This is a genomic window from Streptomyces pseudogriseolus, assembly GCA_002154585.1.
Lineage (GTDB): Bacteria > Actinomycetota > Actinomycetes > Streptomycetales > Streptomycetaceae > Streptomyces > Streptomyces pseudogriseolus.
The window spans coordinates 1-42,758 of sequence record MUNG01000129.1 but is presented as its reverse complement, the minus strand read 5'-3'; the positions used below and the strand labels follow the sequence as shown (position 1 = coordinate 42,758).

Sequence of the window (42,758 nt, the reverse complement as noted above, 5' to 3'; positions counted from 1 at the left end):
AGTCGGTGCCGTTCCGGCAGGACACCTCGTATCTGGCGATCGGTGAGCGCACGAACGCCAACGGGTCGAAGAAGTTCCGTGAGGCCATGCTGGAGGGCCGCTGGGACGACTGTGTGGAGATGGCGCGCGAGCAGATCCGTGAGGGCGCGCACATGCTGGACCTGTGCGTGGACTATGTGGGCCGTGACGGTGTGGCGGACATGCGGGAGCTGGCGGGGCGGTTCGCGACCGCCTCGACGCTGCCGGTGGTGCTGGACTCCACCGAGGTGGAGGTGATCCGGGCGGGTCTGGAGATGCTGGGCGGCCGCGCGGTGATCAACTCGGTGAACTACGAGGACGGTGACGGTCCGGAGTCGCGTTTCGCGCGGGTGACGGAGCTGGCGCGGGAGCACGGTGCGGCGTTGATCGCGCTGACGATCGACGAGGAGGGGCAGGCGCGGACGGCGGAGAAGAAGGTCGAGATCGCCGAGCGGCTGATCGAGGATCTGACGGGGAACTGGGGCATCCGTGAGGAGGACATCCTCGTGGACTGTCTGACGTTCACGATCTGCACCGGTCAGGAGGAGTCCCGCAGGGACGGCATCGCCACGATCGAGGGCATCCGTGAGCTCAAGCGCCGCCACCCGGAGGTGCAGACCACGCTGGGTCTGTCGAACATCTCCTTCGGTCTGAACCCGGCCGCGCGCATCCTGCTCAACAGCGTGTTCCTGGACGAGTGTGTGAAGGCGGGTCTGGACTCGGCGATCGTGCACGCCAGCAAGATCCTCCCGATCGCCCGGTTCAGCGAGGAGGAGGTCAGCACCGCTCTCGATCTGATCTACGACCGGCGCCGTGAGGGTTACGACCCGCTGCAGAAGCTTATGCAGCTGTTCGAGGGGGCGACGGCGAAGTCGCTGAAGGCGGGCAAGGCCGAGGAGCTGGCGGCGCTGCCGCTGGACGAGCGGCTGAAGCGGCGCATCATCGACGGCGAGAAGAACGGCCTGGAGGCCGACCTCGACGAGGCGCTCCAGTCCCGGAAGGCGTTGGACATCGTCAACGACACCTTGCTGGACGGCATGAAGGTGGTCGGTGAGCTGTTCGGGTCGGGGCAGATGCAGCTGCCGTTCGTGCTCCAGTCCGCCGAGGTGATGAAGACGGCGGTGGCTCATCTCGAGCCGCACATGGAGAAGACCGACGAGGCCGGCAAGGGCACGATCGTGCTGGCCACGGTGCGCGGGGACGTGCACGACATCGGCAAGAACCTGGTCGACATCATCCTGTCGAACAACGGCTACAACGTGGTCAACCTCGGGATCAAGCAGCCGGTGTCGGCGATCCTGGAGGCCGCGGACGAGCACAAGGCCGACGTGATCGGCATGTCGGGTCTGCTGGTGAAGTCCACGGTGATCATGAAGGAGAACCTGGAGGAGCTCAACCAGCGGGGCCTGGCCGCCGACTACCCCGTCATCCTCGGCGGCGCCGCCCTGACCCGCGCCTACGTCGAGCAGGACCTGCACGAGATCTACCAGGGCGAGGTCCGCTACGCGCGCGACGCGTTCGAGGGCCTGCGGCTGATGGACGCCCTCATCGGAATCAAGCGCGGCGTTCCCGGCGCGACGCTGCCGGAGCTGAAACAGCGGCGCGTCCGCCCGCGTCCGACGCCCCGTCCGGCCCCCGGCCCGCGAGCCGAGAACGGCCCTGTGCGTTCGGACGTCGCCACCGACAACCCCGTCCCCGCCCCGCCCTTCTGGGGCACCCGCGTCGTCAAGGGCATCCAGCTCAAGGAGTACGCCGGCTGGCTCGACGAGACCGCACTGTTCCGCGGCCAGTGGGGCCTGACCAAGGAACTCGTCGAGACGGAGGGGCGGCCCAGGCTGCGCGGTCTGCTGGACCAGCTGCACACCGAAGGCCTTCTGGAGGCGGCCGTGGTCCACGGCTACTTCCCCTGCGTCTCCAAGGACGACGACCTGATCATCCTCGACGAGCACGGCGCCGAGCGCACCCGCTTCACCTTCCCCCGCCAGAGTCACGGCCGCCGGCTGTGCCTGGCCGACTTCTTCCGCCCGGAGGAGTCCGGCGAGACCGATGTCGTCGGCCTCCAGGTCGTCACCGTCGGCTCCCGCATCGGCGACGCGGCCGCCGAGCTGTTCCACACCGACGCCTACCGTGACTACCTGGAACTGCACGGCCTGTCCGTCCAGCTCGCCGAGGCCCTCGCCGAGTACTGGCACGCGCGCGTGCGTTCCGAGCTCGGCATCTCGGGCGCCGACCCGGACTCGCTGGACGGCATGTTCCGTACGGCGTACCAGGGCTGCCGCTACTCGCTCGGCTACCCGGCCTGCCCGGAGCTGCGGGACCGCGGCAAGATCGCGGAGCTGCTGTGGCCCGAACGGATCGGGGTGGTGCTCTCGGAGGAGTTCCAGCTCCACCCCGAACAGTCCACGGACGCCATCGTCGTCCACCACCCCGAGGCGAGCTACTTCAACGCGGGAGGCGAGCGATGACGACGTTCTCCTTCGAGTTCTTCCCGCCGAAGACGGACCGGGGCGAACGCACCCTGTGGGACGCGATCCGCCGCGTGGAGGCGCTGCGCCCCGACTTCGTGTCCGTCACCTACGGGGCGGGCGGCTCCTCCCGGGACCGCACCGTCGCGGTCACCCGGCGCATCGCCGCCGAGACCACGCTGCGCCCCGTCGCCCACCTCACCGCCGTCGGCCACTCCACGGCCGAACTGCGCCGCATCGTCGGCCGGTACGCCGACGCCGGCATCCGTGACGTGCTCGCCCTGCGCGGCGACCCGCCCGGCGACCCCAACGGTCCCTGGGTCCCTCACCCCGACGGGTTCACCCATGCCCGGGAACTGGTCGAACTCGTGCGCTCGCTCGGCGACTTCACCATCGGGGTGGCGGCGTTCCCGGAGCGCCACCCGCGTTCGCCCGACTGGGACAGCGACATCCGGCACTTCGTCGCCAAGTGCAGGGCCGGCGCCGACTACGCCATCACGCAGATGTTCTTCCACGTCGAGGACTACCTGAGGCTGCGCGACCGGGTGGCGGCCGCGGGCTGCGACACCCCGATCATCCCGGAGATCATGCCCGCCACCGACGTCCGCCAGATCCGCCGCTTCGCCGAACTGTCCGGGGCCGCCTTCCCCGAGGACCTGGCGCACCGCCTCGAACGCGCCCGTGACAACCCGGCCGCGGGACACCGCATCGGTGTCGACCACGCCACCGCCATGGCCGAACGGCTCCTGGCCGAAGGGGCCCCCGGGCTGCACTACATCACCCTCAACCGGTCCACCGCGGCCCTCGACATCCACCGCAACGTCCAGACCCTGGGGAGCCTCAGTGCCCACTGACCGCAGCGACTTCACGGACTTCGAGGTCGCCGACCTCTCCCTGGCCGAGTTCGGCCGCAAGGAGATCACCCTCGCCGAGCACGAGATGCCCGGCCTGATGGCGATCCGCGAGGAGTACGCCGACGCCCAGCCCCTGGCCGGCGCCCGGATCACCGGCTCCCTGCACATGACCGTGCAGACCGCCGTCCTCGTCGAGACCCTGGTCGCGCTCGGCGCGCGGGTCCGCTGGGCGTCCTGCAACATCTACTCCACCCAGGACCACGCGGCCGCCGCGATCGCCGCCGCCGGCATCCCGGTGTTCGCCTGGAAGGGCGAGACGCCCGAGGAGTACTGGTGGTGCACCGAGCAGGCGCTGACCTGGCCGGACAGCCCCACCGGGGGCCCGAACACGATCCTCGACGACGGCGGCGACGCCACGCTCCTCGTCCACCACGGAGTCGCGTACCAGAAGGCCGGGGAGCTGCCCCCGGCCGACACCGAGGAACTGGCGTGCGTGCGCGCCCTGCTGACGGCGAGCACGCTCGACTGGACCGCCGTGGCCACCGGAATCCTCGGTGTCACCGAGGAGACCACGACGGGTGTGCACCGTCTGTACGAGATGCAGCGTGAGGGCACGCTGCTGTTCCCGGCGATCAACGTGAACGACGCCGTGACGAAGTCGAAGTTCGACAACAAGTACGGCTGCCGGCACTCGCTGGTGGACGGCATCAACCGCGCCACGGACACGCTGATCGGCGGCAAGACCGCCGTGGTCTGCGGCTACGGCGACGTGGGCAAGGGCTGCGCGGAGTCGCTGCGCGGCCAGGGCGCCCGCGTGATCGTCACGGAGATCGACCCCATCTGCGCGCTCCAGGCGGCGATGGACGGCCACCAGGTCACCACGCTCGACGAGGTCGTCGACAAGGCCGACATCTTCGTCACCACGACCGGCAACAAGGACATCATCATGGCCTCCGACATGGCCAGGATGAAGCACCAGGCCATCGTCGGCAACATCGGCCACTTCGACAACGAGATCGACATGGCCGGTCTGGCGAAGGTCCCCGGCATCGTCAAGGACGAGATCAAGCCGCAGGTCCACACCTGGACGTTCCCCGACGGCAAGAAGATCATCGTGCTGTCCGAGGGCCGCCTGCTGAACCTGGGCAACGCCACCGGCCACCCGTCGTTCGTGATGTCCAACTCCTTCGCGGACCAGACCCTGGCCCAGATCGAGCTGTTCACCAGGCCCGAAGCGTATCCGGCGGGCGTGCACGTGCTGCCCAAGCACCTCGACGAGAGGGTCGCGCGGCTGCATCTCGACGCCCTCGGGGTGAAGCTGACCGCCCTCCGCCCCGAACAGGCCGACTACATCGGCGTGCCCGTCGAGGGGCCGTACAAGCCGGACCACTACCGGTACTGAGCGTCGGCGGGTCCGGGTCCAGGCTTCCTCCATCGGGGCCCGACCCGCGCTGCGCACTCTGGGCGGACGGTCCGTTCGGAGGAGGATGCACGTGTCCGAGAAGCAGCAGCACATTCCCGTGCTGGTGGCCGGGGCGGGGCTGGCCGGTCTGGCCGGCGGCCTGTTCCTGGCCTGGCACGGGGTTCCCGCCCTGGTCGTGGAACGGCACCGCGGCATGTCGCCGCATCCGCGGGCACGGGGCATCAATCCGCGCGCCATGGAGCTGATGCGCTCGGTCGGCCTGGAGGAGGAGATCCGCGCCACCGGGTCCGCCCGGGCGCTCGCCGGGAACACCGGGGTGCTGGCCGCCCAGTCGCTGGCAGGGCGACAGCTCGGTGCCCTGCACGAGCAGTACTTCATGGACGTGCGCACCGATCTGGGCGCGTGGTCGCCCACCGGGTGGTGCCTGTGCCACCAGGACGAGTTCGAACCGGTGATCCGGCGTCGCGCGGAGGAACTCGGCACGCGGTTCGCGTACTTCACGGAACTGGAGTCGTTCGAGCAGACCGCGGACGGCGTCACCGCACGGCTGCGCGACCGGGAGACCGGCGCGGTGCGCACGGTGACCGCCGACTACCTCGTCGCGGCGGACGGGCCGGCGAGCCCCGTGCGGCAGGCGCTCGGCATCGGTGTCGAGGGGCCCGGCACGACGGGGCACTTCCTCAACATCCATTTCGAGGCCGATCTCGCCGAGGAGCTGGGCGAGCGGCGGTTCATCATGTGCTACACGTTCAACGACGCGGTGCGCGGTGCGCTGATGCCGCTGGACAACGCCCGGCGCTGGCTGCTGCACGTGACGTTCGACCCGTCCGCCGAGGACGCCGCGGCCTACGACGAGGAGCGGTGCCGGGAGCTGGTGCGGGCCGCCGCCGGAGTTCCGGACCTGGACGTGAAGGTGCTCGGCAGCATCCCGTGGGAGGCGGCGGGGCGTACGGCGACGGCGTTCTCGTCGGGCCGGGTGTTCCTGGTGGGGGACGCCGCCCATGTGATGCCGCCCAGTGGGGCGTTCGGGTCCAACACCGGCGTCCAGGACGTCCACAACCTCGCGTGGAAGCTGGCGGCGGTGCTCGGCGGTCAGGCGGGTCCGGGACTGCTCGACAGCTACGACGCGGAGCGGCGGCCGGTGTGCGCGGCCACCGTCGAACAGGCGGTGCTGAGGTCGAAGGACCGCCCCCGGCTGGCCCATCAGGAGCCCGCGCCGGCGAATCCGGCGATCCACCCCGACACCGAGGTGTGGTTCGGGTGGCAGTACCGCTCCTCCGCCGTGGTGCCGGGCCCGGGGGACACGCCGGCGGACGGTGTGTGGAACGCCGATCCGCGCGGGCTGCCCGGGACCCGCGCCCCCCACGTCGAGTTCGTCCGGGACGGCCGGCCGGTGTCGTCCCTCGACCTGTTCGGCCGTGCGCCCGTGCTGCTCGCCGGCGCCGGTGCCGAGCCGTGGGCCCGGGCCGCCGGGTCCACGGCCCGGCGCGCCGGTGTGGGGCTGGAAGTGGTGCGGGTCGGGAGCACGGTCGCGGACCCGGCCGGCGCCTGGGCGCCCGCGTACGGGGTGGGCGACGAGGGGGCGGTGCTGGTGCGCCCGGACGGCGTGGTGGCCTGGCGCTCCCCCGCCGGCCACCCGGATCCCGAAGCCGTTCTCGACGGTCTGCTCACGGCGCTGCTCGCGCGGTGACCACCATCCGGCCCGACCGGGCCGGCCGACAACTCACGGAGCGAACATGTCTGGAATCACCGGCTGGGTGGACTGGTCCCGGGATCTGACCCGGGAACGCGGCACCGTCCTTGCCATGGCCGCGACGATGGCCCTGCGCGGCCCGGACGGCGAGGGCGTCTGGACGGGCCCGCGCGCCGCCCTGGGCCACCGCAGGCTCGCGGTGTTCGACCTGGAGGGCGGCGGCCGGCAGCCGGTCGCCCTGGAACACGACGGCGAGACGGTCGCGGTCGCCGCGCACAGCGGCTCCCTGCTCAACCACGCGGAGCTGCGCGCCACGCTGTCCCGGCGCGGCCACCGCTTCCGCTCCGGCGGGGACACCGAGACCCTGCTGCACGCCTACCTGGAGTGGGGAGCCGCGTGTGTGCAGCGGCTGGAGGGCACCTTCGCGGGCGTGGTGTGGGACGCGCGCCGCGAGGAGCTGTTCCTGGTGCGCGACCGGCTCGGGGTGGAGCCGCTGCTGTACTACCCCACGCCCACCGGTCTGATCTTCGGCTCGGAGGCGAAGGCGGTCCTCGCGCATCCGTCGGTGCGGGCGGAGGTGGACGCGGAAGGGCTGCAGGAGATCTTCACCTACTCCGGCACCCCGCACGTGGCGCCGTTCCGGGGAATGCACCGGCTGCGGGCCGGACACCATCTGGTGGCGTCCGCGGGCGGGATCCGGCGGACCCGGTACTGGGGGGTGGACGCGGCCGAGCACACCGACGACCTGGACACCACGGTGGACACCGTGCGCGGGCTCCTGGAGGAGAGCGTCGAGCGGAACCTGCGGACCGAGGCGCCGGTCGGCTCCCTGCTCTCCGGGGGCCTCGACTCCAGCGGTGTGGTCGGGCTCGCCGACCGGGAGCTGCGCAGGTCGGGGCGGCGCATCCGCACCTTCACCGTGGACTTCGCGCGGCACGAGGAGAACTTCCGGGCCACCGAGACCCGCCAGTCCCCCGACGCCCCCTACGCGGCGGACGTGGTCCGGCACCTGGGCACCGACCACACGAGCGTCGTCGTGGATCCGGCGGAGCTGAGCGACGAGGTGGCCCGCTGGCAGGTGCTGCGTGCCAAGGACTACCCGACGCCGCTCGGGGACATGAACACCTCGCTGTACCTGCTGGCGCGAGCGGTGAGCGAGCGGGACACCAAGGTCGTCCTGACCGGTGAGGCCGCCGACTCGCTGTTCCACGGTGTGGCCTGGAACCGGGACCCGGTGGAGTCGGACATGGGCACCTTTCCGTGGGTGGCCCGCGGCGTGGTGCGCGACGACGCCAAGGGCCTGGGCTGCGGTCTGTTCGACGAGTCGCTGCTGAAGGATCTGGCGCCGCTGGACTACGCGGCGCAGCGCTACCGTGAGTCGGTCGCCGAGGCCCCGCACCTGCCGGGCATGTCCGCGCGGGAACGGCACATGCGGGAGCTGTGCTGGGTGCATCTGACGAACTTCATGGAGAACCAGAACGGGCACACCGAGCGGCTGTTCAAGGCGGTGGGCCTGGAGGTGCGCATGCCGTACTGCGACCACCGGCTGGTGCAGTACGCGTACAACCTGCCCTGGGACCTGCAGAACTTCGACGGCCGGGAGAAGAGCCTGCTGCGTGCCGCGGTGCGGCACGTCCTGCCGAAGAGCGTCGTCGAGCGGCGCAAGACGCCCTACCCGGTGACCCTCGACCCCGGGTACGAGCGGGCTCTGCGGACCGAGATGCGGGCGCTGCTGGACGACCCCGGCAACCCGGTGCTGCCGCTGCTGGACGTGGCCGCGGTGCGCGCGACGCTGGAGGATCCCGAGGGCCTGAACCGCTGGGCCCGGCGCGCCAACGTGGAGCTGCCGCTGCAGCTGAACACCTGGCTGATCCGGTACGGGGTCCGGCTGGTGCTGTGAGCCCACGGTGTACGGAAGGGCCCCGGGGCGTCCGCCCCGGGGCCCTCGTCGTGCGCGGGCCGCTCAGTGGTGATGCGTGCCGCCGCCGGCGGCCACCGTGCGCGGGGCCCGGTCCACGCGGCCGGGCTCGACGACGGTGAACTGGCCCATCATGCCCTCGTCCTCGTGCCGCAGCACATGGCAGTGGTACATGTACGGCCGTTCCTCGTCGACGTGGTCGTCGAAGCGGACGGCGAGCCGGGTGGTGCCGAACTCGTAGAGATAGACCGTGTCCTTGGGACCGCGGACGAACTCCGGTGGTTCCTGTCCGTTGACGTCCAGGACCTGGAAGGTGGCGCCGTGGACGTGGAAGACGTGCACCCACTCGTCGCCGCGCTCGATCTCCCAGATCTCGGTCGCGCCGGCGGGGACGACCTGGTCGATGCGGTTCATGTCCATGGTGCGGCCGTTGATCTGCAGTCCGGTGAAGTCGAAGGAGCGGACCGTGGCGCCCGCGGGCGCCTCCACCGGACCGGGGGCGCCGTCGACACGGGTGGGCAGGGGAGGCGAGTCCCTCAGGGTCCGGGCGGCGCGCAGGGCGAGGATGTCGAAGGTGTCGTCGCCGCCCATGAACCGCTCGGTGGGGAAGCCCAGGTCGAGGGCCGGCTCGAAACTGCGCAGGACCACGTCGTCGCCGGGCCGGAACTCGACGACGATCTCCGCACGCTCACCGGGCGCCAGCAGCAGGCGCTCCATGGCGCGCGGCCGGGCGAGCAGACCGGTGTCGGTGGCGACGAGGTGGAAGGTGCGGCCGTCGGTGAGGCCCAGCCAGTAGACGCGGGCGTTCGAGCCGTTCAGCAGCCTCAGCCGGACCCGCCGGGTCGTGACCTCGAAGTACGGGTCGTAGGTGCCGTTGACCAGGATGGTGTCGCCGAGCACGCCCAGGTTGTCGGCGCCGGCCACGGACTCGGCCAGTTTCACCTCGGTGAAGTCCAGGCTGCCGTCGTCGTGGAAGTTCTTGTCCTGGATGACCACCGGTACGTCGTCGACCCCGTACTCGGAGGGCAGGGAGGCCCGCGCGGAGTGCTCGTCGTCGAGGATGATCATTCCCGCCACGCCCCGGTAGACGTGCGCGGCCGTGGCCCCGTGCGGGTGCGGGTGGTACCAGAGGGTGGCGGCCGGCTGGCTCACCGTCCAGTACGGGTTCCAGGTGCCGCCCGCCTCGATCATCTGGTGCGGGCCACCGTCCATCACGGCGGGCAGCAGCATGCCGTGCCAGTGCAGGGTGGTGTCCTCGGGCAGCCGGTTGCGGACGTCGACGCTGACGCGGTCGCCCCGCCGTGCCCGCAGCGTCGGGGCGAGGTAGCTTCCGTTGGCGCCCCACGTCGGGGTTCTCCGGCCGGGCAGGAGGTCGCTGCTGCCGGGCGCGAGGGTGAGCCGGTAGTGGCGCCGGCCGTCGGCGGACGGCTCCGGGTCGAGCAGCGCGGGGATGCGGACGGCGTTACGGAAGGACAGCTTTCCCACATTGCTGCGCCTGCGGTCCTGATAGACCTTCAGGAAGGTGGCGCCCCACCCGGCGCCGGCCGCGACGGCGACGCCTCCCGCGCCGAGGAGCAGACGGCGGCGCGGGAGGCGGGGGGTCCTGGTCATGGGTGTGTCTCCAGCTGGGGTCCGGGGGTACCGGACCCACTGTCGATCACCGCGTTGGAGGCGTGGTCGAGTCCGGCTCGAGCCGGTGCACGACCTCGGTGACCGCCATGTCCCCGCCCCGGCGGTACGGCCGCAGCCGCCGGCGGTGCGCGGTGTGACGGTCGCTCACCTCGAAGGCGCGGAAGGAGCGTTCGTCGGCCCAGTCGGTGAGGACGAAGTACACGCCCTCCTCCTCGGTGGACCTGACCAGGGTCTGGCCCCGGTTGGCGGGCTCGCGCGCGATGCTCTCGCCGACGGAGCGCCACACCTGCTCGAACTCGGCGCCCATCCCGGGGTGGATCTCCATCCGGAGGATCACCCGCAGCGGCTCGCCGGCGGTACCGGTCATGTCGTTCCCCTCTCCGCGGGCGTCCGGTCCAGCCGGAGCACCCGCCGGGTCATGCCGCGCAGCACGGTCCGGGTGAAGATCGGCGCGTCGGTGCAGCGCCAGGCGACCACTCCGTCGGGCCGCACCAGCACGGCGCCCTGCGCGGTGACGCCGTACAGCTCGGGCCAGCGGTCGTCGAGGTCCTCCAGGTCGGACCCGATGCCGAACACCTGGACGGGGACGCCCAGTTCGGCGGCGACCGAGCGGGCCGCCTCCTGCCAGGGCCGGTTGTCGGGACCGGTCAGCAGCACCATCGACCGGCCGAAGAGGTCGTGCACGGAGATCTCCGTACCGCCGCGGCGGAGCCTGAGGTGGGGCGCCCTGCTGCCCGGGCGGCCGTCGTTCTCCGCCGCCCACAGGCCGTGCCCGGGAAGGGTGCCCTCGTCCCAGGGCATCACGGCGGCCGAACGGTAGCGGCTCGAGAGCCACACCAGCGGGTCCTCGACCAGCTCGGGGTCCTCCGGGTCGGGGTACGCGGCGTGCAGTCTGGCCCGGTCGCCGGCCCGCAGGACCGCTTGCTCGGCGGTGGCCGCGCAGACCGGGCGGCGCTCCTCGTCGTAGGAGTGCAGCAGATCGGGGTGGGCCCAGCCGTCCAGGACCGCCACGAGCTTCCACGCCAGGTTGTGGGCGTCGATGACGCCGGTGCCGGCGTCGAATCCGCCGCTGGGCGGCATGACGTGCGCCGCGTCCCCGGCCAGGAACACCTGCCCCTCGCGGAACCGCTCGGCGACGCCCGCCTCCCCCGCCCACGCCGTGACGCTCTCGATCCGCGGCCTCAGGTCCCGCACCCCGGTCGCCGCGCGGACGAGGTCCGCGCAGCGTTCCGGGGTGAACGACTCCGCGGGTTCGGTCACCGGGTCGTACCGCAGGTGCAGCACCCAGTCGGCGCGGTTGTCCAGCGGCATCAGGGACCCCTGGACGTCCGGGTTGGAGACGTACGCCATGACGAAGCGCCTGCCGCGCAGTTCGCCGGTGAGGTCCGCGGTGAAGCGGACCGTGACGAAGTGGCCGAGGGTCCGGCGTTCGAAGCCGATGCCGAGACGGCCGCGGACCTCACCGCCGGTGCCGCCCGCGTCGACCAGACAACAGGCACGGACCCGGTGCTCGTCCCCGGCGCCCGGGTCCCGCACCACGGCGGTGATCCCGTCGTCGCCCCGTCCGTCCTGGTCGAAGGAGACCAGCTCGGCCTCCGGGAGCATCCGCACCCCGAGACGCTCCGCGCGTGCGTACAGCACCTCCTCGAGTTCGTCCTCGTCGCACAGGCACCAGGTGGTGGGTGACAGGGCGCCCAGGTCGGCGCCCGGGCCGACGACGTACTTGGCGTCCAGCGCGCCCAGTTCGTGGCCGGCGAGGGACTCGACGGCGATGATGCCCGTGTTGCCCGCCAGGGCGCGGGCGGACGGCAGACGGCGCACCGCCTCCTCCACGCCCAGGGCGCGCAGCAGTTCCATCGCACGGGGGTGGATGCCGAGGATGCGCGGCGGCCGGGGCCGCTTCCCCCGCGATCCCAGCAGGAGACAGTCCACTCCTTGCTCGGCGAGGAACGCCGCCGTCGCCAGTCCGGTCGTCCCCGAGCCCGCCACGAGGACATCGGTGCCGCGGAGTGTGCTCTGACCTGTACGGCTCATGGCCTCACATCCCTTCGATCCCTCGAGCGTTCCGTTACGCCTGGTGCTCGACGAGCACGGAGGCGTCCTTGTCGCCGTCACCGGCGGCGACGACCGCCGCGAACCGTTCCCGCACCAGATCCAGCACCGGCATGGCGGTGCCGGCGCCGGCGGCGGCCTCCACCGCGAGCCGTATGTCCTTCTCCATCAGGGCCGACCGGAAGAACGCCGGCTCGTAGGACTGCTTCAGCATCAGATCAGCGCGAAACCGCATGACCATCGAGCTGAACCCGCTCGCGGAGACCACGTTGATCAGCTGCTCGCGGTCCAGGCCGGCGGCGGTGCCGAAGGCGACGGCCTCGGACAGCGACGCGACCTGCGCGCCGAGCAGCAGGTTGAGGATCAGTTTCAGGCTGGCGGCCGTCCCGGGCGCGCCCACGTGCACCACGTCGGAGCCGATGGCCTCCAGCACGGGGCGCGCCTCGTACAGGTCGGCGGGGTTGCCGGCGACGTAGACCCGCAGTTCGCCCTTGCGGGCCTGGAGCGGGTTGCCGACGACGCACGCCTCGACCCTGCGCAGCCCCTGTGCGGCGAGCCGCTCCGCGGCCTCCCGGGCGTAGCCGGGTGAGACGGTGGAGGTGTCCACGACGACCGTGCCGGGGCGCAGCACCGGCGCCACCCGGCCGAACAGCACCTCCTCGACGGCCTTCTCGTCCGCGAGGCTGAGCAGGACCAGCTGGTGTCCGGCCGCCGCCCGCTCGGGTGCGTCCGCGAGCCGGGCGCCCGCCGCGACGAGCGCGGCCGCCTTGCTCGCGGTGCGGTTGTGGACCGTGAGCCGGTGGCCGGTATCCAGCAGCCGCCGGGCCATGCCGCCGCCCATGTTGCCGAGGCCGATGAAGGCCAGCTCTGGTTTGTCCGTCATGGGTGTTCCTTCTCTCCGGTGCGCGGACCGGGTTCAGTACGCCGCGTCGACCTCGTACACGGCGAACGGGGAGGGGGTGCGGGTGTCCCGGTAGGGCCGCAGCGGCGCGGTGTCCTCCCGGTGGCCGGTGCTCGCCTCCCAGGCGCGGAAGGCCTGCAGGGACTCCCAGCGGCTCATCACGGCCAGCGCGCTGGGGTCGAACGGGCTGCGCAGCAGTTCGTTGCCGAGCATGCCCGGGACGCCGGCGAGCCGGCGGCTCACCTCGTGGTAGGCGGCCCGGACCTCCGCGAGCTGCCCTTCGTCCAGGGCCGCCTGGTAGACGACGACGCGGACCTCACCGGGCATCGGCGACCGCCCTGCCCTCGAGGGCGTGGCGGATCTCCATGACGTGGAAGGAGCCGCCCTTGCGGAACGGGTGCAGCGTGGCGCGGTGTTCGAGGTGGGCGGGGCTGTCCTCGAAGTCCCGGAAGCGCGCCTCGTCCACCCAGTCGCTGATGATCACGTAGGTGCCGTCGGGCTCGCGGGACAAGGACTGCCCGAGGTTGGCCGGGTGGCCGGTGACGGCCTCGGTGCCGGACAGCCAGGTCCGCTCGAACTCCGTCTCCCGTCCGGGTTGGATCTCCAGCCGCAGCATCACGCGGAACGTCATCAGGAGATCCCCCCGTCGACGCCGATGGTGTTGCCGGTGACGTAGCGGGACAGGTCGCTGGCCAGCCACAGGATCGCGCCGGCCACCTCGTCGGGGACGCCGAGCCGGCCGAGGGCGGTCTTGGCTCCGTACCGCTCGGTCATCAGCTTCTTCTGGTCCTCGGGCATGGCGTGGAAGTTCTCGGTCTCGATGACGCCGAGTGCGACCACGTTGAAGCGGATGCCTCGGCCGCCGAACTCCTTGGCCAGGGATCGGTTCAGACCGACCAGCGCGGCCTTGGTGGCGGTGTAGTGGGAGCGCAGGGGTATGCCGGCGTCCACGGCGCGGGAGCCGATGGAGACCACCGACGACCCCTCACCGAGCAGCGGGAGGGCGTGCTGGATGACGAGGTGCGCCGCGGTGAGGTTGGTGCCGACGACACGCTGCCACTCGTCCAGCGACAGGTCGGCGTAGGGGACGTGGCTGATGGCGCCCGCGTTGTTGACGAGCAGGTCGAGACGGTCGCCGTGCAGTTCGCGCACGCGTGTCAGCAGGCCGGTGATCTGTTCCGGGTCCGACAGGTCGGCGCGCAGCACGTGGTGGTTGCCGCCGGTCTCCTTGAGCTCCTCCTCCAGGGAGGTGACGTACTCGCTGGGGTGCACGTAGCAGGTGACGACGTCGACGCCGGCGCGCGCCAGGGCCAGCACGATGCCGCGGCCGACGCCGCGGGTGCCTCCGGTGACCAGGGCCTTCTTGCCCCGCAGTTCGAGATCCATGGAGAGTCCCTTGGGTGTTGAGACGGAAGAGGGGGAGGTGGCTCAGAGCAGGAAGCCCAGGGCCGTGCAGTTGACGGCGAGCGCGGCGATGGTGATCCAGCTGCGCCGGTTGTTCCAGGCGCCCCACTCGGGGCGCGGGTCCCGGAAGTCCTCGGGCAGGTCGTCCGGGTCGAGGGTGCGCATCCAGCGGTTGACCGGAGCGTTCTTGGTGAGGGCGATGACCGGGGTGGTCGCCGTGAGGAGCGCCGCCAGGGCGAACAGGGCCCGGGCGGTGCCGTCGGGCGCGGTCACCGCGAGGACCGCGTCGAGGACGACCGTGCCGATCAGGCAGAGGGGCATGGTGGGGTCGTAGCGCTGCCCGAGGAAGGCGTGGGCGTACACGTAGCGGTCCACGGGCAGCGAGGCCATGTACGGGAAGCCGCCCAGCTGGGTGCCGAGCATGACCCCGGCGGCGAGGCCGTTCAGCAGGACGACCAGCGGGGCGAGGACGGCGAGTGCGCTCATCGGGCCGTCATCCCGTCACGGCGTGCGCGGCGGCCTCGACCTTGTCCTTGATCAGGGCCATCTGCACGGCGGTGTTGCGGTTGAGGTGGGCGGTCATCTGCTCGTCGTCCACCGGGGCGGCGGGCTTCATGTGGAAGTCCTGCACCCAGCGCATGCGCACCCCGCCGCCGGGCTCCGCGGTGTACTCCCAGAAGATGTGCATGAACTCGAACGGGCCGGTCTCCACGCGCTCGGCGCGGACCGTCCGGCTGTCGCGGTCGGGGGTGCGCTTCGACACCCAGCTCCACACCTGGCCGTCCTCGTCGGGGTGCATGGTGAGCCGGAAGGTGACGGTGTCCCCGTCGCGCTCCAGCACCTCGGCGGAGGCGTACTCGCTGAAGAGGGCGGGCCAGTTGGGCACGTCGTTGGTCATCTCCCACACCAGGTCCAGCGGTGCGTCGATGACGATGTGGTTGTCGGTGTGTCCAGCCATGAGTGACTTCCTTGTCAAGCTTGTCGGGCTTGTCGGACGTGTAGCGCTTGTGGCGTCTGTGGCGCTTGTGGAGTTCGGCGCCGAGGGTCAGCGGCCCAGGACCAGGGCGGAGGTGAAACCACCGTGGCCGCGGGACAGCACCAGGGCGTGTCGCAGCTCCGCCTGCCGCGGCTCCCCCAGCACCAGGTCGATCCGCAGCCCGGGGGCGGGCTCCCGGGTGCCGGTGGTGGCCGGGATGACGCCGTCGCGCAGTCCGAGCAGCGCGGTGGCCACGTCCAGCGGCGCACCGCCGCCGTACAGCCGGCCGGTGAGGGTCTTGGGCGCGGTCACGGGCACCCCGTACGGCCCGAAGACCGCCGTGAGGGCATCGGCCTCGTCGCGGTCGTCGGCGGGCAGGCCGGCGGCGTCCGCGTACACCACGTCGATGTCGGCGGGCGCGAGTCCCGCGTCGCGCAGCGCGGCCTCGGCGGTGCGGCGCAGGGCGCGAGGGCGGCCCGAGCCGGGCGCCGGGTCGAAGCCGGCCGCGTAGCCGAGCACCCTGCCGTAGCCGGTGGCGCCCCGCTCGGCGGCCGCCTCGGCGCTCTCCAGGACGAGGATCGCCCCGCCCTCGCCGGGCAGGTGACCGGACGCCTCGGCGTCGAAGGGGACGTAGGCGCGGCCGGGGTCGTCGACCGTGGACAGCAGGCCCGTGGACAGCTGCGCGGTCAGGCCGTACGGGCACAGCGAGGCGTCGGTGCCGCCGGTCAGGACGAGCCGGGCGCCCTTGCGGGTCAGCCGGCGCGCCTGGCCGATGGCGTCCAGGCCGCCGGCCTGTTCGCAGGCGAGGACGCCGCACGGGCCGCGCATCTTGTGCCGGATGGACAGCTGGCCGGTGGTGGCCGCGTAGAACCAGGCGATCGACTGGTAGGCGCCGACCCAGCTCGGGTCGTTGCGGTACAGGGCGGTCATCTCGTTCTGCCCGAACTCGGTGCCGCCCGAGGACGAGGAGGTGACCACGGCCATCTCGTACTCGGGCACGGCGTCGAGGTCGACCCCGGAGTCGGCCAGGGCGGCCTCGCCCGCGGCGAGCGCGAGGTGGGTCCAGTGGTCCGTCTGCGAGATAAGCCGGCTCGGCACGCTGTCCTGGGCGTCGAAGCCGGGGACCTGTCCGGCGTGGCGCACCGGGTAGCCCTCCGGGTCGAAGCGGGTGATCCGGCCGATGCCCGGTTTGCCGGCGAGCACGGACGCCCAGTGCGCCTCGGCACCGATGCCCGTCGGGGCGGTGATGCCGAGCCCGGTGACCACCGGGGCCGTGGCGGACGCTGTCATCGGGAACTCCTTCCGGCCCCGGCCGCCGCGCTGTGCGGACGGGCCAGCAGCATCGCGGTCTGGAAGCCGCCGAAGCCGCTGCCGACGCTGAGCACGACGTCCATGGCGTGCTCGCGCGCGGTGACCGGGACGTAGTCGAGATCGCACAGCGGGTCCGCGGTCCTCAGGTTCGCGGTCGGGGGCACCACCTGGCGGTCCAGGGCCAGGGCGCAGGCGGCCACCTCGATGGAGCCGATCGCGCCGAGCGAGTGGCCGACCATGGACTTGATGGAGCTGACCGGTATGTCGTACGCGTGGGAGCCGAGCGACCGCTTGAACGCGGCGGTCTCATGGCGGTCGTTCTGCTTGGTGCCCGAGCCGTGGGCGTTGACGTAGCCGACGGCGGTGGGGTCCAGCTTCGCCTGGTCCAGCGCGACGGTGATGGCCTCGGCCATCTCCCGCCCGTCCGGCTTGAGGCCGGTCATGTGGTAGGCGTTGCTGCGGCCGGCGAACCCGACGATCTCGGCGTAGATCCGCGCGCCTCGGGCGAGCGCCGCCTCCCGCTCCTCGATCACCATGACCGCGGAGCCCTCGGCGAGGACGAACCCGTCCCGTTCCCCGTCGAACGGGCGTGAGGCGTGCTCCGGGTCGTCGTTGTTCGGGGTGGTGGCCTTGATGGCGTCGAAGCAGGCGGAGGTGATCGGGGAGATCGGGGCGTCGGTCGCGCCCGCGAGGGCGACGTCGGCCGAGCCCTCCTCGATCAGCTGGACCGCGTGCCCGATGGAGTCCAGGCCCGAGGTGCAGCCGGTGGACACCAGGGCGACCGGCCCCTCGGCACCCACGTCGTGGGCGACCTCGGCGGCGAGTGTGGAGGGCACCATGTAGCCGTAGAGGTGGGGCACGCCGTACTCGTGGTCGACGAGCCACTTGCGGCCGCTGTCGGAGAGGACGACGTACTCCTCCTCCAGGCCCATGGTGCAGCCGACGGCGCTGCCGATGGACACCGCGATCCGCTCCGGGGCGAGCTCGGCCGGGTCGATCCCGCTGTCCGCGACCGCCTCCCGCGCGCTGACGACGGCGAACTGCGCGGCGCGGTCCATCCGCCGGATCTGCCGGGGCGTCAGCCCGGCCGCGGCCGGCTCGAAGTCGACCTCGGCCGCGACCTGGGAGCGGAACGCCGACGGGTCGAACAGGGTGATCCGCCGGGTGGCGGTGCGCCCTTCGGACAGCGTGTTCCAGAAGGCCTCGCGCCCCACCCCGCCGGGCACGACCGCGCCGACCCCGGTGATGACGGCACGTCGGCTCACGGCGCCCCACCCACGTCCGGGTTGGCCTCGCCGGGGCGCTGCGCCTGCTCGGTGTCCACGTGGCCCAGCTCGGGCCGGGGGGCGAGCGGGGAGAGGTGGAAGGCCGCGCGCGCGGTCACCTCGCCGGTGTTGACCAGACGGTGGCGGACGCCGATGGGCACCAGCAGCGAGTCACCGGCCTGCAGGGCGATCTGCCGCCCGTCCAGGGTCATCTCCAGGGTGCCGTCGATGACGTGCAGGAACTCCTCGGAGAAGGGGTGGTAGTGCTCGGTGACCCAGTCGCCGGGTTCCAGGGTCATGACGCCGCCGAACCCCGAGGTGCAGCCCACGGTGCGGGGGCTGAGCGTGACGCGGATGTCCCCGCCGCGCTTGGTGTTGGGCTCGACCTCGTCCGACGACACCTTCACGGTGCGGCTGATGGCGGTGGTCACAGCACCCGCCCTCCGTCCTTGGTCCAGATGTAGAAGGGCTCGGCCATGGCGTCCTTGGGCTCCTGCCAGTTCGGGTCGTAGGGCTCCACGCACTCGGCGAGCCGGGTGTTGATGTCGTCGTAGAGCGGGTGGCTGCGCGCCCGGTACAGGTTCGGGCCGATGTCCTGGCCGGCCTCGACGAGGTGGAAGTACAGGCCGTGGAAGGTGAACAGGGTGCGGCGGTCGACGCCGACCATGTGGGGCAGCTCGGTGGAGTCCGACTCGTCGAAGATCTTCGCGATGTCGTCCGTCCTGTTCGGACGGAGCTTGGCGACGATCAGGGTGCGGTGCACGGATACCTCCTGGGTCCGGTGCCGGGCCCTCTTCGGGCGGTCGACCGGAACGTCCCACCGCGGACTACAGAGCTGCTCGAATCCGTCTGAAACGGTGGAGTCCGCGCGCTGTTCCGGGGTTCGAGCGGTTCTCGTGCGGCGTCGGCTGGGCTGGGCCCGACGTGGCGTAGTCCGCTCGGACCAGTGAGGAAGTGGGACAGGCATGCCGTTCGCAGCCATCACGTACGACATCAAGCCGGGGTACGAGAAGGAACTGACGGAGATCTTCGCGAATTTCAGGCGGGTGCGCAGCAGCCAGGTGCGCGACGAGGCGGGCGAGGCGGCCGGCACGATCCTGGCCACCGCCGTCTTCCTGCGTGACGACACCCTGGTCCGGGTCATCGAGTACACCGGGGACCTGGAGGCCGTGGCCCGCCACATGGCCTCGCAGCCGGGCGTCCGGGAGGTGGAGGCCAAGCTGAAGCCGTATCTGACCAGGCCCCGGGACACGGACACGGTGGAGGGCTTCGTGGCCACCTTCCGGCGCAGTCTGCTGAACACGGTGGCCCAGATCTCCGTACGGGACCTGCAGGGAGCCGCGGGCTGACCGCGGCCCGCGACGCGAACCGCCGGACGGCCCCCGCACATGGTGTGCGGGGGCCGTCCGGACGTACCGGGCGCCCTCTACCAGGCGGTGACGCCGGCGGCCGTGAGGGCCAGGGCGCACACCGCGAGCGTGGTGCGCAGCAGGTGCCAGCGCCGCCACAGCGGGCGGGGGTCCTGCCAGTCGGCGGGAAGCCGGCCGGGGTCCGTGACCGACTTGACCCGGCGGTTGATGGGCACGTTGCACAGGTGCGAGACGCCGGAGACGCCGAGGAGCAGGACCGCGGCGACCGCGAACAGCACCCGTGGGGCGCCCTCGCCGACGACCGCGAGCACCGTGTCGGCCAGTGTGCTGCTCAGCACGATGACCGGCATGGTGGGGTCCCAGTTCCGTCCCAGCAGCTGATGCGCGTACACATAGGTGCCGGTCTCCATCGCGAACAGCGCGGGCAGCACGCTCAGCGCAACGGCGAACAGCACGCCCGCGGTGACCCCGGCGCCCAGGAGCGCCGCGACCCCGAGGCCGCCCTCGATCGCTGTCATGGCCGGCCGGCCCCCGCGGGGTGGCTCTCCACGGTGAGCTGCGCGACGGTGCGCATGGTGGACTGCCGGAAGTGCTCGGCGAATCCCTCGGGCGTCGTCGTGTCCGTGGTCCGGGCCTCGGCCAGGTACGGGGCGAGCTTGCTCTCCAGGATGTGCACGCCCTTCTGCTGCGACATGTGCCGGCCGATGGCCTCGAAGTCGCCCTCGTAATGGATGACGCGGACCACGACGTCGTCCTTGATGAACACGCCCGTGCCGAGCAGCCGTCCGGCCCGGTCGCCGTCCTCGCCGGTGAAGTCGGGTGTGTCGACCCTGCGGAAGTGGGCGAAGATCTCGGCGATCTCCTCCTCGTGACCGGGCTTCACCCGGTAGGTGATGGCGGCGTACGGCATCAGATTCCTCCGTCGACTTCGATGGTGGTGCCGGTGACGTAGGCGGCCGAGTCACCGGCGAGATACAGCACCGCGCCCGCGACGTCCTCGGGGCGGCCGAGCCGTCCGAGGGCGGTCAGCGCGGTGAGGCGGGCCGCCAGCTGCGGCGGCAGGTCGTCGTCCTCGTCCCTGGTGACGCCGGGCGCAACCAGGTTGACCCGGATCCGGCGGTCGCCGAGTTCCTTGGCGAGGGACCGGGTGAAACCGACCAGTGCGGCCTTGGAGGCGCTGTAGTGCACGCCCAGGGGCCGGCCGCGCAGGGCGACGGACGCGCCGATGGTGACGATCGACGCCCCCTCGCCCAGCAGGTCGAGCACCGCTCGGGTGACCAGGTAGGCCGAGGTGGTGTTGTGGCCGAGGACGCGGTGCCACTCGTCCTCGGTGAGCTTCTCGAACGGGACGTGCCCGTCGACGCCCAGGTTGTTCACCAGGACGTCCAGCCCGCCGAACCGGAGCCGGACCGCCTCGGCCAGCCGGTCGGCTCCGGCCGGTTCGGTGAGGTCGGCCGCGACCAGGGTGAAGTCGGCGCCCAGTTCGTCCAGTTCACGGGTGAGCCGGTCGGCCGCCCGGCCGTCGCCCCGGTGGGCGACGACGAGCCGGGCACCGGAGCGGGCGAAGGCGAGTGCCGTCGCCCGGCCGATGCCGCGGGTGCCTCCGGTGACCAGCACCCGGCGGGCGTCGTCGGTCATCGGACCGCCCCGGCGCGCGGCGCCGCCGCGATCATCTGCAGCAGCATGCGCGGCGTCTCGGCCTCCGCCACGGCGTCGTCGTCGAGGACGATGCCGTAGGTGCGGTTGATGACGCTGGTGACCTGGAGCAGGGCGAGGGAGTCGTAGCCGAACTCCAGGAAGGGGGTGTCGAGGGCGTCCTCGCCCTCGAAGGCCATGCCCTCCTCCGGGGCGCCGACGCATTCGAGAAGCAGCTGGCCGAGCTCGGACAGGGTGATGTCGCTCACGATGGTTCCTTTCGGTCCTTCGGCTGGATTGGGGACGACGGACGGCGCGGCCGGTCAGCGCGGGCCGGCCAGCACGGGCGTGCCGCGGTGCGGCGCGCCCGCCGGTTCGAGGCGTGCGGAGGAGTCGAGCACCGCACGGTGCAGCTGCTCGATGGCGGGTGAGGGATCGAGGCCGAGGCTCTGGTTGAGCGCGGTCCGCAGGTGGTGGTAGACCTCGAGCGCGTCGCTGCGCCGGCCCGCCCGGTACAGCGCGAGCATCAGCTGTTCGTGCAGGCCCTCGTGGAGCGGGTGCCGCGCGGCGAGGCCGGAGAGCTCCCCGACGAGCTCATGGTGACGGCCGAGCCTCAGGTCCGCCTCGATCCGTCCGTGAAGAACGCTCATCCGCGACTCGTCGAGCCGGGTCGCCTCCACCTCGAGAAGGGGCCCGCACTGGACGTCGGCGAGAGCCCGCCCGTGCCACAGGGCGAGGGCCCGCCGGAAGTACGACGACGCCTCGGCCCAGTCGCGCTGCTCCAGCGCCCGGTGCCCGGCCGAGGAGAGGGCGTCGTACTCGCGGGCGTCGATCAGACCGCCCTGGGTGTCGAGCCGGTACCCGCCCGGCTCGGTCACGAGCACGCTCTTGGCCCCGCACGGCAGTTCGGCCTGCTCGTCGCCGAGCGCGGCCGCGATGACGTGGCGTATCTGGAGGATGTAGGTCTGCAGCGTGGTCTGCACACTGCGCGGTGGGCTCTCCCCCCAGACCTCCTCCACCAGAGAGGCGACCGAGACGACCTCGTCGGCCTGGAGGGCGAGCAGCGCGAACACCTTGCGCGGCTTGACGGCGGTGAGGTGCACCGGAACCCCGGCGAGGGTGGCCCGGAACGGGCCGAGGACGCTGATGTCCATCCGCAGAACTCCTTCGGAACGATGGTGGTCAGCCGGTGGTCACCGGCGTCGCGGAGCGCAGCGCCCGGCCGACGGCCCGGGGCACGTCACGACCGCGCACGAAGAAGTGCGCGCCGGGGACGGTCGACAGCCGGAAGTCGCCGCCGGAGCACTGCTTCCAGGCGCTCACCTGCCCGACCGTCACCACACGGTCGTCCCTCCCGGCGTACGCCCGGACGGAACACGGCAGCCGGCGGACCGGCGCGGCGCGCAGCGAGCGGGCCAGCAGCAGGTCGGCGCGGAGGGTGTCGAGGGTGGCCCGCAGCAGCGCGGGCCGGGCCCGCAGCGCCTCGGGCATGCTCTCCTCTTCGGGCATCACCCTCGTCAGCTCCTCGTCGGTGAGGCTTTCGAGGCCCGGCCGGTCCAGCAGGGCCGAGGGAAGCTGAGGCGCGGCGCAGGCGCCGGCCAGCAGCAGCACCGGCGGGCGCAGTCCCGCCTCCGCGCGGTGCAGGGCGAACCGGTAGGCGACGAGCGCGCCCATGCTGTGCCCGTAGAAGGCGTGCGGGGCGTCGAGCAGCGGGCCGAGGTCGGCCTGCAGTTCCTCCATCAGCCGTCCGGCGTCGGTGATCCGCGGTTCGCGCAGCCGGGTCTCCCGGCCGGGCAGCCGCACAGGGAGGACGGTCACCCCTGGGCCGACCCGCCGGCGCCAGCCGGCGTAGGAGAGGGCCCCCGCGCCGGCGTGGTGGAAGCACAGCAGTCGTGTCCGCGTCCCGTCGGCCTCCGGCCGTACGGCGAGATATCGACGCACCGGACCCCCCTCCTTCGGTCCCGCACCGCCCAGGTGGGTGCGGGCTCCGAGCGTCACCGCACCTCCTGGAAGGCCGCTCAACGCCCGCTCAAGCGCGGATCGGGCACGGCCGGGAGCAGCGGGCGGGCGGCCGTGGCCGGTATGCGCCCCCCGAATCCGGGGTCGTGGACGGCCGCGCTGATCGTGTACGACTCCTCCGTGAGCCAGCTGTGGAAGGACCACTCCCAGCCCGCCCCGGGGGTGCCGTCCGGCCGCAGCATCTGCGCCCGCTGGTCCTCGGGGGCGAACCCGAACTCGGTGAAGCGGAACCTGAGTCCTTGTCCGATGGCCTTGCTGTACGCCTCCTTGAGCGTCCACAGCCGCACCAGTTCGCGGTTGCGCCGCTCCTCGGGGACGCGGTGCAGGGCCTCCAGCTCGTGCGGGGTGCACACCTGGCGTTCGGTGCCGAGGCCGAGCATCCGCCGGTCCGCGTTCTCGGCGTCGACGCCGACGCGGCCGGTGCGGGTCAGGCCGACCACGAGGAGTTCCTCCGTGTGGCTGAGGCTGACGTCCAGCTGGTCGACGCCCCGCAGATGGGGCCGTCCGCCGAGCTTGTAGGCGAGTTCCAGTTCGCCGGGAGTGGTGCCGAGCACGGCCGCCGCCGCCGACTTCAGCAGCAGCCGGGACGTGACGAACCGGGACCGCCCCTGGGCGTGCGTCATCTCCAGCAGCCGTCTGTGGTCCCGGCCGAGGGCGGCGGCGACTTCGGGGCGTTCGAGATCGTCGGGCAGCCAGTCGGCGACGGCCGCGTAGACCACGGCCGTGCCGGACACGGCGATCTCCCGGCGGACCGGCAGCCAGGAGTCGGCGGGACCGCGGTTGCGAAGCGGCCGCATCACGCCACCGGCAGCCCGGTCATGTGCCCCAGCCGTCCGGCCGGGGTGCCGAGGGTGTGCACGCCGGTCAGCAGGTCGGGCAGGGCGGTACTCAACGTCTCCGGCGCGCGGCCGGTGTCCTGGTGGTCCGTCACGGGTTCTCCTCATCGGCCGATCGGGGTGGCGTACAGGTCGTAGCTGCGTGAGTCGTCGAAGCGGTCCAGCACCTCGGCCAGCAGGCGTTCCGCGCCCGCTTCCGGGACACGAACGGCGGTGCGGTCCAGCCGGCCCACCACACGGGCCAGGGCCAGGGCGGCCCAGGCGGATCCGCCGGGGAGGCCGGGGATTCCGTCCAGCCAGACGCCGAGGCAGGCGGCGCCGGCGGCGATCAGGGCGTAGCGGTCGGCGAGGGCGTAGACCCGGGGGCTCAGGCCGCGGGGGGAGGGCCGGACCGCGGGACCCGCACAGTCCTCGCGCAGGAGCCGCAGCTCGGTCACGAGCGCGTCGGCCGCCTCGCCCAGGGCCTCGGCGAACTCGCCGCGGGCGGCCCGGGCCTCGCGGGCCATGTCCTCGAGCGAGCCGAGCAGCGTGTCGCCGTCGGCGGAGCGGGTCAGTTCGTCGTGGCGTACCGGGGACAAGCCGGCGTCGAACAGGCGGAACAGTCCGGCGCGGACGGCGCGGTCCGGCCCGGCCTGCGCCGCCGGGGCGGTCAGGGTGGGGACGCGCAGGAGATGCTCGACGATGGCGGAGCGGCTGGCGGCCGTGCCCGCGCTGCCCAGCCCGATCATCGGCAGGTCGCGGGCCGCCTTGTGGAACAGCCCGTAGACGCCGCCGGTGACGTAGGACTCGGCGCCCAGGACGATGGACAGGTCGTACACCATCTCGGTGAGGACCGTCGGCAGCAGGTACTTCACGGCCGAGCTCAGGGCCCGGCTCTCGCGCGGCAGCAGGTGCACGGCCCGGGTGGCGACGAGGGAGAGGCAGTCGCACACCAGCAGGTCGGTGAAGGCGTCCACGAGGGCGGAGCGGGTGCGGGCACTGCGCAGCGAGGCGCGGCTGCGGGAGCGGTGGGCCCGGGCGAAGGCGACGGCGGTGCGCAGCGCGGTGTCGGCGCAGCCGAGCGCCATCGAGGGGCCGACGGCGCGGGTGACGGGGAAGACCCGTTCGGCGAGCGGCGCGCCGCCCCCCTCGGCGCCGAGCATCCGGCCGGGGCCCAGCCGGTGAGCGGTGAATTCCAGGCCTTGTACGACGCAGCCCCTGATGCCGCTGGTGCGCCGCCTGGGCAGCAGGGCGACGCCCTCGCCGCCCGAGCGGGGACCGGGCAGCAGGAAGGCGGTGCTCGCGTCGTCACCGGCCTCGGGGGTGTGCGCGAACACCACGAGCGCGTCGGCGCGCGCGGCGTTGTTGAGCGCCTCCTTGCGGCCGTCGAGCCGGTGGCCCCCGGCGTCCCGCACGGCCGTGAGGCGGTTGTGCAGGAAGTCGTTGCCGGGGGCCGGCTCGGGGTAGGCGCACGCCATCCGGCCGCCGGACAGCAGCAGGTCGGCGGTGCGCCGCCGCTGCTGCCCGGAGCCGCCCGCCCAGACGACGGCCGCCGCCAGGTACGAGGTCATCCCGTAGCCGAGGCCGAGGGAGGCGTCCCGGCGGAAGACGGCGCGCAGGATCCGGGCGAGCACGTCGAGGCGGTCGAGCCGGCCGCCGAGTTCGCGCGGGACGAACTCGGCGTTCAGCCCGAAGGTGTCGAGGACCCGTTCCCCGACGGGCAGAAGCTGCTGCCGTCCGTCGGCGGCGAGGATGTGGTCCGCGCCCAGCGGGTTGCCGGGGTCGTCGAGATCGCCGAGCTCGTGCTCGAGCCGTGCTGTACGTTCCCGCACGGCCCGCTCGGCGGCCTCCGCCCTGTTCACCACCGTGGTCATGGCTGTCTCCGTCCTCGTCTCGGTCGCGCTCCCGCCCCTGCCTAACCGGCGTGACTCAAGAGGCCCTCAAGCCCCGACCGGCAGGCTCGGGGTCGTCGTGTCCGGTCGGTACGAGGGGCACGACCCTGCCCTCGCTGTCGACCTGCACGCCGCCCAGCCAGATGCCGCCGTAGGCCACCAGCGCGTACCAGACCGGCCGGACCAGGCGGTCCACCGCGAGCCGGGTGAGTGTGCGCCGTGCGCCGCCGGCGAGCCGGCCGACGTCGTCGGTGATCGTCATGTGTGTCCCTTTCGTTCGGCTGTAGGGGGCAGGAACGGTCCCCGACGGCCCTCGGCGGCGTCTCGAGAACCGCTCGGGGTGACCGGGGCACAAGCGCCGCTCGAGCGGTGTTCGAGCGGCACGTGGTCGACTGGTGACGCGTACGCACGAGGGGGCGCATGCGTGCGACGAGGCGCGGAGGGGGTGGGTCGGGAGATGTCCCACCGGGATCTGGTCGACCGGGTGACGGCCGTGGAGCACTTCACGGCGGCGCCGGACTCCGACAAGGCGCTCGCGGCCGGTGTGCGCGCCTACGCCCGCCATCGCGAGGGGCTGCGCGGCTGTGACGGGGGCGTCACCCTGCGCCTGCCGGAGCGGCCCGGCCGGTACGTCCGCATGGACCGGTGGCGTGGCATGACCGCACTGCTGCGGTCGACGCACCAGAGGGGCCATCTGCACCGTCTCGCCCTGGTGACCGCGCTGGCCTCGGCCGAGCACGAACTGGCCGTCAGCGTGGGCAGCATGCCCGCCGCGGTACCGCTGGCCGACGCCTCGCGCGTGGTGCTGGTGCGGGCGGAGGTCGACGAGGAACCCGACCGGTTCGAGATGAGCTTCGGCGCGCTCGCCGGCCAGTGCGTCACCGCCGAGGGCTACGGCGGCAGTGAGCTGCTGCGCTCGGTGGTCGACCCCCGCTGTTACACCGGCCTGCTGTGGTGGGGGACCGCCGAGGCCCACGACCGCGCCCTGGCCGGCCCCGGGTACCGCGACCGCCTCTCCTCGCTCAGGTCGACGGCCCGGCTGACGGAGCATCGCGCGGAGCCCCTGCGCGGGGCCTGAGGGGCGTCGCCTCCGGCCGGCGCGGCCGCCGTGCCGCTCCCCCACCCCTCCCCGAGCCGTCCTCGAGTCCGCCGCGCCAGGGTCGGGAGCATGGACGCTCCTTTGTCTCTCACCGTCGTGCGCGGCACGCCCACTCCCGAGGAACTCGCCGCGATAACCGCCGTGCTGCTCGCCCGGTTGCGGTGCGCCGCAGGTCAGGACGGGGCGCCGGAGGAGGCGCCGCGCCGGGCCGGCTGGGGCGGCGGACGCCCCCGCCGGCGCCCCCCGGTCGGCTGGTCCCGGGGCTGAACCGTGCCGTGGGCCCCGCCCGGCGGCACCCGTGTCGAGCGTCCCTCTAGACGTCGGGCCGTACGTTCGAGAGCGCAGGGTTCCGGGCGCACGGGCCACGGGTCGGGCGCCCGCATCCGACGATCTGCCAGGGGGACCCCACCTATGTCTCACCACCACACCTTCACCGACCTCATGCTGGAGAGAGCGGAGCGCGCTCCCCACCGGGAGGCCCTGCTCCTGCTGCCGGAGAGCGAGGAGCGCGGCCGTCCGCACACGGTCTCGTACGGCGCCCTGGACGCGGCCGCCCGCGAGCTGGCGGGCTGGCTGCAGGCCCGCGGCGCCACCGGCGAACGGGTACTGCTGCTGCACACCTCGCGTCGCCAGTTCGCCGTCTCGTTCCTGGCGTGCCTGTACGCCGGCGCCATCGCCGTGCCGGTCCCGCCCAGGGGCGGCATGCGTCACCACGCCGCGCGGGTGAGGGGCGTCGTCAAGGACGCGGCACCCTGCGCGGCCTTCACCGACGCCGCGCTGGCCCCGGACGTGTCACGGCTGCTGGCGTCCTGCGGCTACGGCTCCGTGCCCTGCCTGGCCGCCGACGCGGTGCCGGCCCGCAGCCCGTGGCGGCGGCCGCCCCAGTCCTCGGACACGGTCGCCTACCTGCAGTACACGTCCGGGTCCACCGGCGCCCCGCGCGGGGTCGTGGTGACCCACGGCAACCTCCTCGCGAACCTGCGGGCGATCGGGACGGCGCTCGGCGCCGAGCCCGGCGAACGGATCGGCGGGTGGCTGCCGTTCCACCACGACATGGGTCTGGTGGGCCAGTTGCTGCTGCCGCTGTGGCTGGGCGGCACGTCCGTCCTGCTGTCCCCGGAGGCGTTCCTGAAGCGGCCCGCGCGCTGGCTGGAGGCGATCGGCCGGTACGGCGTCACCCTGAGCGGCGCGCCCGACTTCGCCTACCGGCTGTGCGCCCGGCAGGTCACCGACGAGCAGGTGGCGGGGCTGGACCTGTCCGGCTGGCGGACGGCGGTCACCGCCGGTGAGCCGGTGGCCGCCGCGACGTGCGAGGAGTTCACCCGGCGGTTCGCGCCGGCCGGCTTCGACCCGGCCGCGCTGACGCCCTGCTACGGACTGGCCGAAGCCACTCTCCTGGTCTCCGGCGGAGGTGCGGACGGGGTCCGCGATCCGGGGCCGGTCGTGCACCCGGCCGACGGGGAGGCACTGGAGCGCAACGAACTGTGCCCGCCGCGGGCGGGCGGCTCGCAACGCCGGCTGGTCGCGTGCGGCCGGCCGACGGGGGGCGAGGTGAGGATCGTCGACCCGGACTCGTCCGACGAGGTGGAGGACGGTTCGATCGGCGAGATCTGGGTCCGGGGCACCGGGGTGGCGGGGGGCTACTGGCGTGACCGGACCGCGACGGCCGAGACCTTCGACGCGGTGACCGCCGGAGGCGAGGGCGGATTCCTGCGCACGGGCGACCTGGGGGTCCTGCTCGACGGGCGCCTCCATGTGACCGGCCGTCTGAAGGACATGATCGTGGTCGCCGGCCGCAACCTGTATCCGCAGGACCTGGAGCACGCGGTGCAGCGGATCAGCGCGCTCTTCGGCACGGGCACGGCGTTCTCCGTGTCCGGGGACCGTGAACGCCTGGTCGTCGTGCAGGAGTTGCGCACCCATCAGCGGTACGGAGTGGACCTCGCCGGGCTGGCCGTCGACGTCGAGCGGTGCCTGGCCGAGGAGTTCCAGATCAGCGTGGACGGTGTGCTGCTGGTACGGCCGGGCACCATACGGCGCACCACCAGCGGCAAGGTGGAGCGGGCGGCCACGCGCCGGCTCTTCCTCAACGGCGGGATCAGGCCCCTGCACCAGCGTCTCGACGAGGAGCTGGTCGCCGCGGCCGGACGGTCCGGCGCGGCACGCACATGGTGAACGTGTCCGAGAGGAGCTGGGGATGAGCGGATCGGGGCGAGGTCTGCCGGACGAGCGGGGGTACGTCGAATGGTTCACGGAACGGATCGCCGAACGCGCCCGGCGTGAGGTGCGCGAGGACATGCCGCTGATCGAGTGCGGTCTGGACTCCGTCGCGCTGCTGGGCCTGTACGGGGACGCGGAGACCGCGTTCGGTCCGCTGCCGGACCACCCCGTGGAGGTCTGGCCGTACTCCACGATCCGCGGCCTCGCCCGCCGCCTCGCCGTCCGGGACGGCCGCGCGGACCGGCGGGCGGGCATCCGCACGGCGTTCGTCTTCTCCGGCCAGGGCTGTCAGCACCCGCGGATGACGGCGGGGCTGTACCGGCACTGCACCGCCTACCGGCAGCATCTCGGGGAGGCCGACGAGGCGCTGGCCCCGCACCTGGGGCGCTCGGTGGTGGAGCTGCTGACCGAGGAACGGCCCGAGGTGCACGAGACGGCGCTGGCCCAGCCCGCCCTGTTCGCCGTGGAGTACGCGCTGGCGACGACGCTGCTGGAGGAGGGCGTGCGGCCGGTGGCCGTGGCGGGGCACGGCGTCGGGGAGTTCGCCGCGGCCACCGTGGCGGGCGCCCTGCCGCTGGCCGCGGCCGCCGGACTGGTCGCCGCCCGTGGCACGTTGATGCAGCGCATGCCCGCGGGCGGCGGGATGATGGCGACCTGCGCGGACCCCTACGAGGCCGCCGAGGCGGCGACGGCGGAGCCCGGTGTGTCGATCGGCGCGCTCAACGCGGCCCGCGCCACCGTGCTGACCGGTGACCTCGCCGGGCTGGAGCGCGCCCGCCGCCGGCTCGCCGACATCGGCATCGCCAGCACGTTCCTCCAGGTGCGGCACGCGTTCCACTCGCCCCTGATGGAGCCGGTGGCCCCGCTCTTCGAGGAGCTGGCCCGCCGCGCGCCGGCGGGCGAGGCGGCGCTGCCCTACTACTCGACGGTTCACGGCCGCCGCTACGACGCCCCGCTGGACGCCGCGTACTGGGCGCGGCAGATCACCTCCCCGGTGCGCTTCACCGACGCCGTGCGCGCCCTGCTCACGGAGCAGTCGCCGACCCATGTGGTGGAGATCGCGCCCAAGGCGGTTCTCACCCCCTTCCTCCGCCGCATGGGCGGTCCCCGGGGGCCGGCCTGTCTGGCCGTCTGCCGCTCTCCCCGCACCAACGCCGTCGACCTGGCCGGCGTTCTCTCGGCCCTCGACGCGGGCCCGCTGTCCGACGACCCCGACGCCCCGGAGTGAGCACCGCGGGCGGCGGGGAGGCGTCAGGCGGGTCACGGGACCCAGCCCGCCTCCTCCGCGATGCGAATGGCGTCGACCCGGTTGCGGGCGTGCAGTTTGTCCACGATGGCCGTCAGATAGTTACGGACGGTGCCCGGGGTGAGGAACAGCTGCTCGGCGATCTCCGCCGCGTCGGCACCCCGCGCGGCCAGGCGCAGCACCTGGGTCTCACGGGGCGACAGCGGATTGTCCGGCGCCTCCCAGGCGGCCAGTGCCAGTTCGGGGTCCACCACCCGCCCGCCCCCCGCCACGGTCCGCACCGCCTGCGCGAGCCGGTCCGGGGGCGAGTCCTTGAGCAGGAAGCCGGAGACCTGGGCCGACATCGCCCGGCGCAGGGTCCCGGGGCGCCCCAGGCTGGTGAGGATCAGACTCCGGCACTCCGGCAGCCGGGTGCGCAGCTCCGCGGCGGCGGTCAGCCCGTCGGTGCCGGGGAGGTCGATGTCGATGACGGCCACGTCGGGACGCGCCTCGAGCGCGGTCTTCACGATGAGGTCGCCCCGGTCGACCGACGCGACCACGTTCAGATCCGGTTCCAGTTCCAGCAGTGCCACCAGGGCACCGCGGATCATGTGCACGTCTTCGGCGAGCAGGATCCTGACCGACAGCATTCGTTCCCCCTGTTGTTCCCCCGTGACGCCCGCGAGCCGGCGTCATGCCGCGGACGCGTTCCGCGCACCCGCCTCCGTGACGGCGGGACGGACCGGCGCCTCGGCCACGAGCCGGAACCGGCCGTCCTTCGTCACGGTGGTGAGCGTGCCGCCGATCTCGGCGAGCCGGGTGCGCAGGTTGCCCAGACCGCTGCCGCTGCAGCCGTCCGCCACGCGCGGCCTGTCCTGACGCGTCACACCGTCGTTGACCAGGGTCAGTCGCACTCGCTCCCCTTCCACGGCGGCCGTGATCTCGCATGACTGGACCTTGCTGTGCCTGAGGATATTGGTGATCCCCTCCCGGAGGGCAGTGGCCAGCACGGTGTCCACCAGCGGGTGCAGCCGTCCGCAGTCGATGTCCGTCTCGACGCGCACGTCCGCCGCGGTCATCACCTCGGTCACCGCCTCCGCCTCCGTCTCCAGCGACATCTCGCGGTATCCGCTGGCCACGAGGCGTACGTCGGCGAGAGCCTGCCGGGAGACGCCGAGCACCCCGGCCACCTCCTCACGCGCGCGGTCCGGGTTGGCCGGGATGAGACGGTGGATCAGCTCGCTCTTCAGCGTGATCGTGGACAGGCTGTAGCCGAGCAGGTCGTGCAGGTCCCGGGCGAACCGCAGCCGTTCCTGGGTCACCGCCATGCGGGCCATCTCGGCGCGGGCCGCGTGGACTTCGCGCACCAGGTCGGTGAGCCGGGTCAGCCCGTAGATGACCAGCCCGGTCAGCGCCGTGGAGATGGTGAAGTACCCCGCCTCCGGGGTGTGCACCCCGTCGAGCACGGACCAGACCAGCACCGTGCCGGTGACCGCCCCGTAGCAGGGCCAGGCGAGCCGTGCGGGCAGCAGCAGGAGGATCGAACCGCCGAGCGGTCCGGCCATGCTTCCCCAGGCGACCCCCAGCCACACCATGGGGACAAAGGTGAGCAGCGCCTGCACGCACAGGGCGAGCGCCCGGCGACGGCGGGACCACCGCCGGGCGCTCGACGAGGTGACCATGAACTGGACGGCGTAGAGCGTCAGGACCGCGCCCACGCACACGGCGAGACCGACTCCGCCGGAGACCACGTTCTGGACGTTCAGCAGAGTGATGATCCCGAAGGCCGAGATGACGGTGATGCTGATGCCCTGTGCCAGTTGTGGCGCGAGTATCTCCGGGCGGTCGCCGGTCCGTCTCGCCCCTGCCGCAGGGCTCCGCATCACTGTCTCCCCCTATCCGGATCCTCCCCGACGATGCGCTGCGGCGCTCCGAGAGTCCGAAAAGTACTGGACGAGCGGCCCGCTCGCGCCGAACCCGCGTGTGGGATTCGAGAAGATCTGTGACCGAACTATAGGGGGTGACGGCACGTTAGGAAGGCTTTGTGCTAGTCCTGACGGCTTCAGACGGGCAGCGGAACGGGGTTCAGCTCGTCGAACGACGCGGGGCGGTCCCGATGGCCCAGAACCACCGGTACGTCGTACAGCCGTCCGGGGCCGAACCGCGCGTAGAACGACCGTAGTCCGGGGACCACCACCTTCACCACCGGGACCCCCACGTCGGGCCGTGTCTGGTCCAGCACCAGCAGGTCCATGCCGTGCCGGGTGACCAGTTCACGGATGTCCTCGACGTCCGCGAGGAGATCGTCCCGCCGCCGGCGCGCGGGCCAGTCGCCCGGTCCCCGCCCCCGCTGCCCCGGGTCGGGCAGCAGCTGCGGCTGGCCGGGTCCGGCCGCCCCCGGCTGCGGGCAGGGCAGCATCTGGGCGGCCTCGGTGAGGGCCCGGCGCAGGGCGACCCCCGGCTCGAAGTGGGCCCCGAAGCCGCACACCAGGTCCGCGGGCGGCCCGTCGGCGGGCCCCGACACCGCGGCCACCACGGGCACCCCGAGGTCGGAGGTGAGGTCCAGCGCCCACACCGTACGGCCGGCCCGCCCGAAGGCGTCGCGCAGCCCGGCGAGCCACGGCTCGTCGAAGGCGTCGAGGTCGAGGGCGGGCAGTCGCAGCCGGTTGTACCACCACACGGCCACCGCGTCCCGTTCCACGAGCTCCAGGAACCCCTGCACCAGGGCGTCCTCCAGGCTGCTGCCGGCCGCGTTGCCGTTGGAATCGGCCCACAGGCCGTCGGCGGCGCCCTGCGGCGAGGAGTCGAAGTACAGGGTGGAGGTGGGCAGCAGACGGTGGGTGCCGCCGGTGAGCGACCACACGGGCGTCCAGTCGGTGGGCGCCGTGACGTCGAAGGGGCGGCCCACCCGGTGGAAGGGTCCGTGCACGGCGTTCCACCGGTCGGCCTCCGCGAACTGCCGTTGGTGGAAGAGCTGGTAGGTGTTCGGGTGGACGGCGGCGGCGCCGAGGCCGGCGCAGCTGTCGCGGATGGTCAGCTCGTCCCCCTGACGGGAGGCGCAGTAACGTTCCACCGCCTCGCAGAGCGCGCTGGCCCGCGCCTGGTCCGCGGTCAGCCCCTTGCCCCCGCTGCGGGAGCGCAGCACCCGGCGCACCCCGGACGGGGAGTGGCCCGCCAGGGCGAGGTTGTGCCCGGAGTCGTAGGCGTGCAGCCCTTCGGGCATCCCGGGCAGCGGGCGGATGGCGGTGACGATGCCGGTGAGCGGACCGACCAGGTCCCGGTGGCGTTCGAGCATGCGCTCGGCCGACAGGGCCCGGTCGTTGCTCCCGCCGCCGCACGCCTTGGGCCGCGAGACCGGCACCACGGGCCGCCGGGTCCGCTCCGCCACCATGCCGGGGTCGCCGCAGTCCGGGCACTGCGGGCGCCGGTGCACCGGATGGTGGGTGCTGCGCAGTGTCAGGCTGTCCAGCGTGCACACCGCGCGCTGCTCGGGACACCGCACGCCCGCCAGCCACTTGGACGCCTCCAGGACGGCGCTGTGCAGTCCCAGCATGCGTACCGCCGCGAGCGACGGGGACGGCCGGGTGACCGGTCCGTCCAGACCGAGCACCCGCTGCACCTCGAGTTCCGCCCGCCGGTGCTCGCGCAGCCGGTGCGCCAGACAGCTCCAGCAGGGCCCGTCCTCGTCCGCCCCGAACACCGGCCCCGTCCACGGCTCGGCGCCGAACGGCCGGGCCAGCAGCCAGGGCCGCCCCTGGCCGCGCAGCCGCGCGGCCAGGGGGCGGAGCCCTGGATGCAGGTAGTCCTCGCAGAGGACCAGGGCGAAGGCGGCGTCCGCGTCGGCGGGCACGGCGCCCAGGCCGGCCGCCCGGCAGGCGGCCCGGGCCTGTTCGCCGTCCACGTCGCCGACCGTGTACAGGGCCACCGGGGTGTCCCGTACCCGCCGCTCGGCCGCCGCGCCCTCGAGACCCGCGCGGTCCCAGTACGCGGCGGCGGACCGTCCCTCGGCGCGGGCGTCCTCCTGGCACCGGCCCTCGGACCGGTACCCCACCAGGTTGGCCTCGGCGAGACGGCGCACCAGGCGGCCCGCCACGTCGACGGGCATCGCCGCCGCGGCCTCCCGCAGGAGCTGGGGCAGGGTGCGGCTGCCGTCGAGCAGGTGGACCAGGGTCTCCGCCCCGGCTCCCCGTACCGTCATCACGTCCTGGTCGGACAGCAGGAAAACGGCCTCTCCGGGTACCGCCTCGGCCCGTACATGGCGCTTGAACGCGACGTACGGGCCGGAGGCGGGGGATTCCGTCCCGGTCACTCACTCACCCCGGAGGACGGGCAGCTCCGGGGACCAGCAGGTGCACCAGCGGGCACCGGCCGGCTCGACGCCCGCTCCGCTCAGGCTCTCGACGACGGGCTCCTCGCCGGCTCCGCCCGCGACGCCGGCCGGCAGTCCGAACTCCGCGAGGACCGCTTCCCGTCCGGTCTCCAGGCGCCGGGCCAGATCCGGCTCCAGGCCGGTGCGCGCCGCCAGTTCCGCGAATCGGACGACCTCTTCTGCCACGTTCATGTGTGCCCCCTGTGATGAACGGAAGCGAAGGCGTTGCGCCTTCGCAGGACAAGTCGAACTGTTCTGCGCCGAACCGGAGTTCGCTCGGCGCCGCACCGGAAGTCTGCGGGGGGACGCGCCCCGGGCGGCAGTGCCTCGTTCACAGGACGCCCATGACATTTTCATGCGGCAGCGCATGCCTCACTCACTGGGCCGCGCGGGGTGCCGGCTGACAGTCTCGGTGGCCGGATCCCGTACGGGCCGCCACGGGGACGGTGAGGCGGCTTCGCCCAAGGGGGAGAGACACATGCAGATCAAGGTTCTCGGGTCACTCACCGCACACGAGCGCGGGGTCCCGGTGGTGCCCACCGCCGCCAAGCCCCGTCAGCTGCTGGCCCTGCTCGCGCTGCACGCCGACCAGGTGGTCGGCGTGCCCACGCTGATGGAGGAGATCTGGGGCGAGAACATCCCCCGCAGCGCCTCCACCACGCTGCAGACGTACATCCTCCAGCTCCGCCGGAAGATCGCCGCCGCGCTGCACGACGACCCCCGGCGCGACGCCAAGGACGTGCTGGTCACCCGGCTCGGCGGCTATCTGCTGAGGGTGTCGCCGGGGCAGGTCGACGCCCACGAGTTCGAGCAGTTGGCGGAGAGCGGGCGCACGGCCTTCGAACTGGGCGACTACCGGTCCGCCTCGGACGAGCTGCGACGCGCCCTCACGCTGTGGCAGGGCCCCGCCCTGGTCGACGTGCCGGCCGGCTCCGTCCTCGCCCTGGAGGTGCTGCGGCTCAACGAGGAGCGCACGGCCGCTCTGGAACGGCGCATCGAGGCCGACCTGCGGCTCGGCCGGTACGCCGAGGTGGTGCCCGAACTGCGGGTGCTGGCGGCGCGTCACCCGCTGCACGAGGGCTTCTGCGGGCAGCTGATGCGGGCCCTGCACCACACGGGCAGCAGCTGGCGGGCCCTGGAGGCCTACCAGCGGCTGCGCGGCTGTCTGGTGCGGGAGCTCGGCCTGGAGCCGTCCGCCCCGCTGCAGGGGCTGCACCAGGCGGTCCTCTCCGGGGACCCGGACCGGGCCCTGCACGCCGCCGCCGCCGCGGACTGACCGGCCCTGCCGCGCTCCCCGCGGTCACGGGCCCGGTCCCGTACCACCCCTCCCCCGGGCCGCCGCCGGCCTCTCCTCCCCAGAGGCCGGCGGCGGTCGAGCCGTTCTCCAGGGAACGTGCCGAACAACTTCGAGGGGGCGTCCCTACGCTGCGGCAATGACGACCTTCGACGAACTGCTCGCCCTCGCCCCGGCCCCCGATCTGCGCCGCTCCACCGACGAGCTGACCCGGCTGAAGGAGGAGCTGAGCCGCGGCCCCGACCCGGCGGCCACCCGGCGCCAGCACGCCAAGGGCAAGCTCACCGCCCCCGAGCGGCTGGCACTCCTCTTCGACGAGGACACGTTCACCGAGATCGAGCCGCTGCGCCGGCACCGCGCCACCGGTTTCGGGCTCGAGGGCCGCAAGCCGCACGGCGACGGAGTGGTCATCGGCTGGGGCCTGGTCCACGGCCGCACGGTGTTCGCCTACGCCCACGACTTCCGCGTGTTCGGCGGCGCCCTCGGCGAGGCCCACGCGGAGAAGATCCACAAGGTGATGGACCTGGCGGACGCGGCCGGCGCCCCGGTCGTGGGGCTGAGCGACGGCGCCGGCGCCCGCATCCAGGAGGGGGTCACCGCGCTCGCCGGGTACGGGGGCATCTTCCGCCGCAACACCCGTTCCTCCGGTGTGATTCCGCAGATCAGCGTCGTCCTCGGCCCGTGCGCGGGCGGCGCCGCCTACTCCCCCGCGCTGACCGACTTCGTGTTCATGGTGCGGGGCACTTCCCAGATGTTCATCACCGGCCCGGACGTGGTGCAGGCGGTCACCGGGGAGCAGATCACCCACGACGGCCTCGGCGGCGCCGACGTCCACTCGACCCGGTCGGGAGTCTCCGGGTTCGTCTACGACGACGAGGCGGAGTGCCTGGCGGACGTGCGGCACCTGCTCTCCCTGCTGCCCCAGAACAACCGCGAGCTCCCGCCCGCGGTGCGGTCGGGCGACCCGGCCGACCGGCGCAACGACGCCCTGACCACGCTCGTGCCGGCCGACCCCCAGCAGTCGTACGACATGCGCGCCGTGATCGAGGAGATCGTCGACGACGGCGACTACTTCGAGGTCCACGAGAACTGGGCCCGCAACGTGGTCTGCGCGCTGGCCCGCCTCGACGGCGAGGTCGTCGGTCTGGTGGCGAACCAGCCCGCCGCGCTGGCCGGTGTGCTCGACATCCACGGCTCCGAGAAGGCCGCGCGGTTCGTGCAGACGTGCGACGCCTTCAACATCCCCCTGATCACGCTCGTCGACGTCCCCGGCTTCCTCCCGGGGGTCGACCAGGAGCACAACGGCATCATCCGGCACGGCGCCAAACTGCTGTACGCCTACTGCAACGCGACGGTCCCGCGCATCTCCCTGGTCGTCCGCAAGGCCTACGGCGGCGCCTACATCGTGATGGACTCCCGCTCGATCGGCGCCGACCTGTCGTTCGCCTGGCCGACCAACGAGATCGCCGTGATGGGCGCGGAGGGCGCCGCGAACGTCGTCTTCCGCCGCGAGATCGCCGCCTCCGACGATCCGGACACCACCCGGGCGCGGCTCATCAAGGAGTACAAGGCGGAGCTGATGCACCCCTACTACGCCGCGGAGCGCGGCCTGGTCGACGACGTCATCGATCCGGCGGAGACCCGTTCCGTCCTCGTCCGCTCCCTCGCCATGCTCCGCCGGAAGCAGCCCCACCTCCCCGAGCGCAAGCACGGCAACCCGCCCATGTGACGCACCGCGCGCACGTGGCGGAGCCCGGGAGTCGTATCCAGCTCCCGGGCTCCTGGGGATGCCACCCAATTGCGCACGCCGACGGCGCTTGAGAGGACGGATCAGTCGTCAGGCCGTCGTGTTCTTCCTTTGAACTACCGCGCCGTGCAAGAGGCGCAGGCGAGAGTCGAACTCGCATCCGACGGCGTTCGTCCGTCCCCGGTCGCCGGTCACAGGCTCTCTCGCCGCGAGAGTCACTGGAGCTCATCAAAGGGATGCTGGGATCGCTATGAACAACGCCGAGTCCTCGACCGCCGCGTCCGGCCTCACCTGGTTCAAGAGCAGCTACAGCGGAGCCGAGGGCGGCGACTGTGTAGAGGTCGCGGCCGGTACGGCAGTTGTCCACGTCCGGGACTCCAAGGCCGCCGCCGGGCCCGTCGTCACGGTCTCGCGTGACGCCTGGGCGGGGTTCGGCGGGCCGGCCTCCTCGGAGCGGAGCGTCTGACACGCGTACGGCGCGAGAGCCCTGCCGAATCCTTCAGGACGGCAGGGCTCTCGCATGGACCGGGCCGACCACCGAACAACGGGCGCGGCCGGCCGGGACAAGGGGCGATTTTCGGCCTGTTCATTGTTCAAGCGGATCCGGTCATCGGGCGGTCTGTCCTTGCTGACAGATGATCAATAACCTTGTGCGGTACATGAATCACGATCACAGGGAGCCCCATGTCCACCGCCCAGCAGGTGCCCGACATCCTCTCGCCCGAGTTCGCCGCCGACCCCTATCCGGCCTACCGCGTGATGCGCGAGTCCGCGCCCCTCATCTGGCACGAGGCGACCAAGAGCTACATCGTGTCGCGCTACGAGGACGTCGAGCGCGTCTTCAAGGACAAGGCCGGCGAGTTCACCACCGACAACTACGCCTGGCAGATCGAGCCGGTGCACGGCAGAACGATCCTCCAGCTGAGCGGGCGTGAGCACGCCGTGCGGCGCGCGCTGGTCGCGCCCGCGTTCCGCGGCAAGGAGCTGGAACAGAAGTTCCTGCCGGTCATCGAGCGGAACTCCCGTGAACTGATCGACGCCTTCCGCCACAAGGGCGCCGCCGACCTCGTCGACGACTACGCGACCCGCTTCCCGGTCAACGTCATCGCCGACATGCTGGGCCTGGACAAGGCCGACCACCCCCGCTTCCACCGCTGGTACACCGCGGTCATCGCCTTCCTCGGCAACCTGTCGGGCGACCCCGAGGTGACGGCGGCCGGTGAGCGGACCCGGGTGGAGTTCGCCGAGTACATGCTGCCGATCATCCGCGAGCGCCGGGAGAACCCGGGCGACGACCTGCTGTCCGCGCTGTGCAGCGCCGAGGTCGACGGCGTACGGATGAGCGACGAGGACGTCAAGGCGTTCTGCAGCCTGCTGCTGGCCGCCGGCGGCGAGACCACCGACAAGGCCATCGCCGGCATCTTCGCGAACCTGCTCGCCCACCCCGACCAGCTCGCCGCCGTCCGCGCCGACCGCTCGCTGATACCGCGCGCCTTCGCGGAGACCCTGCGGTACACCCCGCCGGTCCACATGATCATGCGGCAGTCCGCGACGGAGGTCACCGTCAGCGGCGGCACCATACCCCCCGGCGCCACCGTCACCTGCCTGATAGGCGCCGCCAACCGGGACGAGCGGCGGTACGCCGACCCGGACCGATTCGACATCTTCCGCGAGGACCTCACCACCACCACGGCCTTCTCCGCCGCCGCCGACCACCTCGCCTTCGCGCTCGGCCGGCACTTCTGCGTCGGCGCGCTGCTGGCCAAGGCCGAGGTGGAGACCGGCATGAACCAGCTGCTCGACGCCATGCCGGACGTCCGGCTCGCCGACGGGTTCCGGACGGCCGAGGAGGGCGTCTTCACCCGCGGCGTGCAGAGCCTCCCGGTCCGGTTCACGCCGGTCCAGGGCTGACCCGCGCCGCCGGTCACCGCCGTACGCGTCACCGCCGTACGCGTCACCGCCGTACGCGTCACCGCCGTACGCGCGCACGCGCCGTGACCGGTCACCGTCGTACGCGCCGCCCCCGCCCCGGCCGGGTCCCGCCGCGCCGGGCCGCCCGCGGGGGCAGCGCCCCGGCATCCCCTCACGTATCGCCGGGGGGCGCTACTGCACCACCGGCGTGAACTGCACCGGCAGTTCCATCAGGCCCCGCATCCAGATCGACGGACGCCAGACCAGTTCCTCCGGCTCGACGGCCAGCACCAGGTCCGGCAGCCGCTCCAGCAGCGTCTCGACCGCCGTGCGCGCCATCACGTCCGCCAGCAGCGGGGCCGGGTACGGGCAGCGGTGCTCGCCGTTGGAGAAGGACAGGTGCGCGGCGTTCTCCGCGCCGACATGGCCCTCGGGCCAGATCTGCGGGTCGGTGTTGGCCGCGGCCAGGCCCAGGACCAGGCAGTCGCCGGCCTTGATCTGCCGGCCGCCGAGCTGCACGTCCCGTACCGCCCAGCGCCCGATGAAGTTCTGCGTCGGGGTGTCCAGCCACAGCACCTCGTTGAGCGCCTCGCCGACGCTGAGCCGGCCGCCCGAGACGTTCACGGCGAAGCGTTCGTCCGTCAGCAGCAGACGCAGCGTGTTGCAGATCCAGTTGGCGGTCGGCTGCTGGGCCGCCGCGATCACCGAGATGAGGTCCTGGACGACCTCCTCGTCCGTCAGCCCCGCCGGGTGCATCAGCATGCGCGAGGTGACGTCCGGGCCGGGCACGGCCCGCTTCTCCTTCACCAGCTGCCGCAGCCGCTCGCCCACCCTGCCGTACGCGGCGACCGGGTCCTCGCCCTCGCCGGCGTCCAGGGAGATCCGCAGGTCGTCGACGAACCGGAGGGTGTCGTCGCCGGTGGACGGCATGCCGCACATCTGGACCACGGTGCGCATCAGCAGGACGTGCACGTAGTCGGCCATCAGCTCGGCCTGGCCGCTGCCGGCGAACCGGGCGATGAGCTCGTCGGCGATCAGCAGGCACTCGTTGGAGAGCTCGAACTGGTCGACGCCCTCCAGCGCGTCGGTGATCACGCCGGCCCGCCGCCGGTGCTCGTCGCCCTCCGTGAACAGCACCGACGGCTGGTAGCCGACGAACGGCAGCAGCGGCCAGTCCTGCGGGATGTTCTCCCACTGGTTCCAGCGCCGGGAGTCCCGCGCGAACAGCTCGTCGTGGCTGGTCACATAGGTGACCTCGGTGTAGCCCAGCACCAGCCAGGCCGGGATGCCGCCGTCGAGCAGCACCGGCGCCACGGGGCCGTGGTCACGGCGCAGCATGCGGTACAGCTTCGACGGCGTCTGCGGGTACTCCGCCCCGGTCATGCTCACCGCCCCGGCGTGCGCGGGGCACCCGGGGGGCGGCTCGGCGCCGGTGCGGGCCAGGGACGCGAAGGGGTCGGCCTGATCGGTCACAGTGTCGCCTCCTTGGCGGTGGCCAGGTCGTGGAGGTGGTTCACGAGGGTGATCAGCACGTCCTTGCCGGAGGCCCGGACCCGGGCGTCGCAGTCCACCATCGGCACGTGCGCGGGGAGGGCGAGCGCCTGGCGTATCTCCTCCAGGGAGTACCGGGCGCCGTCGTCGTCGAACCGGTTGACGGCCACGACGAACGGCGTGCCGTGGTGCTCCAGCCGGTCGATGGCGTACCAGGAGTCGTCCATCCGGCGGGTGTCCACGAGGACCACGGCGCCGAGGGTGCCGGAGAACAGCCGGTCCCACAGGAACCAGAAGCGTTCCTGTCCGGGCGCGCCGAACAGGTACAGCACCATGCGGTCGTTGAGGCTGATCCGCCCGAAGTCGAAGGCGACGGTGGTCGTGGTCTTCGCCGCCACCCCGTCGGTCTCGTCGACGCCCACACCGGCCTGCGTCATCACCTCCTCGGTGTTCAGCGGCCGGATCTCGCTCACGGAGCGGACCAGGGTCGTCTTGCCCACGCCGAACCCGCCCACGACGACGATCTTCAGTCCCGTCTCCGCCGTGTCGCGGAGCGGTGTGCGGTGGGTGGGCAGCTCAGAGGTTGCGGAGTCCATGGAGCACCTCTTGGAGTAGGGCGGAATCGGGCAGGGAGGCGACGGACGCCGCCGCCCGCGGGTGGCGCGCGGTGATGCGCCCGGTGTCCAGCAGGTCCCCGAGCAGGATGCGTACGACCGTGACCGGCAGCCCGAGTTCCGCGGCGATCTCGACGACGGCGACGGGGTGTTCGCACAGGGCCAGGATGCGGGCGTGCTCCGACTGCATCCCCGGCGTCGGCGCGCTCTCGCTGACGATCAGGGTGACCAGGTCGAAGGAGTCGTCGGAGCGGCTGCGTCCGCCGGTGACCGTGTAGAGCCGGTCCGGGTCGCCCGTGTCGACGGGTTTGCGGGGAGTCACGAGGTGCCGTTCCCCGTGGCCCCGGTTCGCGGTTCGGCCCGCAGGTGGTCGCCGATCTGCTCCACCAGCTCCATCATCTGGTGGCCGACCACGCCCGGGTCGGCCTCCTCACCGGCGACGACGGCGAGGTGCGCGCCCTCGCCGGCCTCGACGATGAACAGCAGGCCGCCGTGGAACTCGGTCATCGACTGCCGTACGCCGCCGGTGCCGTCGCCGAACTCCATGGAGGCGCCCTGGGCGAGGGCCTGGATGCCGGAGCAGATGGCCGAGAGCTGGTCGGCGAGGTCGAGGGTCAGGTGCTCGCTCCAGCAGAGCTTGAGGCCGTCCCGGGAGAGGACCAGGGCGTGGCGTGCGCCGGGGGTCCGCTCCAGGAGCCCCTGCAGGAGCCAGTTGAGGCTGTTGTCGGTGGTCGTCTGCATGGTGGGTGTTGGGACGGTGGTGTCCGGCTGGCCGGTCACCGGCCCGTTCCTCCTATCTCACGTGCTCGAGCGGGAAGGGGCGCCGTCGCCCCGGACGCCGTACGGGGCCGGGGGCGGCGCCGTACGGGATGGGGTGGGACTAGGGAGCCGCCGGCGGCTGGGCGCCGTCGCCGGTGCCGGACGTGCCGGTGGGGCCGCTTCCGGGGTTGCCGCCTGTGGTGCCGTTGCCGGAGGCGCCTGTGGTGCCGTTGCCGGTGAGGCCGGCGATGCCGTTGCCGGACGTGTCGGTGACGCCGTTGCCGGACTGGCGGGCGCCGCGGTGGAAGGCGCCGAAGCGGGAGCCCGCGTCGCGCGCCCCGCGCCGTGCGGACCCCGTGTCGCCGGAGCGGGCGGCCGCCGACTGG

The 42,758-nt window shown here is 72.7% G+C and carries 45 protein-coding genes and 1 pseudogene; 14 read left to right on the top strand and 32 right to left on the bottom strand.

The window, feature by feature from the left end:
• The 5 genes from CCN29_RS13330 to asnB all read left to right on the top strand — a co-directional run.
• On the top strand, nucleotides 1–2,483 hold a 2,483-nt coding region (locus CCN29_RS13330; protein WP_086681966.1), incomplete at its 5' end, for a methionine synthase.
• The gene (metF, locus tag CCN29_RS13325; RefSeq protein WP_031024789.1) at nucleotides 2,480–3,337 is read left to right on the top strand and encodes a methylenetetrahydrofolate reductase [NAD(P)H]; all 858 of its coding nucleotides are present in this window, start codon (nucleotides 2,480–2,482) and stop codon (nucleotides 3,335–3,337) included. The genes CCN29_RS13330 and metF, both read left to right, overlap by 4 nt.
• Complete coding sequence (gene ahcY / locus CCN29_RS13320) at nucleotides 3,327–4,739, top strand: adenosylhomocysteinase (RefSeq protein WP_086681957.1); 1,413 nt, start codon at nucleotides 3,327–3,329, stop codon at nucleotides 4,737–4,739. The genes metF and ahcY overlap by 11 nt, the downstream gene beginning before the upstream one ends.
• An 85-nt stretch (nucleotides 4,740–4,824) precedes the next feature.
• Nucleotides 4,825–6,450 (top strand): FAD-dependent monooxygenase, encoded by a 1,626-nt coding sequence (locus tag CCN29_RS13315; RefSeq protein WP_006130536.1) that lies wholly within the window; start codon nucleotides 4,825–4,827, stop codon nucleotides 6,448–6,450.
• A 46-nt stretch (nucleotides 6,451–6,496) separates the two neighbouring features.
• The gene (gene asnB / locus CCN29_RS13310) at nucleotides 6,497–8,353 is read left to right on the top strand and encodes an asparagine synthase (glutamine-hydrolyzing) (protein WP_006130537.1); all 1,857 of its coding nucleotides are present in this window, start codon (nucleotides 6,497–6,499) and stop codon (nucleotides 8,351–8,353) included.
• 63 nt (nucleotides 8,354–8,416) lie between these two features.
• Here the strand turns inward: asnB and CCN29_RS13305 are convergent, their stop codons facing one another.
• The 13 genes from CCN29_RS13305 to CCN29_RS13245 all read right to left on the bottom strand — a co-directional run bounded on the left by CCN29_RS13305 (nucleotide 8,417) and on the right by CCN29_RS13245 (nucleotide 18,675).
• Complete coding sequence (locus CCN29_RS13305) at nucleotides 8,417–9,982, bottom strand: multicopper oxidase family protein (protein ID WP_031059775.1); 1,566 nt, start codon at nucleotides 9,980–9,982, stop codon at nucleotides 8,417–8,419.
• Between the two features lie 46 nt (nucleotides 9,983–10,028).
• Nucleotides 10,029–10,370 (bottom strand): antibiotic biosynthesis monooxygenase family protein, encoded by a 342-nt coding sequence (locus tag CCN29_RS13300; RefSeq protein WP_006130539.1) that lies wholly within the window; start codon nucleotides 10,368–10,370, stop codon nucleotides 10,029–10,031.
• The gene (locus CCN29_RS13295; protein ID WP_078886661.1) at nucleotides 10,367–12,037 is read right to left on the bottom strand and encodes an FAD-dependent monooxygenase; all 1,671 of its coding nucleotides are present in this window, start codon (nucleotides 12,035–12,037) and stop codon (nucleotides 10,367–10,369) included. Before CCN29_RS13295 ends, CCN29_RS13300 begins: the two co-directional genes overlap by 4 nt.
• A 34-nt stretch (nucleotides 12,038–12,071) precedes the next feature.
• Nucleotides 12,072–12,938: an NAD(P)-dependent oxidoreductase gene (locus CCN29_RS13290; RefSeq protein WP_086681955.1), complete on the bottom strand. Its 867-nt coding sequence runs from the start codon at nucleotides 12,936–12,938 to the stop codon at nucleotides 12,072–12,074.
• 33 nt (nucleotides 12,939–12,971) lie between these two features.
• Nucleotides 12,972–13,283: an antibiotic biosynthesis monooxygenase family protein gene (locus CCN29_RS13285; protein WP_006130542.1), complete on the bottom strand. Its 312-nt coding sequence runs from the start codon at nucleotides 13,281–13,283 to the stop codon at nucleotides 12,972–12,974.
• A complete protein-coding gene (locus tag CCN29_RS13280) occupies nucleotides 13,273–13,587 on the bottom strand; it encodes an antibiotic biosynthesis monooxygenase family protein (RefSeq protein WP_006130543.1) in 315 nt (104 codons plus the stop codon). Before CCN29_RS13280 ends, CCN29_RS13285 begins: the two co-directional genes overlap by 11 nt.
• Nucleotides 13,587–14,342 carry an SDR family NAD(P)-dependent oxidoreductase gene (locus tag CCN29_RS13275; protein WP_006130544.1) on the bottom strand — a complete coding sequence of 252 codons (756 nt, stop codon included), beginning with the start codon at nucleotides 14,340–14,342 and terminating at the stop codon, nucleotides 13,587–13,589. Before CCN29_RS13275 ends, CCN29_RS13280 begins: the two co-directional genes overlap by 1 nt.
• Nucleotides 14,343–14,384: 42 nt before the next feature.
• Complete coding sequence (locus CCN29_RS13270) at nucleotides 14,385–14,846, bottom strand: anthrone oxygenase family protein (protein ID WP_006130545.1); 462 nt, start codon at nucleotides 14,844–14,846, stop codon at nucleotides 14,385–14,387.
• Between the two features lie 7 nt (nucleotides 14,847–14,853).
• Nucleotides 14,854–15,318, bottom strand: coding sequence for an SRPBCC family protein (locus tag CCN29_RS13265; RefSeq protein WP_086681953.1), 465 nt, complete (start codon nucleotides 15,316–15,318; stop codon nucleotides 14,854–14,856).
• An 87-nt stretch (nucleotides 15,319–15,405) separates the two neighbouring features.
• On the bottom strand, nucleotides 15,406–16,626 hold the full coding sequence (locus CCN29_RS13260) for a ketosynthase chain-length factor (protein ID WP_006130547.1): 1,221 nt from the start codon (nucleotides 16,624–16,626) through the stop codon (nucleotides 15,406–15,408).
• A complete protein-coding gene (locus CCN29_RS13255; protein WP_006130548.1) occupies nucleotides 16,623–17,912 on the bottom strand; it encodes a beta-ketoacyl-[acyl-carrier-protein] synthase family protein in 1,290 nt (429 codons plus the stop codon). The genes CCN29_RS13260 and CCN29_RS13255 overlap by 4 nt, the downstream gene beginning before the upstream one ends.
• Nucleotides 17,909–18,343, bottom strand: a complete 435-nt coding sequence (locus CCN29_RS13250; protein WP_006130549.1) for a cupin domain-containing protein — start codon at nucleotides 18,341–18,343, stop codon at nucleotides 17,909–17,911. Before CCN29_RS13250 ends, CCN29_RS13255 begins: the two co-directional genes overlap by 4 nt.
• Nucleotides 18,340–18,675: a TcmI family type II polyketide cyclase gene (locus CCN29_RS13245; protein ID WP_006130550.1), complete on the bottom strand. Its 336-nt coding sequence runs from the start codon at nucleotides 18,673–18,675 to the stop codon at nucleotides 18,340–18,342. Before CCN29_RS13245 ends, CCN29_RS13250 begins: the two co-directional genes overlap by 4 nt.
• 202 nt (nucleotides 18,676–18,877) lie before the next feature.
• Here CCN29_RS13245 and CCN29_RS13240 point away from each other — a divergent pair, with 202 nt between their 5' ends.
• Entirely contained in the window at nucleotides 18,878–19,261 is a 384-nt protein-coding gene (locus CCN29_RS13240) for a SchA/CurD-like domain-containing protein (RefSeq protein WP_031018566.1), read from the top strand.
• A gap of 77 nt (nucleotides 19,262–19,338) precedes the next feature.
• Here the strand turns inward: CCN29_RS13240 and CCN29_RS13235 are convergent, their stop codons facing one another.
• The 10 genes from CCN29_RS13235 to CCN29_RS13195 form a co-directional block, all read right to left on the bottom strand.
• Nucleotides 19,339–19,800, bottom strand: coding sequence for an anthrone oxygenase family protein (locus CCN29_RS13235; protein WP_006130552.1), 462 nt, complete (start codon nucleotides 19,798–19,800; stop codon nucleotides 19,339–19,341).
• Nucleotides 19,797–20,192 (bottom strand): SchA/CurD-like domain-containing protein, encoded by a 396-nt coding sequence (locus CCN29_RS13230; protein ID WP_086681950.1) that lies wholly within the window; start codon nucleotides 20,190–20,192, stop codon nucleotides 19,797–19,799. Before CCN29_RS13230 ends, CCN29_RS13235 begins: the two co-directional genes overlap by 4 nt.
• A complete protein-coding gene (locus tag CCN29_RS13225; protein WP_031059781.1) occupies nucleotides 20,192–20,920 on the bottom strand; it encodes an SDR family NAD(P)-dependent oxidoreductase in 729 nt (242 codons plus the stop codon). The genes CCN29_RS13230 and CCN29_RS13225 overlap by 1 nt, the downstream gene beginning before the upstream one ends.
• Entirely contained in the window at nucleotides 20,917–21,186 is a 270-nt protein-coding gene (locus CCN29_RS13220) for an acyl carrier protein (protein ID WP_006130555.1), read from the bottom strand. Before CCN29_RS13220 ends, CCN29_RS13225 begins: the two co-directional genes overlap by 4 nt.
• A 54-nt stretch (nucleotides 21,187–21,240) precedes the next feature.
• Entirely contained in the window at nucleotides 21,241–22,071 is an 831-nt protein-coding gene (locus tag CCN29_RS13215; RefSeq protein ID WP_006130556.1) for an AfsR/SARP family transcriptional regulator, read from the bottom strand.
• A gap of 28 nt (nucleotides 22,072–22,099) precedes the next feature.
• The gene (locus CCN29_RS13210; protein WP_086681963.1) at nucleotides 22,100–22,858 is read right to left on the bottom strand and encodes a thioesterase II family protein; all 759 of its coding nucleotides are present in this window, start codon (nucleotides 22,856–22,858) and stop codon (nucleotides 22,100–22,102) included.
• A 77-nt stretch (nucleotides 22,859–22,935) separates the two neighbouring features.
• Nucleotides 22,936–23,733, bottom strand: coding sequence for a 4'-phosphopantetheinyl transferase family protein (locus CCN29_RS13205; protein ID WP_006130558.1), 798 nt, complete (start codon nucleotides 23,731–23,733; stop codon nucleotides 22,936–22,938).
• Nucleotides 23,733–23,867: a hypothetical protein gene (locus tag CCN29_RS35845; RefSeq protein ID WP_267283564.1), complete on the bottom strand. Its 135-nt coding sequence runs from the start codon at nucleotides 23,865–23,867 to the stop codon at nucleotides 23,733–23,735. Before CCN29_RS35845 ends, CCN29_RS13205 begins: the two co-directional genes overlap by 1 nt.
• Before the next feature lie 9 nt (nucleotides 23,868–23,876).
• On the bottom strand, nucleotides 23,877–25,625 hold the full coding sequence (locus CCN29_RS13200; protein WP_086681947.1) for an acyl-CoA dehydrogenase family protein: 1,749 nt from the start codon (nucleotides 25,623–25,625) through the stop codon (nucleotides 23,877–23,879).
• A 55-nt stretch (nucleotides 25,626–25,680) separates the two neighbouring features.
• Nucleotides 25,681–25,905, bottom strand: coding sequence for a hypothetical protein (locus CCN29_RS13195; RefSeq protein WP_006130560.1), 225 nt, complete (start codon nucleotides 25,903–25,905; stop codon nucleotides 25,681–25,683).
• A gap of 195 nt (nucleotides 25,906–26,100) precedes the next feature.
• On the opposite strand from CCN29_RS13195, the gene CCN29_RS13190 reads away from it, so the two are divergent.
• From CCN29_RS13190 to CCN29_RS13175, 4 genes are all read left to right on the top strand, one after another.
• Nucleotides 26,101–26,721 carry an antibiotic biosynthesis monooxygenase family protein gene (locus CCN29_RS13190; RefSeq protein WP_086681944.1) on the top strand — a complete coding sequence of 207 codons (621 nt, stop codon included), beginning with the start codon at nucleotides 26,101–26,103 and terminating at the stop codon, nucleotides 26,719–26,721.
• Between the two features lie 90 nt (nucleotides 26,722–26,811).
• The gene (locus tag CCN29_RS13185) at nucleotides 26,812–27,009 is read left to right on the top strand and encodes an acyl-CoA carboxylase subunit epsilon (RefSeq protein WP_078592207.1); all 198 of its coding nucleotides are present in this window, start codon (nucleotides 26,812–26,814) and stop codon (nucleotides 27,007–27,009) included.
• Between the two features lie 144 nt (nucleotides 27,010–27,153).
• Nucleotides 27,154–28,917, top strand: a complete 1,764-nt coding sequence (locus CCN29_RS13180; RefSeq protein ID WP_037828860.1) for a fatty acyl-AMP ligase — start codon at nucleotides 27,154–27,156, stop codon at nucleotides 28,915–28,917.
• 22 nt (nucleotides 28,918–28,939) lie between these two features.
• Nucleotides 28,940–30,190, top strand: a complete 1,251-nt coding sequence (locus CCN29_RS13175; protein WP_031018578.1) for an acyltransferase domain-containing protein — start codon at nucleotides 28,940–28,942, stop codon at nucleotides 30,188–30,190.
• 32 nt (nucleotides 30,191–30,222) lie between these two features.
• Here CCN29_RS13175 and CCN29_RS13170 read toward each other — a convergent pair whose 3' ends face one another.
• The 4 genes from CCN29_RS13170 to CCN29_RS13155 form a co-directional block, all read right to left on the bottom strand.
• The gene (locus CCN29_RS13170) at nucleotides 30,223–30,837 is read right to left on the bottom strand and encodes a response regulator transcription factor (protein ID WP_006130564.1); all 615 of its coding nucleotides are present in this window, start codon (nucleotides 30,835–30,837) and stop codon (nucleotides 30,223–30,225) included.
• Between the two features lie 42 nt (nucleotides 30,838–30,879).
• Nucleotides 30,880–32,070: a sensor histidine kinase gene (locus tag CCN29_RS13165; protein WP_031018580.1), complete on the bottom strand. Its 1,191-nt coding sequence runs from the start codon at nucleotides 32,068–32,070 to the stop codon at nucleotides 30,880–30,882.
• Nucleotides 32,071–32,249: 179 nt separating this feature from the next.
• Nucleotides 32,250–34,496, bottom strand: coding sequence for a TOMM precursor leader peptide-binding protein (locus tag CCN29_RS13160; protein WP_086681941.1), 2,247 nt, complete (start codon nucleotides 34,494–34,496; stop codon nucleotides 32,250–32,252).
• Nucleotides 34,497–34,748 carry a hypothetical protein gene (locus CCN29_RS13155; RefSeq protein ID WP_086681938.1) on the bottom strand — a complete coding sequence of 84 codons (252 nt, stop codon included), beginning with the start codon at nucleotides 34,746–34,748 and terminating at the stop codon, nucleotides 34,497–34,499.
• A 286-nt stretch (nucleotides 34,749–35,034) separates the two neighbouring features.
• Between CCN29_RS13155 and CCN29_RS13150 the strand changes: the two genes are divergently transcribed.
• The 4 genes from CCN29_RS13150 to CCN29_RS13135 all read left to right on the top strand — a co-directional run bounded on the left by CCN29_RS13150 (nucleotide 35,035) and on the right by CCN29_RS13135 (nucleotide 39,508).
• Nucleotides 35,035–35,832, top strand: coding sequence for an AfsR/SARP family transcriptional regulator (locus CCN29_RS13150; RefSeq protein WP_086681935.1), 798 nt, complete (start codon nucleotides 35,035–35,037; stop codon nucleotides 35,830–35,832).
• Nucleotides 35,833–35,989: 157 nt separating this feature from the next.
• On the top strand, nucleotides 35,990–37,579 hold the full coding sequence (locus tag CCN29_RS13145; protein WP_107481696.1) for an acyl-CoA carboxylase subunit beta: 1,590 nt from the start codon (nucleotides 35,990–35,992) through the stop codon (nucleotides 37,577–37,579).
• A gap of 268 nt (nucleotides 37,580–37,847) precedes the next feature.
• Nucleotides 37,848–38,063: a DUF397 domain-containing protein gene (locus CCN29_RS13140; protein ID WP_006130572.1), complete on the top strand. Its 216-nt coding sequence runs from the start codon at nucleotides 37,848–37,850 to the stop codon at nucleotides 38,061–38,063.
• 218 nt (nucleotides 38,064–38,281) lie between these two features.
• Nucleotides 38,282–39,508 (top strand): cytochrome P450, encoded by a 1,227-nt coding sequence (locus tag CCN29_RS13135; RefSeq protein WP_086681933.1) that lies wholly within the window; start codon nucleotides 38,282–38,284, stop codon nucleotides 39,506–39,508.
• 192 nt (nucleotides 39,509–39,700) lie between these two features.
• On the opposite strand, the gene CCN29_RS13130 is transcribed toward CCN29_RS13135, so the two are convergent.
• The 5 genes and pseudogenes from CCN29_RS13130 to CCN29_RS13110 all read right to left on the bottom strand — a co-directional run.
• Nucleotides 39,701–40,891 carry a cytochrome P450 gene (locus CCN29_RS13130; RefSeq protein ID WP_228678951.1) on the bottom strand — a complete coding sequence of 397 codons (1,191 nt, stop codon included), beginning with the start codon at nucleotides 40,889–40,891 and terminating at the stop codon, nucleotides 39,701–39,703.
• A gap of 86 nt (nucleotides 40,892–40,977) precedes the next feature.
• A complete protein-coding gene (locus CCN29_RS13125; protein ID WP_006130575.1) occupies nucleotides 40,978–41,595 on the bottom strand; it encodes a GTP-binding protein in 618 nt (205 codons plus the stop codon).
• On the bottom strand, nucleotides 41,576–41,935 hold the full coding sequence (locus tag CCN29_RS13120) for a DUF742 domain-containing protein (protein WP_006130576.1): 360 nt from the start codon (nucleotides 41,933–41,935) through the stop codon (nucleotides 41,576–41,578). Before CCN29_RS13120 ends, CCN29_RS13125 begins: the two co-directional genes overlap by 20 nt.
• Nucleotides 41,932–42,393 carry a roadblock/LC7 domain-containing protein gene (locus CCN29_RS13115; protein ID WP_006130577.1) on the bottom strand — a complete coding sequence of 154 codons (462 nt, stop codon included), beginning with the start codon at nucleotides 42,391–42,393 and terminating at the stop codon, nucleotides 41,932–41,934. Before CCN29_RS13115 ends, CCN29_RS13120 begins: the two co-directional genes overlap by 4 nt.
• 100 nt (nucleotides 42,394–42,493) lie before the next feature.
• A pseudogene (locus tag CCN29_RS13110) lies at nucleotides 42,494–42,758 on the bottom strand (ATP-binding protein); the annotation flags it as partial.

Excerpts from the sequence above, each read along its gene's own strand:
- CCN29_RS13260 (WP_006130547.1), bottom strand. The coding sequence starts at position 16,626 with ATGACAGCGTCCGCCACGGCCCCGGTGGTCACCGGGCTCGGCATCACC.
- CCN29_RS13275 (WP_006130544.1), bottom strand. The coding sequence starts at position 14,342 with ATGGATCTCGAACTGCGGGGCAAGAAGGCCCTGGTCACCGGAGGCACC.
- CCN29_RS13265 (WP_086681953.1), bottom strand. The coding sequence starts at position 15,318 with ATGGCTGGACACACCGACAACCACATCGTCATCGACGCACCGCTGGAC.
- CCN29_RS13235 (WP_006130552.1), bottom strand. The coding sequence starts at position 19,800 with ATGACAGCGATCGAGGGCGGCCTCGGGGTCGCGGCGCTCCTGGGCGCC.
- CCN29_RS13315 (WP_006130536.1), top strand. The coding sequence starts at position 4,825 with ATGCACGTGTCCGAGAAGCAGCAGCACATTCCCGTGCTGGTGGCCGGG.
- CCN29_RS13290 (WP_086681955.1), bottom strand. The coding sequence starts at position 12,938 with ATGACGGACAAACCAGAGCTGGCCTTCATCGGCCTCGGCAACATGGGC.
- CCN29_RS13200 (WP_086681947.1), bottom strand. The coding sequence starts at position 25,625 with ATGACCACGGTGGTGAACAGGGCGGAGGCCGCCGAGCGGGCCGTGCGG.
- CCN29_RS13300 (WP_006130539.1), bottom strand. The coding sequence starts at position 10,370 with ATGACCGGTACCGCCGGCGAGCCGCTGCGGGTGATCCTCCGGATGGAG.
- CCN29_RS13240 (WP_031018566.1), top strand. The coding sequence starts at position 18,878 with ATGCCGTTCGCAGCCATCACGTACGACATCAAGCCGGGGTACGAGAAG.
- CCN29_RS13130 (WP_228678951.1), bottom strand. The coding sequence starts at position 40,891 with ATGACCGGGGCGGAGTACCCGCAGACGCCGTCGAAGCTGTACCGCATG.
- CCN29_RS13170 (WP_006130564.1), bottom strand. The coding sequence starts at position 30,837 with ATGCTGTCGGTCAGGATCCTGCTCGCCGAAGACGTGCACATGATCCGC.
- CCN29_RS13140 (WP_006130572.1), top strand. The coding sequence starts at position 37,848 with ATGAACAACGCCGAGTCCTCGACCGCCGCGTCCGGCCTCACCTGGTTC.
- CCN29_RS13215 (WP_006130556.1), bottom strand. The coding sequence starts at position 22,071 with ATGGACATCAGCGTCCTCGGCCCGTTCCGGGCCACCCTCGCCGGGGTT.
- CCN29_RS13190 (WP_086681944.1), top strand. The coding sequence starts at position 26,101 with ATGTCCCACCGGGATCTGGTCGACCGGGTGACGGCCGTGGAGCACTTC.
- CCN29_RS13230 (WP_086681950.1), bottom strand. The coding sequence starts at position 20,192 with ATGCCGTACGCCGCCATCACCTACCGGGTGAAGCCCGGTCACGAGGAG.
- CCN29_RS13135 (WP_086681933.1), top strand. The coding sequence starts at position 38,282 with ATGTCCACCGCCCAGCAGGTGCCCGACATCCTCTCGCCCGAGTTCGCC.
- CCN29_RS13270 (WP_006130545.1), bottom strand. The coding sequence starts at position 14,846 with ATGAGCGCACTCGCCGTCCTCGCCCCGCTGGTCGTCCTGCTGAACGGC.
- CCN29_RS13150 (WP_086681935.1), top strand. The coding sequence starts at position 35,035 with ATGCAGATCAAGGTTCTCGGGTCACTCACCGCACACGAGCGCGGGGTC.
- CCN29_RS13145 (WP_107481696.1), top strand. The coding sequence starts at position 35,990 with ATGACGACCTTCGACGAACTGCTCGCCCTCGCCCCGGCCCCCGATCTG.
- metF (WP_031024789.1), top strand. The coding sequence starts at position 2,480 with ATGACGACGTTCTCCTTCGAGTTCTTCCCGCCGAAGACGGACCGGGGC.
- CCN29_RS13165 (WP_031018580.1), bottom strand. The coding sequence starts at position 32,070 with ATGCGGAGCCCTGCGGCAGGGGCGAGACGGACCGGCGACCGCCCGGAG.
- CCN29_RS13180 (WP_037828860.1), top strand. The coding sequence starts at position 27,154 with ATGTCTCACCACCACACCTTCACCGACCTCATGCTGGAGAGAGCGGAG.
- CCN29_RS13225 (WP_031059781.1), bottom strand. The coding sequence starts at position 20,920 with ATGACCGACGACGCCCGCCGGGTGCTGGTCACCGGAGGCACCCGCGGC.
- CCN29_RS13285 (WP_006130542.1), bottom strand. The coding sequence starts at position 13,283 with ATGCCCGGTGAGGTCCGCGTCGTCGTCTACCAGGCGGCCCTGGACGAA.
- CCN29_RS13185 (WP_078592207.1), top strand. The coding sequence starts at position 26,812 with ATGGACGCTCCTTTGTCTCTCACCGTCGTGCGCGGCACGCCCACTCCC.
- CCN29_RS13125 (WP_006130575.1), bottom strand. The coding sequence starts at position 41,595 with ATGGACTCCGCAACCTCTGAGCTGCCCACCCACCGCACACCGCTCCGC.
- CCN29_RS13155 (WP_086681938.1), bottom strand. The coding sequence starts at position 34,748 with ATGAACGTGGCAGAAGAGGTCGTCCGATTCGCGGAACTGGCGGCGCGC.
- CCN29_RS13295 (WP_078886661.1), bottom strand. The coding sequence starts at position 12,037 with ATGAGCCGTACAGGTCAGAGCACACTCCGCGGCACCGATGTCCTCGTG.
- CCN29_RS13195 (WP_006130560.1), bottom strand. The coding sequence starts at position 25,905 with ATGACGATCACCGACGACGTCGGCCGGCTCGCCGGCGGCGCACGGCGC.
- CCN29_RS13175 (WP_031018578.1), top strand. The coding sequence starts at position 28,940 with ATGAGCGGATCGGGGCGAGGTCTGCCGGACGAGCGGGGGTACGTCGAA.
- CCN29_RS13305 (WP_031059775.1), bottom strand. The coding sequence starts at position 9,982 with ATGACCAGGACCCCCCGCCTCCCGCGCCGCCGTCTGCTCCTCGGCGCG.
- CCN29_RS13205 (WP_006130558.1), bottom strand. The coding sequence starts at position 23,733 with ATGCGGCCGCTTCGCAACCGCGGTCCCGCCGACTCCTGGCTGCCGGTC.
- CCN29_RS13280 (WP_006130543.1), bottom strand. The coding sequence starts at position 13,587 with ATGACGTTCCGCGTGATGCTGCGGCTGGAGATCCAACCCGGACGGGAG.
- asnB (WP_006130537.1), top strand. The coding sequence starts at position 6,497 with ATGTCTGGAATCACCGGCTGGGTGGACTGGTCCCGGGATCTGACCCGG.